Origin of the sequence: Luteibacter jiangsuensis, assembly GCF_011742555.1 — a bacterium.
Lineage (GTDB): Bacteria > Pseudomonadota > Gammaproteobacteria > Xanthomonadales > Rhodanobacteraceae > Luteibacter > Luteibacter jiangsuensis.
The window spans coordinates 57,672-115,342 of the sequence record NZ_JAAQQR010000005.1; the positions used below are offsets into that span (position 1 = coordinate 57,672).

Annotated in this window: 47 protein-coding genes and 2 pseudogenes (2 of these 49 cut by a window edge); 18 read left to right on the forward strand and 31 right to left on the reverse strand. The window is 65.8% G+C overall.

What is annotated here, in order from left to right; genetic code table 11:
* The 3 genes from HBF26_RS12295 to HBF26_RS12305 form a co-directional block, all read right to left on the reverse strand.
* Positions 1-230, reverse strand: the beginning of a protein-coding gene (locus HBF26_RS12295) for an alpha/beta hydrolase family protein (protein ID WP_240151329.1). The gene continues 877 nt to the left of window position 1, outside the view; only the first 230 of its 1,107 coding nucleotides appear in the window; its start codon is at positions 228-230; its stop codon lies beyond the left edge, outside the window.
* A gap of 18 nt (positions 231-248) precedes the next feature.
* Positions 249-1,073, reverse strand: coding sequence for an AraC family transcriptional regulator (locus HBF26_RS12300; RefSeq protein ID WP_167126709.1), 825 nt, complete (start codon positions 1,071-1,073; stop codon positions 249-251).
* 87 nt (positions 1,074-1,160) lie between these two features.
* A complete protein-coding gene (locus tag HBF26_RS12305) occupies positions 1,161-2,135 on the reverse strand; it encodes an oxidoreductase (protein WP_167126712.1) in 975 nt (324 codons plus the stop codon).
* A 95-nt stretch (positions 2,136-2,230) separates the two neighbouring features.
* Here HBF26_RS12305 and HBF26_RS12310 point away from each other — a divergent pair, with 95 nt between their 5' ends.
* Entirely contained in the window at positions 2,231-3,172 is a 942-nt protein-coding gene (locus HBF26_RS12310; RefSeq protein WP_205287631.1) for an AraC family transcriptional regulator, read from the forward strand.
* Between the two features lie 62 nt (positions 3,173-3,234).
* Entirely contained in the window at positions 3,235-3,582 is a 348-nt protein-coding gene (locus HBF26_RS12315; RefSeq protein ID WP_167126718.1) for a zinc ribbon domain-containing protein YjdM, read from the forward strand.
* Here HBF26_RS12315 and HBF26_RS19870 read toward each other — a convergent pair.
* The 8 genes from HBF26_RS19870 to glgP all read right to left on the reverse strand — a co-directional run bounded on the left by HBF26_RS19870 (position 3,579) and on the right by glgP (position 15,420).
* Positions 3,579-5,078 carry a chemotaxis protein CheW gene (locus tag HBF26_RS19870; RefSeq protein ID WP_167126721.1) on the reverse strand — a complete coding sequence of 500 codons (1,500 nt, stop codon included), beginning with the start codon at positions 5,076-5,078 and terminating at the stop codon, positions 3,579-3,581. The genes HBF26_RS12315 and HBF26_RS19870 overlap by 4 nt on opposite strands.
* A gap of 10 nt (positions 5,079-5,088) precedes the next feature.
* Positions 5,089-5,562 carry a chemotaxis protein CheD gene (locus HBF26_RS12325; RefSeq protein ID WP_167126759.1) on the reverse strand — a complete coding sequence of 158 codons (474 nt, stop codon included), beginning with the start codon at positions 5,560-5,562 and terminating at the stop codon, positions 5,089-5,091.
* The gene (locus HBF26_RS12330) at positions 5,559-6,392 is read right to left on the reverse strand and encodes a CheR family methyltransferase (RefSeq protein ID WP_167126762.1); all 834 of its coding nucleotides are present in this window, start codon (positions 6,390-6,392) and stop codon (positions 5,559-5,561) included. Before HBF26_RS12330 ends, HBF26_RS12325 begins: the two co-directional genes overlap by 4 nt.
* A 6-nt stretch (positions 6,393-6,398) precedes the next feature.
* The gene (locus HBF26_RS12335) at positions 6,399-7,916 is read right to left on the reverse strand and encodes a methyl-accepting chemotaxis protein (protein WP_167126765.1); all 1,518 of its coding nucleotides are present in this window, start codon (positions 7,914-7,916) and stop codon (positions 6,399-6,401) included.
* A gap of 89 nt (positions 7,917-8,005) precedes the next feature.
* On the reverse strand, positions 8,006-8,344 hold the full coding sequence (locus tag HBF26_RS12340) for a hypothetical protein (RefSeq protein WP_167126768.1): 339 nt from the start codon (positions 8,342-8,344) through the stop codon (positions 8,006-8,008).
* A gap of 270 nt (positions 8,345-8,614) precedes the next feature.
* A complete protein-coding gene (locus HBF26_RS12345; protein ID WP_167126771.1) occupies positions 8,615-10,219 on the reverse strand; it encodes an ArnT family glycosyltransferase in 1,605 nt (534 codons plus the stop codon).
* A 134-nt stretch (positions 10,220-10,353) separates the two neighbouring features.
* Entirely contained in the window at positions 10,354-12,933 is a 2,580-nt protein-coding gene (mgtA, locus tag HBF26_RS12350; protein WP_167126774.1) for a magnesium-translocating P-type ATPase, read from the reverse strand.
* Positions 12,934-12,942: 9 nt separating this feature from the next.
* Positions 12,943-15,420 carry an alpha-glucan family phosphorylase gene (gene glgP / locus HBF26_RS12355; protein ID WP_167126777.1) on the reverse strand — a complete coding sequence of 826 codons (2,478 nt, stop codon included), beginning with the start codon at positions 15,418-15,420 and terminating at the stop codon, positions 12,943-12,945.
* Positions 15,421-15,553: 133 nt separating this feature from the next.
* On the opposite strand from glgP, the gene glgX reads away from it, so the two are divergent.
* Positions 15,554-17,674 (forward strand): glycogen debranching protein GlgX, encoded by a 2,121-nt coding sequence (gene glgX / locus HBF26_RS12360; RefSeq protein WP_167126780.1) that lies wholly within the window; start codon positions 15,554-15,556, stop codon positions 17,672-17,674.
* Positions 17,675-17,697: 23 nt separating this feature from the next.
* On the opposite strand, the gene HBF26_RS12365 is transcribed toward glgX, so the two are convergent.
* Positions 17,698-18,681 carry a zinc-dependent alcohol dehydrogenase family protein gene (locus HBF26_RS12365; RefSeq protein ID WP_167126783.1) on the reverse strand — a complete coding sequence of 328 codons (984 nt, stop codon included), beginning with the start codon at positions 18,679-18,681 and terminating at the stop codon, positions 17,698-17,700.
* A 126-nt stretch (positions 18,682-18,807) separates the two neighbouring features.
* Here HBF26_RS12365 and HBF26_RS12370 point away from each other — a divergent pair, with 126 nt between their 5' ends.
* Genes HBF26_RS12370 through HBF26_RS12380 form a run of 3 tightly spaced genes read left to right on the forward strand, consistent with a single transcriptional unit; the run spans position 18,808 to position 22,622 of the window.
* Positions 18,808-19,611 (forward strand): universal stress protein, encoded by an 804-nt coding sequence (locus HBF26_RS12370; protein WP_167126786.1) that lies wholly within the window; start codon positions 18,808-18,810, stop codon positions 19,609-19,611.
* A 17-nt stretch (positions 19,612-19,628) separates the two neighbouring features.
* Positions 19,629-22,169 carry a cation-translocating P-type ATPase gene (locus HBF26_RS12375; RefSeq protein WP_167126789.1) on the forward strand — a complete coding sequence of 847 codons (2,541 nt, stop codon included), beginning with the start codon at positions 19,629-19,631 and terminating at the stop codon, positions 22,167-22,169.
* 15 nt (positions 22,170-22,184) lie between these two features.
* On the forward strand, positions 22,185-22,622 hold the full coding sequence (locus tag HBF26_RS12380) for a CBS domain-containing protein (RefSeq protein WP_167126792.1): 438 nt from the start codon (positions 22,185-22,187) through the stop codon (positions 22,620-22,622).
* Between the two features lie 19 nt (positions 22,623-22,641).
* On the opposite strand, the gene HBF26_RS12385 is transcribed toward HBF26_RS12380, so the two are convergent.
* Complete coding sequence (locus tag HBF26_RS12385; protein WP_167126795.1) at positions 22,642-23,862, reverse strand: carboxylate--amine ligase; 1,221 nt, start codon at positions 23,860-23,862, stop codon at positions 22,642-22,644.
* Between the two features lie 170 nt (positions 23,863-24,032).
* Between HBF26_RS12385 and HBF26_RS12390 the strand changes: the two genes are divergently transcribed.
* On the forward strand, positions 24,033-24,383 hold the full coding sequence (locus HBF26_RS12390) for a DUF3147 family protein (RefSeq protein ID WP_167126798.1): 351 nt from the start codon (positions 24,033-24,035) through the stop codon (positions 24,381-24,383).
* Between the two features lie 115 nt (positions 24,384-24,498).
* Here HBF26_RS12390 and HBF26_RS12395 read toward each other — a convergent pair whose 3' ends face one another.
* Positions 24,499-25,206 carry an SDR family NAD(P)-dependent oxidoreductase gene (locus HBF26_RS12395; RefSeq protein ID WP_193569890.1) on the reverse strand — a complete coding sequence of 236 codons (708 nt, stop codon included), beginning with the start codon at positions 25,204-25,206 and terminating at the stop codon, positions 24,499-24,501.
* Between the two features lie 251 nt (positions 25,207-25,457).
* On the opposite strand from HBF26_RS12395, the gene HBF26_RS12400 reads away from it, so the two are divergent.
* The gene (locus HBF26_RS12400) at positions 25,458-27,074 is read left to right on the forward strand and encodes a serine hydrolase (RefSeq protein WP_167126803.1); all 1,617 of its coding nucleotides are present in this window, start codon (positions 25,458-25,460) and stop codon (positions 27,072-27,074) included.
* Between the two features lie 120 nt (positions 27,075-27,194).
* Positions 27,195-29,012 (forward strand): beta-ketoacyl-[acyl-carrier-protein] synthase family protein, encoded by a 1,818-nt coding sequence (locus tag HBF26_RS12405; RefSeq protein ID WP_167126806.1) that lies wholly within the window; start codon positions 27,195-27,197, stop codon positions 29,010-29,012.
* A gap of 149 nt (positions 29,013-29,161) precedes the next feature.
* Here HBF26_RS12405 and HBF26_RS12410 read toward each other — a convergent pair whose 3' ends face one another.
* On the reverse strand, positions 29,162-29,938 hold the full coding sequence (locus HBF26_RS12410) for an SDR family NAD(P)-dependent oxidoreductase (protein WP_167126809.1): 777 nt from the start codon (positions 29,936-29,938) through the stop codon (positions 29,162-29,164).
* Positions 29,939-30,052: 114 nt separating this feature from the next.
* Here HBF26_RS12410 and HBF26_RS12415 point away from each other — a divergent pair, with 114 nt between their 5' ends.
* Positions 30,053-30,991 (forward strand): LysR substrate-binding domain-containing protein, encoded by a 939-nt coding sequence (locus HBF26_RS12415; RefSeq protein ID WP_167126811.1) that lies wholly within the window; start codon positions 30,053-30,055, stop codon positions 30,989-30,991.
* Here HBF26_RS12415 and HBF26_RS19875 read toward each other — a convergent pair.
* The 3 genes and pseudogenes from HBF26_RS19875 to HBF26_RS12430 form a co-directional block, all read right to left on the reverse strand.
* Positions 30,965-31,081 (reverse strand): annotated as a pseudogene (locus tag HBF26_RS19875) (acetyltransferase); the annotation flags it as partial. The gene HBF26_RS12415 and the pseudogene HBF26_RS19875 sit on opposite strands and share 27 nt — an antisense overlap.
* A 24-nt stretch (positions 31,082-31,105) precedes the next feature.
* Entirely contained in the window at positions 31,106-32,050 is a 945-nt protein-coding gene (locus HBF26_RS12425) for a hypothetical protein (RefSeq protein WP_167126814.1), read from the reverse strand.
* A 111-nt stretch (positions 32,051-32,161) separates the two neighbouring features.
* On the reverse strand, positions 32,162-33,052 hold the full coding sequence (locus HBF26_RS12430) for a LysR family transcriptional regulator (RefSeq protein WP_167126817.1): 891 nt from the start codon (positions 33,050-33,052) through the stop codon (positions 32,162-32,164).
* 104 nt (positions 33,053-33,156) lie between these two features.
* Between HBF26_RS12430 and HBF26_RS12435 the strand changes: the two genes are divergently transcribed.
* Complete coding sequence (locus HBF26_RS12435; protein WP_167126821.1) at positions 33,157-34,020, forward strand: SDR family oxidoreductase; 864 nt, start codon at positions 33,157-33,159, stop codon at positions 34,018-34,020.
* A gap of 8 nt (positions 34,021-34,028) precedes the next feature.
* Positions 34,029-34,961 carry an AraC family transcriptional regulator gene (locus HBF26_RS12440; protein WP_167126824.1) on the forward strand — a complete coding sequence of 311 codons (933 nt, stop codon included), beginning with the start codon at positions 34,029-34,031 and terminating at the stop codon, positions 34,959-34,961.
* Between the two features lie 15 nt (positions 34,962-34,976).
* On the opposite strand, the gene HBF26_RS12445 is transcribed toward HBF26_RS12440, so the two are convergent.
* From HBF26_RS12445 to HBF26_RS12465, 6 genes and pseudogenes are all read right to left on the reverse strand, one after another.
* Positions 34,977-35,807 carry an oxidoreductase gene (locus HBF26_RS12445; protein WP_167126827.1) on the reverse strand — a complete coding sequence of 277 codons (831 nt, stop codon included), beginning with the start codon at positions 35,805-35,807 and terminating at the stop codon, positions 34,977-34,979.
* Between the two features lie 87 nt (positions 35,808-35,894).
* Positions 35,895-37,313 carry an alpha/beta fold hydrolase gene (locus HBF26_RS12450; protein ID WP_205287632.1) on the reverse strand — a complete coding sequence of 473 codons (1,419 nt, stop codon included), beginning with the start codon at positions 37,311-37,313 and terminating at the stop codon, positions 35,895-35,897.
* A gap of 194 nt (positions 37,314-37,507) precedes the next feature.
* The gene (locus HBF26_RS19955) at positions 37,508-37,972 is read right to left on the reverse strand and encodes a response regulator (protein WP_425482996.1); all 465 of its coding nucleotides are present in this window, start codon (positions 37,970-37,972) and stop codon (positions 37,508-37,510) included.
* Positions 37,973-39,076 (reverse strand): annotated as a pseudogene (locus tag HBF26_RS12455) (PAS domain-containing hybrid sensor histidine kinase/response regulator family protein); the annotation flags it as partial.
* A gap of 124 nt (positions 39,077-39,200) precedes the next feature.
* Positions 39,201-40,037, reverse strand: a complete 837-nt coding sequence (locus HBF26_RS12460) for an alpha/beta fold hydrolase (RefSeq protein WP_167126836.1) — start codon at positions 40,035-40,037, stop codon at positions 39,201-39,203.
* 136 nt (positions 40,038-40,173) lie between these two features.
* Positions 40,174-41,718: an FAD-dependent oxidoreductase gene (locus HBF26_RS12465; protein ID WP_167126839.1), complete on the reverse strand. Its 1,545-nt coding sequence runs from the start codon at positions 41,716-41,718 to the stop codon at positions 40,174-40,176.
* A 257-nt stretch (positions 41,719-41,975) separates the two neighbouring features.
* Here HBF26_RS12465 and HBF26_RS12470 point away from each other — a divergent pair, with 257 nt between their 5' ends.
* From HBF26_RS12470 to HBF26_RS12485, 4 genes are all read left to right on the forward strand, one after another.
* Positions 41,976-42,659: a YoaK family protein gene (locus HBF26_RS12470; protein ID WP_167126842.1), complete on the forward strand. Its 684-nt coding sequence runs from the start codon at positions 41,976-41,978 to the stop codon at positions 42,657-42,659.
* A gap of 49 nt (positions 42,660-42,708) precedes the next feature.
* On the forward strand, positions 42,709-43,275 hold the full coding sequence (locus tag HBF26_RS12475; RefSeq protein WP_167126845.1) for a DUF924 family protein: 567 nt from the start codon (positions 42,709-42,711) through the stop codon (positions 43,273-43,275).
* 98 nt (positions 43,276-43,373) lie between these two features.
* On the forward strand, positions 43,374-45,152 hold the full coding sequence (locus HBF26_RS12480) for a thiamine pyrophosphate-requiring protein (protein ID WP_167126848.1): 1,779 nt from the start codon (positions 43,374-43,376) through the stop codon (positions 45,150-45,152).
* 102 nt (positions 45,153-45,254) lie between these two features.
* Positions 45,255-47,480: a TonB-dependent receptor gene (locus tag HBF26_RS12485; RefSeq protein WP_167126851.1), complete on the forward strand. Its 2,226-nt coding sequence runs from the start codon at positions 45,255-45,257 to the stop codon at positions 47,478-47,480.
* Positions 47,481-47,514: 34 nt separating this feature from the next.
* On the opposite strand, the gene HBF26_RS12490 is transcribed toward HBF26_RS12485, so the two are convergent.
* The 5 genes from HBF26_RS12490 to HBF26_RS12510 are packed head-to-tail and all read right to left on the reverse strand — an operon-like array spanning position 47,515 to position 54,050.
* Complete coding sequence (locus HBF26_RS12490; RefSeq protein ID WP_167126854.1) at positions 47,515-49,002, reverse strand: efflux transporter outer membrane subunit; 1,488 nt, start codon at positions 49,000-49,002, stop codon at positions 47,515-47,517.
* Between the two features lie 11 nt (positions 49,003-49,013).
* A complete protein-coding gene (locus HBF26_RS12495) occupies positions 49,014-50,141 on the reverse strand; it encodes an ABC transporter permease (protein ID WP_193569891.1) in 1,128 nt (375 codons plus the stop codon).
* Positions 50,138-51,262 (reverse strand): ABC transporter permease, encoded by a 1,125-nt coding sequence (locus tag HBF26_RS12500; RefSeq protein WP_167126856.1) that lies wholly within the window; start codon positions 51,260-51,262, stop codon positions 50,138-50,140. The genes HBF26_RS12495 and HBF26_RS12500 overlap by 4 nt, the downstream gene beginning before the upstream one ends.
* A complete protein-coding gene (locus HBF26_RS12505) occupies positions 51,259-53,040 on the reverse strand; it encodes an ATP-binding cassette domain-containing protein (protein ID WP_167126859.1) in 1,782 nt (593 codons plus the stop codon). The genes HBF26_RS12500 and HBF26_RS12505 overlap by 4 nt, the downstream gene beginning before the upstream one ends.
* Positions 53,037-54,050 (reverse strand): HlyD family secretion protein, encoded by a 1,014-nt coding sequence (locus HBF26_RS12510; protein WP_167126862.1) that lies wholly within the window; start codon positions 54,048-54,050, stop codon positions 53,037-53,039. The genes HBF26_RS12505 and HBF26_RS12510 overlap by 4 nt, the downstream gene beginning before the upstream one ends.
* A 60-nt stretch (positions 54,051-54,110) precedes the next feature.
* On the opposite strand from HBF26_RS12510, the gene HBF26_RS12515 reads away from it, so the two are divergent.
* A complete protein-coding gene (locus HBF26_RS12515; RefSeq protein WP_167126865.1) occupies positions 54,111-55,214 on the forward strand; it encodes an alpha/beta fold hydrolase in 1,104 nt (367 codons plus the stop codon).
* 66 nt (positions 55,215-55,280) lie between these two features.
* Positions 55,281-56,123, forward strand: coding sequence for an SAM-dependent methyltransferase (locus tag HBF26_RS12520; protein ID WP_167126868.1), 843 nt, complete (start codon positions 55,281-55,283; stop codon positions 56,121-56,123).
* Between the two features lie 15 nt (positions 56,124-56,138).
* Here HBF26_RS12520 and HBF26_RS12525 read toward each other — a convergent pair whose 3' ends face one another.
* Positions 56,139-56,924: a LytR/AlgR family response regulator transcription factor gene (locus tag HBF26_RS12525; RefSeq protein WP_167126871.1), complete on the reverse strand. Its 786-nt coding sequence runs from the start codon at positions 56,922-56,924 to the stop codon at positions 56,139-56,141.
* A protein-coding gene (locus HBF26_RS12530) for a sensor histidine kinase (protein ID WP_167126874.1) crosses the window boundary here: on the reverse strand, positions 56,921-57,671 show its 3' portion. Its footprint extends 365 nt past the window's final position; 751 of the gene's 1,116 nt are visible here — the last part of the coding sequence; its start codon lies beyond the right edge, outside the window — the gene reads right to left on this strand; the stop codon is at positions 56,921-56,923. Before HBF26_RS12530 ends, HBF26_RS12525 begins: the two co-directional genes overlap by 4 nt.

Genomic DNA, 57,671 nt, shown 5'->3' on the forward strand with positions numbered 1-57,671 from the left:
CCGCTGTCGAAAAGCGGCCGGTCGGGTGGCCCGATCAGTAACGGTTTTTCGATGGCGCCGTCGGTGGCGGGATACCAGACGGTGATGGCGACACGCGGCGAACCCGATGCGTCACGGAGGGCGGCGGTCGGCGTGGTGGTGGAGCGATGCATCTCGCCGACGGCTGCCACTGCCGTGCCCGTGACCAGACAGGCGGCGGTGAGGACGAGAACGCGGGTCAGTCGATTCATCGGAAGTCCTTCGGCACGTCATTCAATGGGTACGCAGATATCCACGCCGCCTTCGCCGGTCGCGGTGTCGAACGATGCGTCGTAACGCTCGAAATCGGGGGCATCGATGGCACGCAGACCCGACGCGGGCAACCACTCGTCCATCATGGCTCGCCATGTGAGAGGGATGGATCCGATGTGCGCGGCGTGCCTCGCGACTGCATAGCGTCGTTGTGCGAGCCGCAGCGTGTGGTGGCCAGGCAGGGCCTCGGCGAGGCGCGATATGGGATGGCCGGCGAGGTACTCCACGCAGCCATCGTCGTCCCCGGCCGCAAACACGCCATACGCCGGCGCAGTTGGAGCGCGACCATCCAGCTGGCCGAACAGGTCTTGCCACTGGGCGGGAATACCTGCCGTGTCGCTTGCCCGGTACGGACGGCTGACGCCCGAGAGCAATAGCGGACCGATGGTCTCGACACGCAACGCCGCCAGCGCGGGCGCCGGCTCCTCGATCACACGCAGGGGTGCAACGGTGTCCAGGCCGTCGAGAGAGGCCTGTTTACGGACCTCTTCCGGCGTCCGTCCGAAGGCATCACGGAACGCGCGCGTGAAGGCCTCGTGCGATCCGTAGCCCGCCGACAGCGCGACATCGAGAATGTCAGTAGCTCCGTCCGCCAGGGTCGCCGCCGCCTGGCTGAGCCGCCGCATGCGCAGGTATCTGACCACGGACCACCCGGTGGCCGCCTGGAACAGGCGTGAGAGGTGAAACGTGGATACGCCCGCAGCCCGTGCCACGTCCGTCAGCGCAAGCGCCTGTCCCGAATGACTTTCGATGTACCAAAGCGCACGTTGCACCGCCGCCATACGTGGTCCCCTTCAGCGAAGGCCCATGCTAGACCACCCGAGGTACCGTCATTTGATCGCGCTTGCTCTTCGTGCCCCGGAAAGCTGCTACCGCGTCAGCGATTCGCTCATGCCCCACAGCCTGTCGGCCGCGACGGGGTCGATGGCCCATGGCCTCACGCCGCGAATCATGCCCGTCGGGTCGTTTGCGGCATCGGCATCGGACATCACTGGCGCCACATCGTTGTCCTCGCAATAGACGCCACCGATGCCCTCCAATCGAGGATCGGTGGCCGCCCATACGCTTGTCGACGCACCCTGGCAAACGTTCTTCATACCGCGCGATGGATCTATCACCGGCCTCCCCTGGTCGTCGATGGCGCCTCGCGCGATCAGGTCTTCCCGGCTCATGTGGCGCGCGAGGTCCGTGACAATCGCACCCGGGTGAACGGCGAAGGCACGTATTCCCACCGACCGCCCACGCGCGTCCAGGCCGACAGCAAACAACACGTTTGCCGTCTTCGACTGGCCGTAGGCCACCCAGGGATCGTAAGGACGCGAATTGAAGTGGGGATCGTCGAAATCGACGCCTGCGATCCGGTGTCCTCGCGAGGACACCGATACGACTCGCGCGCCATTCGCACGAGCCAGCGCAGGCCATAGTCGCGCCGTCAGCTGAAAGTGTCCGAGGTGGTTCGTGGTGAACTGCATCTCGTACCCGCGTGCATCGCGCGCAAGCGGACAAGCCATGATGCCGGCGCTACAAACGAGGATATGGAGTGGTTCGCCAGTACTGAGGAAACGGGCTGCGAAATCGTCGATCGACCCGGGATCCACCAGGTCCATGGGTTCGATCTCGACGTCGATGCCCGCCAGCGTCCGCCTTGCCTTGGCAAGATCGCGCGCGGGCACCACCACCCGCGCACCGGCCTCCCGCAGTGCGCGGGTAGTCTCGACACCGATGCCCGAGTAGCCGCCGGTAACAATAGCCGTGCGGTCCGAAAGGTCGATACCGGCTAGCACATCGGACGCCGTGGCGGCGGCGGTGAACCTGCTGCCGATGGGATGCTGGTGGCTGGACATGGGGAAGCTCTCCTGGAAGATGCTACTCAAGGTAGTGGCCGTCCGCCGTACGATGAATGCTTGAAAATACGGCATTCATGTTCGATCGTTCGTTTATGAATGACCCCATCTCAGATATCCTGCGGCTGGCCAGCGCCGAGTCCGTGGTCTCCGGCGGCTTCACGGCCGGCGGAGACTGGGCGGTGCGGTTCCCTGCGCCCGATCGCCTCAAGTTCTTCGCCGCGGTTCGCGGCGAACTCTGGCTGGGTCTCGAGACAGAGGGCACGACGGCAACGCGCGTCACGGCCGGCGACGTACTTTTGCTGACGGCGCCAGAACGCTTCACGCTCGGCTCCGACCTCTCGCGCACCCCCATCGACGCGCAAGCGGTATTCGCGGAGCAGTCCCGGCCTATCGTCGACGCAGGCGGCGGGGACGACGTCTTGATGATCGGCGGCCACGTACGTTTCGACACGGCTTACGCGCCGATGGTGACCGAAGCCCTGCCACCCCTCATCCACATCCGTGGCGACACACCGGACGCGTCACCGATGCGCTGGATCATCGATCGCATGGTGGACGAGAGCACCGAGGACCTGCCGGGCGGCGGTCTGGCGTCGGCGCAGCTGGCGCATCTGCTGTTCATCCACGTGCTGCGTGCGCATCTCGCCGCCGGTGGTGCCGTGCGACCCGGCTGGCTGCGCCTCGCTGTGGACCCGCGTCTGGCACCGGCGCTCAGGCTCATGCACACGGCACCCGGCAAGAACTGGCGCCTGGACCAGCTGGCGCAGGCATCGGCCATGTCGCGCACCATCTTCGCTCAGCGCTTTCGCTCGGCCGGCGGCATCGCACCGCTCGCCTATCTCGCGCACTGGCGCATGCGCCTTGCCACACGTGCCTTGCGCCATGGCGACGCGACCGTCGCTTCGCTGGCCCGCGACCTTGGCTACGCGTCGGAAAGCGCGTTCAGCCATGCGTTCAAGCGCATCGTCGGTGTGTCGCCCAGCCACTACGCAGCGTCGCAGTCGTATAATGGCCGGGTGTCTCACCGGCGGTAACCGGGTGAACATGCGCACCCCACCCGTGGGTGCTCCCTGCCCCCACATCTACAGAGATCCCCGTGACAACATCCGCCATCCCCGCGTGCCCGCAGTGCGGCATGGAAAACACCTATCCCGACGGGGACATGTACATCTGCGCCGATTGTGCGCACGAGTGGCCGCAGCGGCCGGCGGACATCGACGAACAGGGTGCCGTGACGCGCGATGTCCATGGTAATCCCCTCAATAACGGCGACACGGTCGTGGTGATCAAGGACCTGAAGGTCAAGGGGTCGTCGATTCCCCTCAAGCAGGGCACCGTCATCCGCAACATCCGCCTCGTCGAAGGCGACGCCGAGCACATCGAAGGTAGCTCGGACAAGATCAAGGGTCTGGTACTCAAGGTCTGCTTTCTGAAGAAGGCCTAGCCCGTCAGCCGTTGCATGAGCGAGAGCACGTCCAGAAGCAGAACGCTGCCGTGCTCCGGCGAGTCGATCACTTCGTGGAGGTCCTGCTTCAGCTCGGGATCCAGGTGATTCGCGACCAGCGACGGAATGCGGATCTTCGCGCCCGGCTCGATGCCGACGATGCTCTCCACCGAAGCGACCGTCAGCCCGTACCTGTGCCCGTTGTGCTGGACGACGAGTATCTTCGGGTTGTCGAGGCTTTCCGTCGTGTCCATGCCGTAGAGGGTGCGCAGGTCGACGACGGTGGTCAGCGACCTGCCGTCGTTGACCACACCGCAGACATGCGGCGGCGCGCCCGGCGGTCTCACCAGGGCGCCATGGGATTCGACGATCTCGACGACCTGTTCGATGCGCACGGCCATCAGCCGATCGAGCCTGAATATCAGCCACGTTTCTCGCGATGGCTTGCTGCGCGTTTCCGTGCGCCGGGTGTTCTCTTCCCCCACAAGATAGAGATCGTGGTGACCCTTGGCGAGGTGCGCCATGTAGGGGTCCGCGAAAAGAGCCTCCGTGCCGATGACGGTCACATCCTGCATACCGGAGGCGCGCCGGTTGATGCAGTGGCCCAGTATTCCCGTTTGCCCGCTGACGATGGGCAGAGGCAGGAGCTGCTCGTCCGTATAACTGACGATGCTTTCGATGTCGTCCACCAACAGCCCCACATGGCCATCGCCCTTGCGCAGTACGACGACACGCCGCAAGTCCTCCACGTCGGGATCCTGGTGCTCGACGGCGCCGGAACTCTCCAGCCCAAGGAAGCGGGCGAGATCGACCACAGGCACGGCGGCGCCACGGAGCTCGAGCCACCCGTGACACATCGCATCCGAAAGCACCGAATGTTCGAGGGTCGGGAGCCGAACGATCTCGTGGATGTCCTCCATGGGGATGGCAAGAAGGCGCCCGTCGACATGGAACGAGACCACCTTGCGAACCCTGGCGGGCGCGCGGCGACGATGGTCCAACTGGAAAGCGCGCGGGCGCGGCACCTGGGGTAAACCGGGAACGCGGGCCAGCGCCGTGGCTGAGAGCACCTGGACGATACGGCTCTCCAGATCGAATGCACCCTCGATCAAGCCGTTCGCATCGCCTTCCGCTGCGAACGACACTACCTGCGAACTATCCAGCCGCAGCATCTCCCCGGTTCGATCGAAGCAAATGCCCAGCAATGTGTGCTCGGACTTCACCACCGCGACCCGGCGGTCCCGCACGCTATCGGCTTCCGCAAGACCGAGAAGCCTGTCGAGGCTCAGCACGGGCACCATCGTACCTCGCAGCATGAACAAGCCCGCTACATAATCGGGCGCAAGCGGAACCCTGGTAATGGCTTCGGGAAGGTTCACTACCTCCTGCAACGCGTCGACAGGCAGGGCCAACTCCAGGCCACCGACATGGAACGACCCGAAAAGTCGTATATCGTGACGGGAGTGAGCAGCGACATTGGGTAAAGGAAGGCCCACGGTGAATCCCCTATATGATGCGCTCGAAGGTACGGACGACGTATTGCTGGGTGTCGCAGTGGATGCTCAACTGGCGGCCGGCATGCCCCCCGATATCGACGTGAACGATGCGAATGCCGGCATCGTCCAGAAGCCGCCTCGCCGCTCGCGTGTTGAGCTCGCCGATGCTTCCGTGCGTCGCCGACCACGTCTGTTTCATCATCAGGGCTCCCCCTGCGATCACGGCGGTCAGCTCCTCATGATCCTTGGCCGTTGCCCCTAGCAACGCCAGCAAGGAAGGGATCGCGTCGGTGACATACTTGGCGGAGCCCTCCTTGGGGGTGGCTGAGGACTCCGGTAGCAGGCAGTGCGCAAGGGCCGACAACCCCTTCTTCTGCCAGAGGATGCCGATCCCGACGCACGAACCCAAGGTACTACGGAGGATTTTTGCGCTACTTCCAAGCCGCACCTCGCACATGCCGACATGGACATCGATCCCCGTCATGTCGCCGGCGCCGAGTTTCGGTATATGAGCGGCTGCTGGAAGACGAGGCCGCTCCGTATCCGGTGCAGGGACTCGGACTCTCCGATGACCAGCACGGCATTCGGCGCCATCGACCGCCGCACGCTTTCCACCACGGCCTCCTGTCCCGTTTCGTCGAAATAGATGAGTACGTTGCGCAACAGGACCAGGTCGAAACGATCCGGTCCGCCAAGGCCCTGGTACAGATTGTGCTGTCGGAACGCTATGTTGTTTCTTAGCTCAGGGAGGGCGCGATAAGCGTTGTCCTGAAGCTCGAAGTACTTCTCCAGCATGTCGCGCCGGCTGCTCTTCAGTCCCTCGGCATTCCTGCCGCGATAGATGCCAGCCGTGCCGACGTCGAGTACGCCTTGCGCGATGTCGGTGGCTACGATGCGATATGTGAAGTCGCGGTGCTTCAGGCGGAATTCCTCGGCCGTCATCGCCAGCGAGTACGCCTCCTCCCCGGTGGACGCCGCTGCGGACCAGATGTTCATGGTCTTGCCGGCGTTCGAGCCGTACCAGGCTGGAAAGAAGTCGTCCGTCAGGTACTGCCAGACCCGTGCGGTACGAAAGAACGAGGTCTCGTTCGTGGTCACCAGATCGATGAAACGTGCGACTTCGTCTTTCGAACGATCCAGCACAGCGAGGTATTCATCGTAGCTCTGTAGCTGAAGCTCCTGAACGCGCCTGCGCAGCCGCCCATGCAGGAGCGTCCATTTGCGCTCGGCCATGACGATGCCCGTGTAGCGATGCACGCGTGCGAGCATGGCGTGGCGGGTATCCGGACCGGCGATGGCTTCGGTGTTCAACATCGTGCCTCAGGTGGCGAAGTTGTTGACGGTGGCGTTCAGCTCGCTGGCACCTTCCATCAACCCGCTACAGGCGCGAGCGATGTTGTCGCAGGTGGAAGCGGTCTTCTCTGTCTCCTCGGCGATGTGCTGTACTGCTGCGGCGACTTCGCGGGCCGCCACGGCCTGCTCGTCCGCGCCACACGAAATCTCCGACATGGCTTGCGTGGTATTGACCACACCGAACAGAATCTTGTCGAATGCTGCCGACGCCTCCTTGGAGATCTGGCTGCCCTGGGAAACCCGCTTGGTGGACTCGCCGATCAGCTTCGAGATTTCCTTTGCCGCCTGGGACGACCTCTCGGCAAGCTTCCTCACCTCATCGGCCACCACGGAGAAGCCCAGGCCGTGTTCGCCTGCGCGCGCGGCCTCGATGGCGGCATTGAAGGCAAGGAGGTTGGTCTGGCTGGCGATCTCGCCGATGACCTTGCTGATCTCGGCGATATCCTCCGATGACTTGTGAATGAGATCCATCGACTCGATGGACTTTTCCAAGGCCTTGGCGCCCCGCTCCGCCTCCTGCTGGGTGTCCTTGGCCAGGCGGTCGGCGTTCTGCGCATTGCTGGCGATCGAGCTGATGGAGGCGGTCAGCTCTTCGATGGTGGCATTCATCTGCTCCACCGTCGCGCCCAGCAGCTGGGCACCGGCCGCCATCTCGTTGGACTGCTGGGCGATCTCGGTCGACGCAGAGGAGAACCCCTCGGCGCGACGCTTGACCAGGTCCTCGAGTTCGCCCTGGAAGGTGATGTCCGCGGCGAACTTCACAATCTTGTGCAGCTTGCCGTTGCCATCGTAAATGGGGTTGTAGCTGGCCTGGAGCCAGATCGTTCGGCCGTTCTTGGCCACGCGGCGGTAGCGGCCCGAATCGAATTCGCCACTGCGCAGTCTTTCCCAGAACGCCTTGTACTCCGGGGTTGCCGTATAGGCTTCGTCACACAGCTTGCGATGGTGTTGGCCGACCAGTTCGTGCAGCGAGTATCCGACGACGGAAAGGAAATTGGCATTCGCCGATGTCACATAGCCGTCGAGATCGAATTCGATGACCGCCTGGGACTTGTCCAGCGCCGTCATCTTCCCGTCGAGCTCGGCCGACTTATCGACGATAGTCGTGATGTCGGTCGCGAACTTGATGACCTTACAGAGTTCGCCGTCGGCGTTGAACACGGGGTTGTAGGAGGCGCTGAGCCAAACCTCGCGTCCGTCCGCGGCAATGCGCTTGAACTCCCCCACTTCGGGCTGCCCCGCGGCGAGACGCTTCCAGAACCTGGCATATTCCTCGCTTTCGGCGAACGCGGGTTCGCAGAACATCCGATGGTGGCGTCCCACGACGTCTTCGAGGCTGTAGCCGAGAACCTTCAGGAAGTTCTGGTTGGCGGCCAGGACGATCCCATTCAAGTCGAACTCGATGATGGCTTGAACGCGGTGAAGCGCATCGCGTTCGGCTTTCAAAATTTGCAGCTCTTGCACTGCGCTTGCGGCACTAACCATGCTGTTCCCCGTGTCGAGTGATTACGTCTGTCTGGTCGGTATCGTCCGGGTAACGTGCCGGCGATATACTGAGTTTGTCCGACGACGATTTAATTGCTTTCCTGTCGTCGCATCGCAATGTTGTTTACAAGGCGGAGTCGCAACATCTCCGCTACAAGCTCCGCGCACGTGCTCCTTACCGTGGAAGCGTCGCAACGGTCGCTGCATAGAAGCGCCACTTCGAGGGCTTTGGCTGCTTCATAGGTGGTGCGAAGGCCGCGTTCGACCGTCATCTCCGCCAGCTGCGATGCACCGACGACGGCATTGCGCCGGTTTCCGGACCGCAAGGCGGTAAACAGTTCGATCGCCTGATGCGATACCGCGTAGTTACTTCCCGAAGGCGATAGATCGGCAAGCGAGGATGTCCAGTCCTCTTCCTGCGATGCCATATCCCCGTTATTGCATCCGTCAGAATTAATAGACGTAACATGCTTCACAATGACCCTTCCTTCCCCGAAATCGCTTTCCTGGCTTAGTGCATCCTCCATGCCAGCCGGTAATTCGCATTTAGCTCGATACAAGTAATTGCGAGTCTCAATTAGCGATATACCGCGACTGAATGTGCCGTTTTTGCGCACGTCATCTTCCGACCTTTTTCGGCGTTTTGTGACTTTGATCCCGTTTTGGAAATCGGGCCGCTAAGAGAAACCGAAGGAATGTCACGGCAGGGCGAGCGGCCGCCACCCGCAATCCCACGCCTGGCGCCACACGATGAGCAGCGGCTTGCCGGTTGCATCCAGCGTGTGTGGGCCGGCGGCGAGTAGCCATCGGGCGGTGCTGTCGGGCTTTCCGTCGATCGATACCGGCACTTCGCGCTGACCGTCCGTGACGACGTAGTCGCCGGCCAGTGCGAGGGTGAAACGCTGCTGGCTCGTCGTCGCGGGAAGCACCAGGCCCGCCATGCGTACACCCGCCGTGCCAAGGCGGTAGTTGCGCGCGATAAACGCCTGGGCCGCCGGCGGATACCGTCCGTCGATGGCGACCATTGTATGGTTCGCGATCAGCCATGCGGCAATGTCGTCGCGCACGCGGCCGCTCCCGAAGCGCTCGCGGGCCAGGCTTTCGATCACCGGGTAGTACGGCCGCCGCCGGAAGATGCCACCACTCTTCGCGTCCATCAGCGTGTCGGCCGGGTTGGTGCAGTCGATCACGACTCGCAACTGCGCCTCCTCGGCTGCCAGGGTGTCGCGCCAGGGCGGCGCATGGGCGATGACCACCGACAACTCCGTCACGGCAACGACGGCGACGAAGACGGCATGTCTTCTGGGCGGCAGCACGCCCGAGCGGGCGACGAAACCCACCAGGCAAAGCATCGCGGTCGGAACCACCGGCAGGAAATCCTGCTCGGTCGGCAGGGGCCACACGAACCAGATCAACAGCATGAACAGGAGCGCGTGCACAGCGAAGAACGCCCTCCATCGCCCCAGCGCGTCCGCCCGGCGTGCATAAAAGGAAGCGCCGGCGACAATCGCTATGGCAAGAACCAGGTATAGGACGAGGCGCCTGCGAGGTTCCGCGGCGCCGGTGGGAGCCATGTTGTACGACACGATGTCGTACCAGGCCGGGGCGGTGTCGTGCTGCAGTACAAGCCATAGGACGAACGCAGCGGGGACAACGAACGCGCCTGCGAGGACAGCTAGGGTGTTCACCGACGCAAGGCGGCGATGCTCCCACCACCAGTGCGGCCAGACCGCCGCCGCGGCCGCAAGTGCGACGATCGCCAGCGGCAGCGTCTTCTGCGAAACAGACAACGCCGCGCCGATCAGCAAGCCTCCACAAAACCAGCCCACGCCCCTGCCACGAGCGAGAAGGGTCACTGCCATGCCGGAGAGCCACAAGGCAGCCCACGCATCGTCCGTGCGGAACTCGCCCGCTTTGAGGAAAACGAGGGGATAAAGGCCGACGAGGAGCACGGCCGCATCGGCGATGCCGTGCGAATGGAGCCGGCGCGCGATGACCCACGTCGCTACCAAGACAAGCACATACCAGGGGACCACCGCCATGCGCAGCCACCACAGGATGTCCGAGCGCTCGCCTAGAAACCCCAGCAGCGGCGCATACATCGTGCTGAACAACGGTCCGTGGTTATCGAAGACATCTCGATACACCATGGCTCCCTGCGACAGGCTCCAAGCCACGTGAGCATGCTGCGGCTCGTCGGAGTTCAGCGGATAAGCGGACAACCACAACAGGCGCAGCCCGATCAGGACAAGAAGGCCACCCAATCGCATGGCACTGCGTGTCGACGGGAAGCTTTTATTCATGGCGCATGCCGGTTGGCTCGTGAGATGGCCGACCCACCGAACCGAGTCGGGTGCGACAGTAGCGAGGCGATCTTTCCACCTGCTTTCTCACCAGCAACGCGTTCGAGCCGGGCCACTGGCCCGGCGTGTCAGCGTCACGGGGGCGGCCCGGGTGGCCTCCCGTAGCCGACGTCTGTCAGGTGCCGGTACACCGGTCGCTTTATCACCTCGCACGTTGCGACGAACAACACCGCGATCAGTGTGACGGCGCCGATCGTCTTCCAGGACAGCGCAACAAGACCGAACCAGCTTGCAACCACGGAATATGGCAGCGCCAGCGCGACGAACGTCATGAGCAGGGCAGCGGCCAGAAGAACGCGCCCCGGGCGACTTCTGAAAAACGGACGGTAAGTGCGGAGGACGAGAAGAACCCATAACTCCGTCAGAAGGGATTCCACGAACCATCCCGTTCGGAATGTTTCCTCGCTAGCGCCCGCCAGTGAGAACAAGGTCACGAACGTGATCAGGTCGAACGCGCTGCTGGTGAGACCAAATGTCAGCATGGCTCTCCTGATAAGACCGATGTCCCAACGATGAGGTGTGCTCCGCCATTCGTCGTCCACACGGTCAGTCGCGATGCCCAGGGACGGAACGTCACCGAGAAAATTATTCAGGAGTATCTGCTTGGCGAGCAGCGGCAAAAACGGCAAGAAGAGCGAAGCCGCGGCCATGCTGAGCATGTTGCCGAAATTGCCGCTTGTGGCGATGAAGATGTACTTGATCGTGTTGGCGAACGTGCGCCGGCCCTCGTCGACGCCTTTCCGTATCACGTCGAGATCGTGCCGAAGCAGCACGAAGTCGGCGGCGTCTTTCGCCACATCCACGGCGGTGTCGACAGAAATGCCGACGTCCGCGGCGTGTAGGGCGGGCGCATCGTTGATGCCGTCGCCAAGGAAGCCCACCACATGCCCCGCATGGCGAAGCGCGGCGATGATCCTCTCCTTCTGATTCGGCTCGATCTCCGCGAACAGCGTGGTTTTCGAGGCCCTATGCCAAAGTGCGTCGTTGTTCAGCTGCCGCAACGCCTCGCCCGTCATCTCTTCCTGCACAGGCATGCCGATGGATCGCGCGACGTGCCTGGCCACATAGCGATTGTCGCCTGTGACGATCTTCACCTGAACACCTAGTGCCTGGAGACCCGCAAGCGTCGCGGCAACCTGGGGCTCGGGCGCATCGAAAAACAAAAGGAAGCCGAGAAGCGTCATGTCGGCTTCGTCGCGAGCATCGTAATGGTCGCGGACGTCCACCCTGCGTCGGGCGAGAGCGAGCACCCGATAGCCTTGCTCGCTCCACGCGATGAACCGGGCTGTCGCGTCTGCCTTCCTTGCATCGTCCATGGTGGCGTCGCCTGCCTCCGTGCTCACGCGGGTGCAAGCGTCAAGCACGTTCGCCACCGCGCCTTTTGTCACAAGCACCGCGTCGCCGCCGTCCAGGCGCGCGACGACGCCAAGCCGGCGACGCTGAAAATCAAAAGGGATCTCGCCGATCTTCTCCGTCGCCTGGACATCTATGCCATCGGCTGTCGCCCGCTCCTTGATGGCGTCGTCCAGCGCGTTATGGATGCCGGCCTGCATCACTGCGTTCATGGCGGCGAAGTGCAGCACTTCCTTCGACGGAGATCCGTCCGGATCGACTGCGGCATCCAGCGCAATCACCCCGTTTGTCAGCGTGCCGGTCTTGTCCGTACACAGGACGTCCATGCTGCCGAGGTTCTCGATCGCATTCAGCCGCTTCACTATCACGCCTTCGCGCGCCATGGCGCGTGCGCCATGGGACAAGGTAACGGTCAGGATCGCTGGAAGAAGCTCCGGTGAGAGACCCACGGCGAGCGCGGCGGCGAACAGCAGCGTGTCGATCATAGGACGATGCAGCACGATGTTGGCCGCGAGCACCACGATCACCACTGTCAGCATCAGCCGGACCAGGAAGTTACCGAGCCGGCGAAGGCCCAGCTCGAATTCGGTTTCCAGGGGTCGACGCCGCAGTCTCTCGGCAATGCCGCCGAAGACGGTTCGCATGCCCGTCTCCACAACGATCGCGCGCGCCCACCCGCTGCGAACCGACGTTCCCATGAACACGCTGTTGTCGCGCTGTGCCAGGCTCGCGCCTCCGGGGCACTCGCCGGGCTGTTTGGCTACGGGAAGCGACTCTCCTGTCAGCATCGCCTGGCTGACGTAGCAGTCCCGTGCTTCGAGCACCCGGGCGTCCGCGGGCACCAGCGACCCGGCCGATAACTCCACGATGTCGCCCGGTACGATCGATTCGACCGGCAGTTTCTGCATCCCGCCGTCGCGCAGCACCTGTGCGGAGACGGCAACGCGCTGTCGGAGGGCCTGTACCGCCGCGGCGGCGCGATACTCCTGAACGAAACTGAGCACGGCCGTCAGCACCACGATGCCGAGTACGATCCACGCATCGAGCCACTGCCGCACCGCCAGCGATACCCCGGCCGCGACGATCAGGATGAGAACGAGTGGGCTCGTAAAGCGGCTGACCAGCAACTGGAGCCACATCGGGGTCACATGACCGGCCAGCGTGTTGGGCCCGGTCTCCGTCAACCGTCTCGCCGCTTCCGCCGTGGACAGCCCACCCGCGGTCGCGTCCAGCACCTTCAAGAGGTCGGGCTCGCTCAGCGCCCACCACGAAGCCACGCTGTCGGCGGGAGGCGACTTCATCGCTATTCGTCACCGCTGCCAGAGCACGAGCGGCAGCTCGGCGGGAAGGAAGGCATGCTCGTGCCACGGACGCAGGCGCACCGTGTAATCGGCTGCGGGGCGCGTCGCCGGCAGCGCCGCCTCGAACTCATAACCATGGGTGGCACCGCTGATCGGTGCGCCGGCCTGCATCGGCACGCATTGGCGCGGCATGCCGTCGCGCTCGTCGGCGTACAGTTCCGCCTTCACCCAGTCGAGTTGCAGCCCGCCAAGGTATGCCTGTGCACGGAATCGCCAGGTGTGGCCGTCGAGCACCACTTCCACGTCGCCCAGCCTCGCCTCGTGCCAGTGCGAGACCACCTCGGAAGCCCAGGACGGCAGCTCGTGTTGCTGCTCGCGCCGGCGCAGGGCACGCGCCGCCGGCAGGTAGAAGCCCTGCAGGTAGTCGAGCAACATCCTGTTACTGCTGAAGCGCGGCGCAAGGCGCGACATGCTTGCGCGCATGCGCCTTACCCAGCGTGTCGGCACGCCATGTGCGTCCCGTTCATAGAAGCATGGAACGATCTCGTTCTCGAGCAGGCGGTACAGGCTCTCGGCGTCCCCTGGATCGCCGCCCTTGCCATCGATGGCCCAGCCATACGCATCGTCGTATGCCTCCGCCCACCAACCGTCGAGGGTGGAAACATTCAGGCCGCCGTTGACGAGCGTCTTCATACCGCTTGTACCGCAGGCCTCCCACGGGCGTCGCGGGGTGTTGAGCCAGGCGTCCACCCCCTGTACCAGACGTTGCGCGAGGGCGAGATCGTAGTCTTCGAGAAAGACGACACGACCCGCCACCTCCGGCCGCTGCGCGAACGCCACCCAGGCCTGCACCTGGCGCTTGCCCTCGATGTCGTCCGGATGGGCCTTGCCGGAGACGATCAACTGCATGGGATGGGCAGGGTCGGTGAGCAAGGTCACGAGACGATGGGGTTCATGCAGCAGGAGATTCATGCGCTTGTACTCGGCGAAGCGCCGGGCCATGCCAAGGGTGAGCACGTTTGGATCGAGCACGCCTTGCACGGCGGCATTGCTTTCTCCTTCGGCACCCAGACCAAGCTGCCACCCCAGACGTTCGCGCACATAGCGAACCAGGTCCGCTCGCTGACGCGCTGCAAGATTCCACAGCGCCGTGTCGTCGCATTCCGCGATCGCGGCTTCCAGGCAGGCCAGGTTTCCGAGCCACCGGCGCTTGCCGCAAGTGGCCGTCCACAGCGCATCCGCGGGTACCGAGTCCCACGACGGTACGTGTACCCCATTGGTGACGTGACGCACGGGCACTTCTGCGATCGGCCAGCGCGGATACAGACGGGCGAAGAGTCCACGGCTGACCTCGCCATGCAACCGGCTGACGGCGGACACCTGTGCGCAGCCGCGCATCGCGAGGTAGGTCATGTTGAACGGCTCGTTCTCGTCCGAGGGATCGACGCGGCCCAACGCGAGGAGGTCATGCAGCGACAGACCGCAGTCCGCGAGGAGGTCACGGGCATACTTCGCCACCAGCGCGGGAGCGAAAGCGTCGAAGCCCGCAGCCACGGCCGTGTGTGTGGTGAAGACATTCCCTGCCCGCGTGGCCCACCAGGCATCGCGGAACGAAACCGAGTGTTCGTGCATGTATCGCCTGGCGCGCTCGACCACCGCCAGCGCCGCATGCCCTTCGTTGAGGTGAGCCACGACGTTCTGCTTGTCGAGCGCCGCGAGGAGGCTCCAGCCGCCTATGCCGAGCACCACCTCCTGCAGCAGGCGCAACTCGGTGCCGCTGCCGTAGAGCTTTGCCGTGATTCCCCGGTCGGCGGCGGTGTTGAGCACGTGGTTGCCGTCGAGCAGGTAGAGTTCGGCCCGCCCTACCTGTGCCTGCCACACGCGCAGGCGGAGGGGCCGACCGGGCAAGGGCACCGTCACTTCGAGCCAGCCACCGTCCGCGTCCAATGAAGGCTGGATGGGCAGGCTGGCCGGGTCGTTGTTGGGGAACAGCTCGTGCTGAGTACCCGTCGCGTCGATCGTCTGGCGGAAATAGCCTTCCTGGTAGAGCAGACCGATGCCCGTCATCGGCACACCGAGGTCGCTCGCGGTTTTCAGGTAGTCGCCCGCGAGCACGCCGAGGCCACCGGCATACACGGGCAACGCTTCGCTCAGCCCGAACTCCATACTGAAGAACGCCACCCCGTCGGGCATATCGACGGGCCAAAGCGAAGCGCAAAGGCCGGGCTTGTCGAGGTACTCCTGGCGATCTCCCGCCGCTGTCGCCAGGCCTTCGCGAAAACCGGCGTCCTCAGTCAGTTGTTCGAGCCGCGCCTGCGGCACGTTCTGGAGTACGATCCACGGGTTATGCGTGGCATCCCACAGTTCGGCGTCCACCTGCCGCCACACGCTGTCCACCGCGTGGTTCCAGGTCCAGCGAAGATCGAGCGCCAGATCGGTAAGCGCCTCGAGTCCGGCAGGCGTTGCGCGTGGCGGTATCCGGTGCATGCGGCCTCACTCGACGAAGATGCGGCGCCATCGATGGTCGCCGCATCCGTCGTGGCCGGTATTGATGGGGATCAAACGGCCGCGTGGACAGCGATGGTTTCATCGCTGCACCACCTCAAGGGATGGCCTACGCGTGGCGCCTCTCGTTCTCACCGCCGGGACACCGCAACCCCTGGGTGCGTACTGGGACGGCCATGGCGTGAACCTTTCCGTGTTCACGCGCCATGCCGAACGCGTGGAATGGTGCCTCTTCGATGCCAGCGGCCAGCACGAAGTCGCGCGATTGCCCCTGCCTGCCCGTGAAGGCGACATCTGGCATGGCTACCTGGAAGGCGCGGCACCGGGCCTCGTCTACGGGTTGCGTGTGCATGGGCCCTACGATCCAGCCAATGGGCACCGTTTCAACTCGCAAAAGCTGCTTGTCGATCCCTACGCAAGGGCCCTGCAAGGACGCTTTCAATGGAACGACGCCGTCTTCGGTTACACGCACGGCGCGCCCGATCGAATGGCGGTGCCCGATGACCGCGACAGTGCCCCCTTCGTCCCGAAGAGCGTCGTGAGCGCTCCCTTCCCCGCTGCACCGCAGCGCCCTGCCCGGCCGCGCATTCCCTGGACGGATACGGTGATCTACGAGATGCATGTGAAGGGACAGACCATGCGCCATCCGCGTATCCCGCCCGGCATCCGGGGGACGATGGCGGCCCTGGCGGACCCGAACCTCATAAGTTACTGGCAAGACCTCGGTGTTACCGCGCTCGAATGGATGCCGGTCGCGAGCTTCCTCGACGAAGAACGTTTAGCCCGGCATGGACTCTCCAACTACTGGGGCTATAACCCCATCGCGCCTTTGGCCGTCCACTCGCCCTACCTCGCGTCGGGCCACGTCCAGGAGATGGTGGATACGATCGACCGGCTCCACGGCGCCGGGCTGGAGGTGATCCTCGACGTTGTCCTGAACCACACGGCGGAAAGTGGGGAGCGAGGCCCCACACTGAGCCTGCGCGGGCTGGACAACGCCACCTATTACCAACTCAGGAAGGACGACGCCTCGGCATACGTCGACGATTCCGGATGCGGCAATACGCTGGATCCGGAAGAGCCTGCCGTCATCGCACTTTTTCACGCCGCGCTGAGGTACTGGGCCTGCGACATCGGCGTGGACGGCTTTCGCTTCGACCTCGCGCCTTTGCTCGGCCGCTGGGAAACGGGTCGGTTCGACGCCAACGCGGCGCTCTGGCGAACCATCGCAGCCGACCCCGATCTTCGCGACGTGAAGCTGATCGCCGAACCATGGGATGCCTCGTCCCGCGGCAGCGCGCTCGGGGCATTCCCCTCGCCCATTCGCGAATGGAACGGCCGCTACCGCGACGACATACGCCGGTTCTGGCGTGGCGACGCCTGCACGCGCGGAGCGCTGGCGACCCGCCTCGCCGGTTCCAGCGACGTCTTCGCTCATGGCGGGCGGACACCGGGCATGGGGGTCAACTTCGTCACCTGCCATGATGGCTTCACCCTGGCGGACCTCACCGCTTATGCCCGCAAGCACAACGAGGCGAATCCGTACGACGGCCAGGATGGAAGCACGGAGAACCTGAGCGCGAACGGCGGCGTTGAGGGCGCGACCGACGATGCCGGTGTGCTCGCGGGCAGGCGCCGGCGACGGCGGGCCATGCTCGGCACGCTGGCGTTGTCACGCGGCGTGCCCATGTTCCTGGCGGGCGACGAACTGTCGCGCACGCAGCTCGGCAACAACAATGCGTTCTGCCAGGACAACCCGATGAGCTGGCTGGACTGGAGCGCGCTAGGCGATTCCGGCCGAGATCTGCGTGCGTGGATCGCCGACGCCCTGGCCCTTCGCCGCAGATTGCCATTCCTCCGCCTCGATGCCTTCTACACCGGCACCTCGCCCGGCGGCGTTGCGGACGACAGCGATATACGCTGGTTCGAGCCCGACGGGCGCGAAATGAATGACGCCTCCTGGAACGACAATGTGCAGCGAGCACTTGCGGTTCTCGTTTCGGGACCTTTGCTCGCCGAAGAGCGTCGCGAACGGCTGTACCTCGCGCTCAACCCCGGCCTCGGGCCGGTGCCATTCCATTTGCCGGCGCCACGCGGGATGGGAGCGTGGCGTGTCGTGCTGGACAACGGCGACGCCGCCGGGACGACCCGCGGCAACATTCTTTCCTGTGGCAGCCTCGTCGATGTTCCGCCGGGTGGCTTGCTCGTGTTCGAGCCCGAATCGCAGGCCGGGTAGAGCCGCCCCCACCAGCAGTGAGGTCAGGGGCGCAGAACCGCGGCCCCGAAAAGCCGCCCTTCGCGCAGGTCCGCTAGCGCCTCGTTCGCCTTTTCAAGCGGATACACGGTGGTATTCGCGTGGACTCCGCAATGTTCGGGCGCCGCGAAGTAGCTGGTCGCGTCCCCGCGTGTGAGGTTGGCCACCGACACCAGCTCCCGCTCTTCCCACAGGAGTGCATAAGGAAACGAGGGTATGTCCGACATGTGGATGCCCCCGCACACGACGCGACCGCCCTTGCGCACGGCTCGCAAGGCGAGCGGCACGAGGTCGCCGGCCGGGGCGAAGATGATGGCGGCGTCCAGCGGCTCCGGCGGCAGTGCTTCCGCGTCGCCGGCCCAGCAGGCACCCTGGGAGAGAGCGAACGCCTGGTGTTCGCTGTCTCCGGCGCGAGTGAATGCGAACACCTTCCGTCCCTGGCCGACCGCCACCTGGGTCAGCAGGTGCGCGGCGGCCCCGAATCCGTACAAGCCCAACGCCGGCCCGTCGCCGGCCTTCTTCAATGCACGCCAGCCGATGAGGCCTGCGCACATCAGCGGCGCGGTGGCGACGGGATCGTCGCGCGCGGAAAGCGGCACGCAGAACGGCGCACGGGCAACGATATGGGTGGCGAACCCGCCCGGGCGGGTGTACCCCGTAAACTCCGGCGCATCGCAGAGGTTTTCCATGCCCATCAGGCAGTAACGACACTTTCCGCAGGTACCTCCGAGCCAGCAGACACCGGCGCGCTGCCCCAACGCCAGGCCTGTATCGGCCGATCCAAGCGCTTCCACGATACCGACCACCTCGTGGCCCGGCGTCACCGGTGGATGGACCGCGGGCAGTTCGCCGTCCACCACATGCAGGTCCGTGCGACAGACGCCGCAGGCCTCCACGCGCAGGAGTACCTCGCCCGGCCCGGGGGCGGGCGTGGCCGATTCGCGGGCCACCAGGGGTTGCCCGATGCGCTCCAGAACCATGGCGAGCATGTGCATCTCCCGTCGACGTTTCACTCCGGGTGCATCAGACCGCCCCCGCCGACACGCCGCATTGACGAGGGTCAACATCGCCGCCACGGCGGCGTCGAGAATGGACAACGCCCACGAAGCGGAGACATGACGATGCTCGATTTCCTGGTCGACATCCGTTCGGACGACCGCGATACCGCGCACTTGCGCTTCGCGTTCGAGCTCGCCAAGCGCTTCGGCGCGCACCTCACCGGCATGCAGGTCATCGCGCTGGACGCGAGTGTCATCGTCCTGCCGGAGCCCCTGCTGGTACTCGAAGACGAAGAAGCCTATGCGCACGAGCGCCATGGCTGGTGGGCCAGCGCCTGCCGAAGCCGCGGTATCGACGGCACCTGGGAGGTGCGGCGTGGCGTGTACAGGCGTGTGCTGATACGGCGGGCCAGCCTTTGCGATCTGCTGATAGGCCGCTTGCCCGTGGTGGGCTCCGGCATCTCCGCGGGTACCGGACTGCTGGCTCGCGTGCTCATGTCGCGCGTGTCGCCGATTGTTCTCGTTCCCGACGATGCCGCGCCTTCGGCGATGCGGCGCATCCTCATCGCCTGGAACGGTTCGGCCGTATCGGCCCGGGCCGTCCGCGCAGCGTTGCCGTTCCTTGCGCGGGCGCGGAGCATCACGATCCTCGCGGGCGAGCGGGAAGGCGGCGCACGGAGGGACGACGCCGACGCCCTCCTCCGCGCATGGCTCCTGCGTCATGCGCTGGTCTGCGACTGGATCGAGATGGACCCCAAGGCGTCGCCGGCGACCGCAATCGCCGAATGCGCGGAAGCCAGCCGCGCCGATGCCATCGTGATGGGTGCCTGGGGACGCTCGCGTCTGCGCGAGATGGCTCTCGGGGGAACCACGCGCCACATGCTCGCGCATGGCCGCGTGCCGATCTTCCTTTCGGCCTGACGCATGAGGAAACGCCCATGACGGCGCCCGATCCCGGTCAGCCGAACCGGCTCGAAGGCCTGAGCGAAGCGGAAGCTGCTCGCAGGCTTCGTCAGGACGGTCCGAACGCACTTCCCGACCGACGCTGGCTGGGATGGCTGCGTCTGCTCTGGAACATCGTGACGGAACCGATGTTCGTGATGCTGCTGATCGCAACCGCCATCTATGCCGCGATTGGCGATGCCGGCGAGGCCGCCCTCCTTCTCGCGTCGGTGGCCATCGTCATGCTGATCACAGTGGTGCAGGAGTTTCGTACACAGGGCGCGTTGCGCGCCTTGCGAGAACTGGCCGCGCCACAGGCCCACGTGGTACGCGGCGGCACCGAACGTCCGGTGCCCGTCGCCGCGATCGTCCGGGGGGATGTCGTCGTGCTGCGAGAGGGCGACCGCGTTCCCGCCGACGGGGTGCTTCTGGCCGACGGCGTCATGCTCGACGAGTCGCTGCTCACCGGCGAATCCGTGGCCGTGAAGCACACGCTCAGCGAAGGTCGCGACATCAAGGCGGGTACGCTCGTCGTCGCGGGGCACGGGCACATTGAAGTGACGGCCACAGGAAGCGCGACCGCGTTGGGCATGATCGGGGCGTCGCTGGCGTCGGAAGGCACACCCTCGCCGCTCCAGCGCAAGGCGGCTCGCGCCGTTCGCGTGCTCGCGATGATCGCCATGGCATTCGCTGCCCTCGTGGCGGGGCTCGCCTGGTGGTGGGACGGACTGGCGCCACTCGATGCCGCACTCGCGGGCATCGCCCTGGCCATGGCGATCCTCCCGGAAGAGGTGCCGGTCGTGCTGACCGTGTTCTATGCCCTGGGAGCCCGCCGAATCGCGCGGCAAGGCGTGCTCACGCGGCGACTCGCGGCGGTCGAGACCATGGGCGCGGTGTCCGTGCTCGCGGTGGACAAGACGGGGACGCTGACCCAGAACAGGATGGCATTGGTTCGGCTCGTGGACGCATCGGGTGCCATCCACGAAGCGACGAGCGTACTTGACGACAGCGCTGTGAACGTCTTGCACGCGGCCTTCGAAGCGACGCCGCCCGCATCGATGGACCCTACCGATACCGCCGTGCGCACGCTTGCCGAAACGGTCTCGCGCCTGGCCGCCACGGATGCCGCCGCCGCCCACGCACTGCGCGAGTTCCCTGTGGGCGACGGCCGCATGTTCGTCTCTCGCGTCATCGCCGGCCCCGACCCGACCACATGGCACATCGCCACCAAGGGGGCCATCGAAGACGTGCTGCCCCTGTGCCGGCTGAACGAAGCAACGGCCGCAGGATTCACGGCGCTGGCGACAGAACTGGCCGCCGAGGGATTCCGGATGCTGGCGGTCGCGCGTTCCGCTACGAGTACGGGTGCCCTGCCTACGGACCCTACGATTCAGCCGCATAGGCTGGTGGGCTTGCTCGCGCTTGCGGATCCCTTGCGCACCGACGTGCCGGCAGCGATGGCCGAATGCCGCGCGGCTGGCATACGGGTGCTGATGATCACGGGCGATCATCCGGCCACCGCGGCGGCCATTGCACGAGCCGCCGGGCTGCGCGGCGAGAACCTGCTCACGGGCACGGAGATCGCCAGCCTGGACGACAACGCGCTGGACATCCGCCTCCGCGAGGTGGACGCGTGCGCACGCGTCCTGCCCGCGCAAAAGCTGAGGCTTGTGCATTCCCTCCAGAGGCAGGGCCACGTCGTGGGCATGACCGGCGACGGCGTGAACGACGCCCCTGCCCTCCGCGCGGCGGACGTCGGTGTGGCGATGGGCGAGCGGGGAAGCGACGTCGCGCGCGAAGCGGCCGACCTGGTCCTCCTCAACGACAGCTTCGCATCGCTGGTCATGTCGATCCGCCTCGGGCGGAGGATCTTCGACAACGTGCACGGTGCCGTGCGGTTCATTTCCGCCGCCCATGTACCCATCGTGATCCTGGCCCTGGTGCCTCTCCTGATGCAGCAGTCGCCGTTGCTGCTGCCCGCGCAGATCGTGCTCCTGGAGATGATCATCGATCCGGCATGCTCCATCGTCTTCGAGGCGACGCCGGCGTCGGAAGATGTCATGCGCAGGCCACCCCGACCGGTCGATGACTCACCGTTCCGGGCGGCGGTCCTAGCCCGCGGCCTTATCGACGGTGCGGGCGCGGGCGTGGTTCTCGCGCTGGCCTATATCGCACTGATGCTGTCTGCCGTTCCCGCCCCGGAAGCGTCGTTGACGGTGTTCCTCGGCCTGTTCGCGTGCGTCGTGACGCTCGTCGTCACCGGGCAGCGCCGCGTAGCCGCCCGGAACGTGGGCACGTCGTGGACCTACGCCCTGCTGCTATTCGCGGCTGCGGTCGTCATGGCCGTCGCCTTCCTACCGGGCGTGCACGATCTCATGGGCTTCGCCGCGCCGGGTTGGAGCACCGCCTTCGTTCCACCGCTCTGTGTGCTCCTGACCATCGTCTGGCTCCGCTGGCCCGCGGCAGCGATGGCGATTAGCCGCCGATGGCGGCCGGGCGTCGGTGCACACAGCCGCGTTCGCACCACCGATCCATAGACCACGAGGTGCGCCATGAAAGCGATCGACATCGGTCGGCAACACGTTTCAACGGTCAACGGCGCCACGCCGGTGTCGGAGGTCGCGCGCCTGATGCAGAAACATCAGGTGACCTGCCTCGTGGTCGCCGAGACGAGCATGAGACCGCTCGGCGTGATTTCCGAGCGCGACCTGGTGCTTCGGGCGTTGGCCCCGGGCGCGGATTTCGTTCACATGACGGCCGCCGGGATCATGTCCACGCCGGCCATCGTCTGCCACTCGGATGCTACGTTATCGGACATCGTTCAGGCCATGGCGGGCGGGGGCGTGGCACACCTTCCACTGGTCGACGACGAAGGCCGCCTCGTGGGAATCGTTTCGGCGACCGATGTCACGGCGGCGGTGACGGAACTCCTCGCGCAGCTGGCGAAGGCCCTGGCGCCGGACGCGCTCACCGACCGCCCCTATTCGTAAGCGATTCGGCCGGCGTTCCTCACACCGACACGCCTTGCCGCGCTGCGAGTGCCGCCTCGCGTCTGCGCGACGCACGTTTGCGCAGCAGGGATCCGAGCACGTGCAGGGCCGGTCGCGGATCGTCCCAGCGGAAGACGTGCAAGTCCGCCCTCGCCCACTGCGTGACCAACCGCAAGACGTTGCCCATACCCCGCACCGGCGTTCGCCCGATACTGGACAGATCGTGATAGAGATCGACACATAGCTTGCCTGCCGGGTAGTCATACGAGGCTGTCCGCACCGGCTCGCCCAGGGCGTCCCGCCAGGCCATCTCGCACACGTTCACCCCGTACCGGGCGGCGAACTCGACATACGTCCACGCACATGTGTTGACCTCGATGATCCTGAACCGCCCGTCCCGTGGATCGCGTTTGAATTCGGCACTGAAGATGCCGCGGTAACCGACGCTGTCCAGCAAACGGCGCACGTGCGCCACGGCCTCCTCCGCCTGGTTGAGGGGAACGGAACACGAGCAGGAGCTGTTTCCGAAATCGGGTGGAGACATGCGCATGCGCCGGCGAACGAACAAGCCCGGATAAGTGCCGCCGGCATCGCGGAACCCATCCACGAAAAAATGCTCTGTCGGAGGGCCGGGGATGTATTCCTGGGCCATGAGCGAGAAGCCCTGGGCATGCAGGTGGGCCCAGGTGGTCTGCAGTTCTTCCCGGGAGTGCACCCACACACCCTTGGCGCCAACAACGTCGCTGAAACGCTGCGAATTCACCGGCTTGATGAACACCCGCCCGAGGGAGTCCATCGGAACGGCCTCGACGTCGGCGAGCGATCCGAGGTGGAAGGTTCGCGGATGAGGTATGCCGATGCCCTCCAGATGCCGGGCGAAGCGGGCCTTGTCCTGCAGCAAGGTCTGAACGTCTTGGCTCGCGGTGGATACCGCGAAGCGGTCCCGAAGGTCCGGCGGCAGTCTGGAGAGCCACATGGCGATGTCGTCGGCGCCGGCGACGAGCACCGCGCGCTCGATGGGCATCGCGCGCAGCGCATCTTCCGCCGCAGGGCCCGGGCGACCATCCCATGTCGTACCGGGAACGGGGCGGTACCAACGCGAGCGCGTGGCCAGGTCGCCGGGAGGACACACCACATACGCGGGAATTCCGGCCAGGGTCACGGCGCGAAGGATGCCGAGCGCCGTGGGTCCCTGGCCCAGGACGATGACCGGCACGCGGCCGGCGTCGACGACGTTCATGACTTCCCTCGGCCTGCCGCCGTTCTTGAAGTGACGGAGGCATTACATCCCAAGGTTGCCTAAGGCGGCAGTCGGCTGCATGGCCTATCCTTCGCTGCCGGTTCATGGCCGATAGGCATACCGTAGCCGCCCGCCATCGACCTCGTTCAACCTCTGTCCCGGAGTTCCTCATGCTTTGGATCGTGACCAAATACGCCATCACCGCGGCTGTCGTGGTGCTCGTTTCCGAGGTGGCAAAACGCAGCGATCGCATGGGTGCTCTCCTGGCATCGCTTCCGCTTGTCACGCTCCTGGCCCTGATATGGCTCCATGTCGAGCGGCAACCGGCCGAGAAGATCGCCAGCCACGCCTGGTACACCTTCTGGTACGTGGTGCCGACCTTGCCCATGTTCCTGCTGTTCCCGGCACTACTGGCCCGGTTCGGGTTCTGGGCAGCGTTGGGCATGAGCGCGCTCATCACCGTGGTCAGCTTCGGCGCGTTCGCCTATGCGGTCCGCCCCTTCGGCATCCGGTTGCTCTAGCACCTCAGGTACCCGGCCTTTTTGAAAGCGCGGGCGCCGACCAAGCCAGGACACCGGACTGAGCGTAGGAATGACCCGTAGAGCCATTCGGCTACTGCCTTGCTCCAGCGAGCCGCTACCAGGGAACCGTCTTGCCGTCCCGATCCAGATATTCCAGCCCCGGGCGGCTTCGCTTGCGCTGGATGACGTCGAGAATGAGCGGAATACTCTCTTCGACGGTGTAAGGCGCCTCGTCGCCACCAAGGTCGGTGCGGATCCAGCCCGGTGCCAGAAGGAGCAACGCACGCTTCGAGCCGGCCTGCCGGGCAGCGTAGCTGCGCATGTACTGGTTCAATGCCGCCTTCGAGCCGCGGTAGACCTCGCGACCGCCCCGCTCGTTATTGGCGATGCTGCCCTGCCCCGACGACATCACGCCGATCAGGCCATCGCTGGTCACCAGACCCTCGAGACCTTCGACCACCCTCATGGGACTCAGCGCATTGGTCACCATGACCTGGACGAACTCGTCCGTGGAAACTTCCGCGATCGTCTCGCCCGGATTCTCGTTCGTGGTTCCGGCATTGACGAAGAGAACATCGAAACGATTCCCCTCGAGCCGGTCACGCAACGCGGCAATGTCTTCGACCCGGGTGATGTCGATCCGCTCGACAACCAGCTTCCCGTTGCTCGCACCGGCCAGATCATGCAGCGGGGTATGCCCACTGCCGCGAACGGTGCCCGTCACACGCCAACCCAGCTTCAGGAATCCTTCCGCCATAGCGTGCCCCAGTCCACGGGAGGCACCGATGATGAGGATGGAAGGCGATTCATTCTGCGACGGCATCATGGAGTCCTCGCGGGCCAGTGAGACGACACATCATACGCGTCTGGCTCAACGTTCTTTCACTTCAACGTATATCCCTCTCCGCATGTCGAAGGTCATGGGTCCCATCCGCCCTCGCACCAAATAGACTACAGCTGTAGTCAACATGACCGGGGTGACATGTGAACAGGCGGCTCATAGGGGCAATACTCGGAATCGCAGCAGCGGCAACCGTTGGGGCCACCGAGCGGAGCGCAGGCAACTCCGCCGCCGTGAACGCCCTGTTCAAGCCATGGCAGACACCTGGCAGCCCGGGTTGCGCCGTCTCTGTCACGAAAGCGCAGCAGCTCGTATTCGAGAGCGCCTACGGAAATGCTGTCGTCACCGACCACGTGCCCAACACGCCGTCCACGACCTTTCACATCGCGTCCGTCTCGAAGCAGTTCACGGCTTTCGCGATCTACCTTCTGCAAGCAGACGGCAAACTGTCGATCGAAGACAATGTTCGCAAGTACGTGCCCGAGTTGCACGACTTCGGCCGTTCGATCAGGATCGCCGACCTCCTTCATCACACCAGCGGCCTCCGCGACCAATGGAGCCTGCTAGCGCTGGCGGGGCGAAGACTGGAAGACACGATCGCCCAGGACGACGTGCTTCGTGCGATTTTCGCGCAGCGGGAGCTGAATTTTCCGACGGGTAGCCGCTTCGGTTATTCCAATTCCAACTACACGCTGCTTGCCCTGGTGGTGGAGCGGGTGTCAGGCCAATCCTTCGCTCGGTTCATGGCCAAACGCGTGTTCGAACCGTTAGGAATGACGGACACCTGGATCCAGGATGATTTTCGCGTTCTGCACAGCGGGCACGCCGAGCCGTACGGCCCCGGCCCAGGTGGCCTTCAACATCGTTCGCTCCCCTACTCCACGTATGGGGCGACCGGTGTCCAGACCAGTGTCGAAGACATGGCGCGCTGGGCCATGAACCTTGATCGGCCGAAGGTCGGCACGCGCGGCCTCGTCGAGGCCATGAAGGCCACCACGCGCGACGATGCCGGCCGGGCGGTCAACTACGCCTCGGGATTCGAAACGGCACGCTATCGCGGCGCCGCGACCATCGAACATAGCGGCACGGACCCTGGATACGTCGCCGACTTTCTCATGTTCCCGGCGCATCGTTTCGCGGTCACCGTTCTTTGCAATACCGAAGGACCGAATCCGATCGAACTCGCCCACGCCATCGCCGATATTTATCTGGGCGGCGTTCTCGCTCCGAAGACAGTTGTCGAGCACAAACCCGTCGTGCTGGATGCGAAGCATCTCGCAAGCTTCGCAGGAACCTACCAGGAAGAACCCGGCATCCTGTTCGCGGTAACTCTCCGTGACGGCAAGCTGTTCATGCAGGACCGCGATGCGTTGACAGCCTTCGGTGAGCGCGATTTCTTCCTGGCGAACGCGCCCGTGACATTCGGTTTTCCCGACGGGAACACGCTCGTCATCCATGAGCCGGACCATGACCGCGTCGCCAGACGCATCCCGACGGTGGCCGTTCCCGACCTCACGCCGGCAAACATGCAGGACTATGCTGGCGCTTATTACAGTCCGGAACTCAACGCGGTATACAACGTGGCGATTCGCGAGGGAGCGCTCTGGTTGAGCGGCCCGCTCGGCGACGCGGCGGTGCGGCAGCAGGCAGCGCCATTGCGCGAACCGGACGCGTTTTACACCGAATCCCTTGCCGGCGCGCTGCAGTTCCGCCGCGACGATCGACAGCGGGTCAGCGAATTCGCCTTGTCCAACGGCAGGGTCATCGGCCTGCGCTTCGTGAAATTACGCGATGGGTTGCCGGAGCTGGTGCATGACGATGCGCCGCCCAGAGTAAAGGCCTCGCCGTAACCCGGTATCAGATGTCGGTTACAAGTCCATTGAGATACAGAGGGCGGATAGGTACGCTTCGCCCTTATGCCCAAGTTGAAAAGCAACCAAGTCCTTGTCACCGTTGGCACCGCGTGTTCCGTGTCGGCCGTAGGTTCCACCGAGACCTATCAGGCGCTTGTCGCCGGATCGGAGGAATTTCTTCCCCTTGCCGCCTTCGACGCCGGACTCGTCTCGATCCCCGCCGATGCCGAAAGCGCCGCCCAGGGCTTGCGCTGGGCCTCCGGCGAACAGGCCGGCGAGCCGGTGAGCCTCGACGAGCTCGAACGCCAGCATGGCGATGCCTTGCGCGCGAACATCGGCATCCGCCGCCTGCCCCGCGTGGTCGAGCTCGCCCCCCGCGTGGCGACAGACATTGCCGCGCCCCTGCCGCACGACCTCGAATCCGGTGGTCTGCGCAGGCTGGCGGGCCTGCGCTACGAGGACATCCGCGCCTCGAAGCTGAAGGACATGCACGGGCTCTTCCAGGACGACCCGCTGCTCAGTCCCTCGTTGCAGGCACAGCTTTTTGCCTATGGCGCCCTGGGTGCGCTCGCGGGTCTTCCGCGCCCGTTGTCCGAGCTGGTGCCCGATCCGTTTGGATTCCGCATCGCGTCGGCCACCGCTTTCGGCGGTATGGACGCGCTGGCCCAATGGCTGAGGCCCGATGCCCCGCTGCCACCCGGCGGTATTCCGAAAGACACCTTTGCCGTGCGCCTGGCGCATTCCCTGGGCTCGCACGGGCCGGCACTGGTGTCCACCATGCTGGCTCCGAGCTACAGTATCAGCCGCGTGCTGAAGAATCCGGAGCTGCGCGAATCGCTGCGTTCCGACAACGTCGGCTTCATGCGCGTGCCGCAGACGCCGATGACCGCGGTGGGCGCCTGCGCATCCAGCCTCATCGCGCTCGCGGACATCGCGCCGCAGCTGCTGTTCGATTATCCGGGCTTCCAGAAGCCGCAGATGGCACTGCTCACGGCCGCCGACGCCGCCTTGCAGCCAAGCTACGGCATCCTCGAAGCCTTTGGCGGCGGGGCGTTGATGACCAGCGAGAAGCTGGCCGCGAAGAACGCCGCCCATGCCGATGGCAGCCAGCGCAGCGTGCACGATTCGCTCGCCCCGTTCGACATCGACGCCGACGGCACCGTCGTCGGCCATGGCGGTTCCGGGCTGCTCGTGACGACGCTGGACTTCGCGTTACGCAACAGGCTGGACATCACGTCCATCATCGTCGGTTGGGGCCAGAGCGCCGAGGCCGGCGGCAAGGCGCATTTCGCCGGCGTAGGTTTCGGTGGCGAGAACGCCCTGGTACAGGCTTTGGACATGGCCTTCCAGGGGCACGGCTACGGCGTCCAAGACTTCCAGTACCTTGCGGCACACGCCACCGGCACGCGCACCAACTCGAAAACCGACCTCGGCACAGCGTGGGCCGGTTTGAGCGGTGCAGCCGAGCGTCAGGGAGTCACCGGCGCGCTGCCGAAGCTTTTCGTCGGTACACCGAAAGCCGTCGGCGACGGTCACACCATGGGCGAAACCGGCCTGAAGGCGCTGTCGCAAGCGCTGCAGTTCGTGCTTGGCCGGCCCGCGCCGGGCGTCCCGACGCTGCGCCGGCTCGATCCCGATCTGGCCGACGTGGCGGCCCATTTCCATTTGCAGGCCGAGCCGTCGCCGGGCAACGCCGATGGCGGGGCCCTATGTGCCACGCAGGGGTTCGGCGGTTACAACGGCGCTGTCGCGCTGCGATCGGCCACGCCCGAAGCATTCGCGCGCTACGAGTGCGATCCTGGTGTCCTCGCGGCTTATCTCGACGCCTGGCCGGCTATTCGCAATGAACGCGAGCAGCGCGAGCGCTTGGCCCGGCGCAGCCCCAAGCTGGCCCTTGCGATGGCGGAAACGCATCGCTGGACCGGCCTGGAATAAGGTTTTCCCGAACAACTTGTGCTTGTTGTGGGAGCCGGCTACGCCGGCGATCCCGCGGCAGCGGGCAGTCTTGGCGACGCAATCCTCTGTAACGGAAAGGCGGACTGGCGATGAACCCGCCGGCCCGCCGTCTTCTCGTAGCACCTACATCAGACCTGCGCCTGGCCGCCGTCCACGAACAGCTGCACACCCGTGATGAAGCTGGCTTCGTCCGAGGCGAGGAACGACACCGCCTTCGCCACTTCGTCCGGCGTGCCGGTACGACCCAGCGGCGATACCGAACTCACCTGTTCCACATAGGCGGCGATCTGCTCGTCGGTGAATCCCAGCTCGTTCTTGTAGCCCGGGGTGACGATGACGCCCGGCGCGACGACGTTCACGCGGATGTCCCGCCCTTTCAGGTCCGTGGCCAGCGTGCGGGCCAGCGAGCGCACCGCTGCCTTGGTCGCGGCATACACGCCGAAGGCCGCCGGGCCCTGCACGGAAACCATCGAACCGTTGAGCACGATGGCCGAGCCGGGCCCCATCAGGCGCAGCGCATGCTGCACGGTGAACAGCGTGCCCTTCACGTTGATGTCGAAGTACTTGTCGAACTGTGCCTCGGTCACCTGGTCGAGCGGCGTGAATTCGCCGCCGCCCGCGTTGGCGAAGAGGATGTCGAGGCGGCCGCTCTGCTCGCGGATGCGCCCGAAAATGCGGTCGAGGTCGGCGGGCTTCGAGATGTCGCCTTGCAGCGGGGTCGCGCCAATGCGCTCGGCCACCTTGTTCAGCTCCTCTTCGCGGCGGCCGGTAATGTAGACGGTTCCGCCCTCTCGAATGAAACGCTCGGCAGCCGCCTCGCCCAGACCGGAGCTGCCGCCGGTAACGAGGATGATCTTGCCTGCATGGCGTGTGGTGTGGACGTTGCTCGTGTCTAGCGTATGCATGGTTCAATGCTCCGGATGGTGGATGAGGGAGGTGTTCCGACTTCCAATCTGGGGCCGGACCTGGCCGGATCATTCGGCACCTTGTGAGTTCTCAATTTCTAGAGAGAAACAATCGTGGAACGTCTTCTCGCCATGCAGCTCTTTGTCCGCGTCGTGGAAACGGGCACCTTTGCCCGGGCAGCCGCGAGCCTTCGCATCCCGACGTCGAGTGCGACGAAGCTCGTCCAGGCTCTGGAAGGCACCTTGGGCGTGCAGCTGCTCGAGCGCACCACGCGCCGCGTGTCCGTTACGGCGGAGGGCGCAGCGTATTACGAGCACGTGCGACGCATGCTCGAAGAACTCGACGATGTGGAAGCGCAACTCGGGCACCGCACACAGAGTCCGAAGGGCCTGCTCAGGGTCGATACCGGCGGGTCCGTCGCGGCGCAGCTGCTCATCCCCGGCCTTGTCGCCTTCCGTGCACGCTACCCGCTGATCCACCTGCAGATCGGCGTAACGGACCGCACCGTGGATCTGCCCAGCGAAGGCGTGGACTGCGCCATCCGCAGCACCGCCGACGACCCGCTACTGATCACGCGCAAGGTGGCCGAATTGCCCTGGACACTATGCGCCGCACCGTCGTATCTGGCCGAGCGAGGGCATCCTGCCGGTGTGGAGGATCTTTCGCGGCACGATCTCGTCGGATACTTCTCGGCACGCAGTGGCCGCCCTGCCCCGCTCTCGCTGCGCACGGCGGCAGGCCACGTCGAGAGGCTCGACTGGACGTATGCGCTCGAGGTCAACGAAAGCAACGCCCACGCCGCGGCGGCACGCCACGGCCTCGGCATCGTGCAGACGTTGCGGTTTCAGGTGGCCGATGAACTGGCAGACGGCCGGCTTGTGGAAATCCTTCCGGCACTGCAGCCGCCCCCGCTACCGGTGTACCTGGTCTATCCGCCCAGCCGGCGGAACAATGCACGCGTGCGCGCTTTCGTGGAATGGATACTCGACGACCTGCCGCGCCGCGCGGGAGTGGAACGGGCTTCCGTCGATGGCTTGCCGATCCTGCGGTGACAGGAAATCGTGCGTGGCATCCACAGCGCGCCGCCAAATTTCGACGACGCGCGCGCCATCGTCCGGAACGGATCTTCTTATCTCAATCATTCCCACAGTATAGGGAAGGAAAGATCAGTCCAGCGGCGTCAGTCCGGTGTTGATGGCACCGGCATAGGCCGCAGGCAGCGTCTGGCCGTTGTACGTCTTGCCGGCGACGTCGTCGTAGAGCCAGAGGAAGGCGCCGGTGATACCGCACTGGCTCTCCCAGCTGGCCACCGTGCTCTGTGCTCCGGGCACCGAAACGCCACCTGACACGCTCGTATCGGCCAGCCCGGGGTAGACGGGAATGCCGCCGAAATCCCAGCCCGAACACGGGTTGTTGCCCGAGCCGCCGGCGTACGTCTGCAGATGCACGCCGTCGATCGTGCCGGGACGCTGCTGGTTCACCTGCGCCACCACGTTCTTCCAATACGAGGGGTTCGCATACGGGTCGGGCATGACGTGGTAGCCGAGCTTGCCCAGCATGACGGAGAAACTCACCGTGGATGCCGTGTCGTAGCTGTTCTCGTCGTCCAGGTCGATCGCATCGATGGATGGAATGGCGGCCTTCAATGCCTGGAAGTTCCTGTAGAGCGTGCTTTGCGATCCGGTGCCGCCGCCCGCACCGGTGCTGTTCACCAGTGCCTTGATGTGCTGGAAATCGCCGATGTTCGAGGAGCCGATGCTGAAGGTGATGCGCTTCACGCCGGCCGACTTCAGGCTGGCCAGCGTGCTGGCGAATGCCGGATACGTCTGCGCGCCGATGTACTGGCCGTTGGAAACGAGCGGAAACTCGCCGTTGAAATTGAGGTCGCCATTGGCCAGAACCTCGACGCTCCACACGATCACTTCGTTGAAGCCCGATGGGCCGAGTTCGCTGATCGTCCGCGAGGGATTCTTGTAGATCGGCCCTCCGCCGAAGATGCCCGTGTATCCCGTGGAATCCGCCAGCGTCGCCGGCGAAGCAACGATGCCGGCCAAGGCAAGCGCGCAGCCGAGCATGATCTTGTTATGGGACGTCCAAACCGAATTCAGCATGGTGCATCTCTCCGGGGAGTGGGTGGTCGCCCATGCTCGCCACGGTGTCTGCGAATTGCTGTGATGCGCTCGGCAAATCGCCCTGCGCAGCAAGAACTTGCCGAATGCGTGCTAATGGCCCATGTACGCGGCGAGTTCGTCGGGGGTGCCTTTCGGAAACGCTTCCCTGAGATAGTCCAGAAACGCCGACACGCGCGCACTGAGCAGCCGGCGCGAGGGATAGAGAGCCCATAACGCGATCGGTGCTTCCACGTCGGCCCAGTGCACCAGCGAGCCTGACGCAAGGTCGGCGCTGACCAGCGACAACGGTAGCCGTGCGGCACCCACGCCGGCACGCGCGGCATCGCGCACCATCAGCAGCGACGACAGACCGAGCACCGGCTTTGTCATCAGGGTGACCGGGCCCGCTGCCGTGCTCACCTTCCACGTCTCGTCATTTTGCAAGGAGCCGCGCACGACCGCAGGCAAGACGGCGCCGTCGTTGGGCCGCGGCAGAGCCGGGCTCGCCACGACGACCAGTCTGTCGCGCAGGAAGATTCTTCCGACCAGTGTCGCGTCCGGATCGGGATTGACGCGAATGACGAGGTCGTACCCTTCTTCGATCATGTCGACCGGCCGATCCTCCACCGTGACTTCCAGTCGTACGTCCGGGTGCTTCAGCGCGAATCCCGCAGCGAGCTTTCCCATGGCGGTCTGCGAAAAAAGCAGGGGTGCACTGATGCGTAACCTGCCCCGCGCCGTCTGCCCGCCCGAGGCGATCGCTGCCGCCGTTTCCTCCAGTTCGGTAAGCAGCAGGCCGGCGCGCTCGTAGAGCGCGCGACCCTCCTCCGTGAGTTTGAGCGAACGCGCGCCGCGTTCGAACAGGCGCAGATCGAGATCGGCTTCCAGGTCGGCCACGCGCCGGGACAGCGTGGCCTTCGGCCGGCCGGACTCGCGGGCGGCCCTGCCGAAGCCCCCATGCCGGGCGACCAGGGTGAAATCGGCGAGTGCCGGGAGGTCCATAGGTGTCTCACTGGTGGGACGACGCGTCCAATACTAACGGCTATGCGTACGATTTTGGATCGATAGCATGGCAACACGTTCCAACCACCCCCCGGAGAATTGCCATGACCATCCTTGTTACCGGTGCCACCGGCCGCGTCGGCCGCCACGTCGTCGAGCAGCTCGTCCAGCGCGGCGCTCCCGTTCGCGTCCTGACCCGCGACCCGTCCAAGGTCGCCTTTCCCCCGGAAGTGGACGTCGCCAAGGGCGACCTCCTCGATCTGGACGCGATGCGGTCCGCGCTGCAAGGCGTCAGCACCCTGTTCCTGCTGAATGCCGTCACCGGCGACGAGTTCACGCAGGCGATCGTCACCCTCAACCTGGCACGCGAGGCCGGCATCGAACGCGTCGTGTACCTTTCGGTGATCCAAGCCGACCGCTTCGTGAATGTGCCGCACTTCGCCGTGAAGTACGGTGCAGAGCGGATGCTGGAGCAGATGGGCTTCGGCGCGACGATCCTGCGCCCCACCTATTTCATCGACAACGACCTCACGATCAAAGACGTGGTGCTGCAGCATGGGGTGTATCCGATGCCCATCGGCAGCAAGGGCGTCGCCATGGTCGATGCGCGGGACATCGCGGAAGTCGCCGCGCTGGAACTCATCCGCCGGCACGAAGCGCCTACGGCGCTTCCACTTGAAATCATCGATGTCGTCGGCCCCGACACGCTCACCGGCGAGGGCATCGCCGCGATCTGGTCCGACGCCCTGGGGCGCCCGGTCGCTTACGGCGGCGACGACCCCAGCGGGTTCGAACAGAATCTGGGCACGTTCATGCCGGCATGGATGGCGTACGAGATGCGCCTGATGGTCGAGCGTTACGTCGGCGACGGCACGATCCCCGAGGAAGGCGACGTCGAGCGGCTCACCGCGATGCTCGGTCGACCGCTGCATTCCTACCGTGGGTTCGTCTCGGAGATTGTGGCATAACGTCAGCGATGCACGACGACGTCCGCCACCGCACCATCGCCCTCCTCCTCGCGCTCGCGAAGGAGGAGGGTTACACGCTCACACCGCTGCCCGATGTGCGCCTGCTCCGGTCCGACAGGCCGTTGAGCCGCACGCCGGTGCTGTACGAGCCGGGCATCGTCGTCGTCGCGCAAGGGCGCAAGCGGGGCTTCCTCCATGACGAAGCGTTCGTGTACGACGACCAGCAGTACCTCGTGGTCTCCGTGCCCGTGCCTTTCACGATGGAGACGGATGCCTCGGCCGAGGAACCGCTGCTGGCCATCTATTTCCGACTCGACCACGCTGTAGCCGCGGCGCTCTGCCTGGAAATCGATGCACTGCAGGGTCCGTCTTCCGCCATCCCGCGGGGGCTCTATGCGTCGCCCATGGAAGACGCGCTCGCCACCTCCGTGCTACGCCTGCTCGAAGCCTTCGCCCACCCGACGGACGCCCACGTGCTCGGGCCCGCACTGGTCCGGGAAATCTATTACCGCGTGCTTTCCGGCGATCAGGGCGGTTCGCTGCGCGCTGCGTTGTCGCAGCAAGGCACGTTCGGCATGGTGGCACGCGCGCTCAATGCCATCCACGAGCGATACGCCGATGGCCTCTCCGTGGGCGACCTGGCGAGCGAGGCGAACATGAGCGTGCCCACCTTCCACGCGCATTTCCGCGCCATGACCGGCACATCGCCCATGCGCTACGTGCAATCCACCCGCCTTCACCAGGCCCGCCTGCTCATGCTTCGGCAACATGCGACGGCGGCATCGGCCGCCGCCGCCGTCGGTTACGAAAGCGCCTCGCAGTTCAGCCGCGAGTTCAAGCGATTGTTCGGGCGACCGCCCGGCGAGGAAGTGGAACGGATGAAGCGCCACTTCGCCATGCCGGAACACCTGGTGCCGTCGGGCTACGTGTCCTCGCATTGAACGAATGGCGATGCATCAGCCGTCGGTACTGCGGCTGAGTTCTTCCCAGGCGTCGATCTCCGCGGCAACAGCGGCCAGCTTGGCCCGCACGAGGGACAATGCGTCGCTCCCGAGCAGCAGGTGCGCCGGCGGCTCGGGCACCTGGGTAATGGCCAGGATAGCCTTGGCGGCCTTGCGTGGGTCGCCCAGTTGTTTTCCGCTCACTTCCTCGCGGGCGCGGCGAATAGGATCGAACAGCGCATCGTAGTCCGCAATGGTGCGCGGCGTACGCCGCATGGAACGACCGGCCCAATCCGTGCGGAAGCTGCCGGGCGCCACGGCGGTGACGTATACACCGAACGGGCGCAGCTCCTTGCCCAGTACCTCGCTCACACCTTCCAGCGCGAACTTGCTGCCGCAGTAATAGGCGATGCCGGGCATCGTGATGTAGCCGCCCATGGACGTGATGTTGACGATGTGGCCCCGCCGGCGTGCGCGAAAGAGCGGCACGAATGCCTTGGTCACGGCCACGGCGCCGAACACGTTCACGTCGAATTGCCGGCGCATCTCGTCGAGCGGCGATTCTTCGAGAATGCCTTCGTGACCGTAACCCGCATTGTTCACCAGCACGTCGACCGGCCCGAAGCGCGATTCCGCTTCGGCGACCACGCCCGGAATCGCATCGGTGTCCGTCACGTCGAGTGTCACGGCAAACGCTTCGCCGGGATTCGCGGCCAGGAAAGCTTGCCGCGATGCCTCGTTGCGCACCGTACCGATCACTCGGTGGCCGGCGCTCAGGGCCTCGGTAGCCAGTGCGGCGCCAAAGCCGCTGCTCACGCCCGTGATGAAAATCGTCTTCGCGTTCATGGATTGCCTCCTAATCGGGAATGAGGCAATCGTAAGAACCGCTCCGGTGGCATCCCATGGCCCAGGATATGTGCGTCTTGCCTGATCCTATGAGGCTTTGGCTGCCGCGCTCGTCCGCGGCGCAGGCGGTGCGAACGCGGGAACGTCGAACTTCGGCACCTCGAGAGTGATCTCCGACGGCAGGTCTTTCATCTCGCCGGTGCGCAGGAAGGCATGGACGGCCTTCTTCGTCGCGGGGTCGTTGCGCAGCTGGTAGAACGTGCCGTCGTGACCGCCGCGATGTACGACGATGCCGTGTCCCTTGGGGAAGTACGCCAGCTGCGTGAGCATGTTTTCCAGCGGCGTCGAGGTGTCCCAGTCGCCGTGTACCAGAAGCACGGGGATATCGCTGCGTGTGAACGCGCGGAAGGTATCGCCCATGTCCGGCGTCGGCCAGTCCTTCGCGGAGTCGATGTAGGGAACGAACCCACCGGTGCCGAGCATGGGCACGGCGGCATCGTTGCGCAGCTGGAATTCGCGCGCCGGCGACGAACCGAGGCTCGTATCGATCAGAGGTCCGATGAGCTTGTAGGGCTGGGCCTGCCGTTCCTCCAGGGCCGATGTCGCCCATGCGTCGTTGTGGCCGTAGTACAGCGACAGCAAGAATGCCGGCCACGATGCCGGATCGCTCGCTTCCTCAAGAAGCGCCGACTGGAAGTCCACCTGCCCCAGCACGATGGTCCGGTCGTGCCCGTCGCTTCCTTTCACCTTCACTCGCACGGGCTCCCTCGCGAACCGTTCCTCGAGCGTGCGGATGGCGGCCATCAATCCTCCCTTCGGGAGATAAGGCGTCAGGCCCGCGTCCTTGTCCGCGTCGAAGGCGATGCGCTCCATCGTGGCGAACAGCTGCGACGGCATGTCGTAGCCGTAGTCCAGCGGTTCGATGGCCGAGAGCACGGCCCGGGCGACAATCTCCGGGTGCAGCCGCATCACGGCAAAACTCCACTGCGAGCCGAAACTGCCGCCGAAAAGGCTGATGCGGTCGTATCCGAGCGCGCGCCGCAGATCGTTCACGTCTTCCGCGCAGGCGGCGATGGTGTAACCGCCAAGATCCTTGCCCGGATTCGCCTTCACGGCCGCTTTCGCGAGCGCCACGGTGGCGGCCGTTTGCGCCTCAATGCTGCTCGGGCGATCCAGCGGCATGGCCGGGGCGGTGATCTCCAGCCGTTCGCCGCGCAGGGTGTATCCACGCTGCTCGATCACCACCAGATCGCCGACATCGGCGTAACTCAACCATGAGTCCAACCGCGAACGCGCCGCGGGATTCTGGCCGTCGAACGCATCGAGCACGCTGAGACCCGGGCCACCCGGCAACCAGAACACCGGCGGTGCGCCAGTGGGTGCCTTCGCCTTCAGGCGCGCGAATCCGACTCCTATCAAGCGACTCGTGGGCGACTGGCGATTCTCCGGCACGTAGAGCGTGCCGATCTCATACGGAACGGTCGAGCCATCGGCTCTGCGTGCCACACCCTTCTCGATAACGACATCGCCGGCTTTCGGCGTCGCAGCATGGGCGGTCAAGGAGAAAAGCGCGCCGGCCAGGCAACTTACGAGTGCGGCGGCGATCGAACCGAGCGGACACCTGAACTGCATACGTCAGACTCCCCGGGCGAGGCGGCAAGCTTCTCCAGGGCATACCGCCGTGTCAACTGCGCGCCTTTTCAGGCAGACATGCCCGGTCCGTCCGAGGAAGCGAGACGCGCTGCCGCAGTGGCAATGGCCAATGCCAGCGCCGAGCGGTCGAACGGCTTGGAAAGCCGCGTGATATCGGGGCTCGCTTCGGAAAGCGCTTCCGCGTAGCCGGTGGCTACCACGATGGGCAGATCCGGTTGCAGCTTTCGCAATGCCTCCGCGAGTTCGGCGCCGGTAATGCCCGGCATGGAAAAGTCGGTGACGAGCAGATCGAATTGCCCCGGCGTCTCGAAGGCCACGATGGCGTGTCTGGCCGACTCAGCCGCAACCACCACGTGGCCCATGTCTTCCAGCATGGCGCAGAGGGTCTCGCGCACGAGGGAATCGTCGTCCACCGCGAGGATCTTCAGGGAGGGCCCCGATGCGAAGCCCTGCGGCGCGGAGGTAGTGCGCGTTCCGCCGTGGCCGGTGGGTCCTCCCTGTCGGGAAGCCACGGGGAAGCGCAGCGTTACGCTCGTGCCCTTACCTTCTTCGCTCTCGATCGAGAGGCGCCCATGCGACTGCTCTGCCAGGCCATGCACCATGGACAGTCCCAGCCCCGTGCCCTTGCCGACACCCTTGGTCGTGAAGAACGGGTCGGCGGCTCTCGCCAGGGTCTCCGGCGGCATGCCCTGCCCGTCGTCGGTCACGGAAAGGCTCACATAGCGGCCTTCCGCCAATCCCGAAGGATGCCCCGGAAGCACCGATTCCACGAAGGCAGAGATCTCGATGTTGCCGCCGGAAGGCATGGCGTCGCGGGCGTTGACCAGAAGGTTGAGCAGCGCCAGTTCGAGCTGGTGGGGATCCACCATCGCCGGCTCGAGCGACAGGGGGAAGCGAGTGGTCACCATGATGCGCGAGCCGAGCGTGGTCTTCGTCATCTCGCTCATCCCGTGCACCAACGCGGGGATGTCCACAGCTGTCGGGCGAAGTTCCTGGCGGCGGGCGAAGGCCAGCATGCGCTGGGTGAGCGATGCGCCCCGGCTCAATCCGGCCATCGCGGTCTCGAAGATGGACTGGGTACGCGCATCGTCCGGCAGGCGCCGGCGAAGCAATTCCAGGGCGCCCTGCACCGCCATCAACAGGTTGTTGAAGTCGTGCGCCATCCCGCCGGTAAGCTGGCCGATGGCTTCCATCTTCTGGGCCTGGAAAAGCGCCTCACGGGCCTGCTCCAGTTGCTGCGTGGCGGCGCGCTGTTCCGTGACGTCCCGCGTGATCTTCGCGAAGCCGACCAGCTCGCCCCGCTCGTCGAGGATACGGTCGATGACCACGTGGGCCCAAAAGCGGCTGCCGTCTTTGCGCACACGCCAGCCTTCGTCCTCGACACGCCCGGTATTGCTGGCAATGCTGAGGTTGCGATCCGGCACGCCGGCGGCCCGGTCTTCCTCTGTGTAGAACTGCGAGAAGTGCAAGCCGACGATCTCGTCCGGCTGGTATCCCTTGATGCGCTGTGCGCCGGGATTCCAGCTCGACACATGGCCGGTCGGATCGAGCATGTAGATGGCGTAGTCCGCCACGCCCTGCACGAGAATCCGAAACTGGGTTTCACTGGTGCTCAGGCGCTCGTCACCCGGCGCCGGGTCGCCGTTTGTATCGTTTCCGTTCAACGTTTTGTCCCACTGACGGTCGCGTGGCCACTCCTCGACGTATGAAGAGGCTGGCCAATCATTTGTGAAAGTCGTGTCAACCTTCGTCGCGGATCCGGCGGCCATGAATCTCGTCGAGAAAGGCCAGCATGACGCCATTGAACGACTGCGGACGCTGCAAGGGGGCGAAGTGGCCGACGCCCGGGAGAAGGACAAACCGGGCGCGGGGAACGCTCCGCGCAATGGCCTTGGCGTGGCCACGTTCGATGAACTCGTCGTGCTCGCCAAGCACGCTCCAGACCGGTACCGTGACATCTTCCAACTCGCTAGCGCCATAGCCAGGCTGGCTCGCCTGCATCAGCCCGAGGTCGTCGCGCATGGCGTCGAAGGCGTCCGGCAGGGGCGACAGCCTTGCATAGTCCCGCACATGGTGGTCGTACACGAGATCGATGAGAGCGGACGCCTGGAACGGCTTCACGCCGGTGCCGTCAACGTTGCAGGCGAAGAAGAACACACCCGCCGAACGTGCCGGTGTTTCGCGGGACAGCACCAGGGCGATATCCGCGCCGTCGCTCCAGCCGACGAACGCGGCCTTCGCGATCCCCAACGCGTCCATGACGGCGCGCGTGTCCGACGCCATGAGTTCATAGCTGTAAGGCCTGGCATCTCGCGTCGAACGACCCTGCCCACGGCTGTCGATCAGGACGGCGCGATAGCCGGCGTCGACAAGGGCAGGAACCTGATGCCCCCAATTGTCCGCATTTCCCAGCCCGCCGTGCAGCAGGACGACGGGAACACCCGCGCCGACGCTGGCGTACCAGATGCGTGCATTCTCGTTGACGACGAAGCCGCTCGACATGGACGCCGGCAGGGGCGGAATGCCATGCGCGGCGAAGTGCGTCAGGTCGTCGTCCTGGAACGGGGCTGCGTTCATTGCGAATCCGGCGCGTGGGTCCGTCCATCTTAGACGCCGCCGACGCCTCCCCGCACCGGCACCCTCACCAGGAACGCCAGCGTCGCGCCGTTCCACGACCGATGTCCTGCCCGAAATCACGCAGGTATCGGCACGCTCACATACGTGGCTCGCCGAACCAGCGCCGCGCCGCCGCCTCGGCGCCCGCAAGCGGGGTGCCGTGTTCGCCGGCCCACGCCACGATGCCGTCCGGGCGTACCAGAACACCGGCCAGTCCCAGCCCGTCCTTGACGTCACGGGCTGCGTACCGAATGCGGCGGCCCCACCGACTGGCCAGTTCCCTCGCCGGCGCGCGCAGGTCGAAGTCCAGCCATAGTCCCTGCCCGCCTTCGAGCAGCGCTCCGGTCGCCGTGCCGTCGGCGAACACGAAGTCGGGCACGCTGCGTCCCACCAGAGGATGGCTGCCGCCGAGGTCGTAGCGCAGCGACAGCCCCCAGACGCGCTCCGCGACGTAGGTCGCGCCGTCGCGTGTGCCGATCAGGTCGCGCATGATAGCTTCGAGCGCCCGTGATGCGGGGCTGGGCCGAATCAGGGCGACCTGGGCCCGCGACCAGTCGAGCACCTTCGCGCCGACGGGGTGCCTTTCGTGTTCGTAGGTGTCGAGCAGCCCCACAGGCGCGGTTCCGCGGAGAGTGGCGGCCAGCTTCCATCCCAGGTTCATGGCATCGCCGATGCCCAGGTTCAGTCCCTGCCCGCCCAGGGGAGAGTGGATGTGCGCCGCGTCGCCGGCCAGCAACACCCGGCCCGTCCTGTACCCGCTTGCCTGGCGGGCGCGATCCGTCCATGTCGTCGCCTGACGCACGGCGGTAACCGCCACGTCGGTTCCCGATACCCGTCGAAGCACCTCCTGCACATGTTCACGCGTCGGCGGCTGTCCACGATGGAAGGCGCCGCCGTCGAAATCCACCATGGCAACGGTGCCCGGCGGCGCGAAGGTATACATGCCCTGCGGCGTGTAAGTGCGCCCAGGACGCAGCATGCCGGGATCGTCGAGTTCCACGTCGAGGGAATACCCGGTGAACTCGGGCTCCGTACCCACGAAATCGAAACCGGCAAGCTTGCGAACCGCGCTGCGGCCGCCGTCGCACCCGACCAGACAGCGAGCGGCAATCGCCGCGCCTCCGGCCTGCACGGTCACGCCGTGCTCCGACTGCACCACACCCGTCACCTGGACACCCCGGCGGATGTCCACGCCCAGCGAAGCAGCCCGCTCCGCGAGCACGGACTCCAGCGATGCGATATCCGCCATCAGGTGGTAACCCGTGCGACCGGGCAGATGATGTCGCCAGCGCTCCGTGTCCACTTGATCGAGGAAGATGGGAATACCCGCAAAGTGCCCGCCGGAACGGCGTTCTTCACGCGCCCAGTGCGCGGACGCGCGAGTGGCCCCCGACTGCTCGTTCCCGCGTTGCGCCTGCTCCACGGCATCGAGCATGCCGCGTCGGTAGAACGCTTCGATGGTGGATATCGAGAGTCCCCGCATGCCGAGCGGCAGCCGCTTCAGTGGCGAGTGCGGGTCGGCGGCCTGCTCGAGAACGGTGATGGACAGACCGGCGAGGCCCAGTTCACAGGCAAGGAACAGGCCGACGGGACCGGCGCCGGCAACGACGACATCGATGGGATGGGAAGTATGGAAAGGCATGCATGGCTCCAGAGTCGAGATTCGACCGGAGCGTTCCTCGCATGCGAGACCCTCACGGACGAATGAAGGGGCGCCTGGGCGCCCGATATTCGTCGTGGGGGTCTGTGGCATGGGGCCAAAGACCAGAGCTTTCGTCACCGAAAGGACTTGGGCTTACCAAACCAAGTCTGCCTTTTCCGACGCGCGCAGATTAGCATGAGTCTTCCGCGCACGGCAGGCCCTCGCGCGGAAAGCGCGCCGGGAATTATGCTACGGCAATGATTCCCTTCTTCCCGCGTTGGATCTGGTCGTGGGCCGTCTTCCTGCCCCTGGTCGCCGGCAGCGTCAATGCCGCTGCGTTGCTGTCGTTGCATCACGGAGGAGTTACCCACCTCACCGGCATCTCCACCGAGGGAGCGATAGGCCTGGGTTCCGGGGATGTGGCGCTCCTGGTCCATGCCATCGGGGTCATCGCGCTGTTCACCGTCAGCTGCGCATTCAGCGCGTGGCTCGCGCGCGGCCCGCGCTGGATTCCCTCCCTATCCGCAGGTGCGCTTCTGCTCGCCGTGGCCGCGCTCCTGGTCGTGGCCAGTTCGGTACTGGCCAGCACGCCATGGCTTGGCGTGATGATCTGCGCCGCCGCCATGGGCCTGCAAAACGGCACGACGTCCCTGGTGACGGGTGCGGTGCTGCGCACCTCGCACCTCACGGGCATGTTCACCGATCTCGGCATTGCCCTCGGGCAGCGCGTGTGGCGCGGTCCGGTGGACCGCCGGCGCGTTGCCGTGTGTTTCACCGTCGTGGCGAGTTTCGTTTGCGGCGCCACGGGTGGAACGCTGCTCTACTTGCGCTGGCACGCCTTCGCGCTGATCGCCAGCGCGGTGGTGTCGGCCGGTGTGGGCATCCTCACGCTCGCGCTGGCGCGGCGGCATGCCACGCCTGTCGCACAGGGCGGTGCGTGACGCGCGGTGGTATGGTCGGTGCCCGCCATCACCACGAGAACCGCACCCCATGCCGAATCCATCCGCGTCGCTTCCGTTGCCCGAAACGCCCGAGCGCGTCCTTCGCTTCTGGCGGGACGCCGGCTACGACCGTTGGTTCGGCCATGACCCCGCTTTCGACGCCGTGTTCCGCGAGCATTTTCTCGCCGCGCACATGGCCGCGGCGCGCGGCGAACTGGATGCATGGCTCGACAGCGCGGACGGCTGCCTCGCGCTGCTGATCCTGCTCGACCAGTTTCCCCGCAACGCCTTTCGCGGCACGGCGCACATGTATGCCACCGATCCGCTCGCTCGATCCGTGGCGCGGCACATGCGCGAACGCGGCTTCGACACGAGCTTCGATACCAACATGCGCGCCTTCTGCTACATGCCCTTCGAGCACTCCGAAGACCCAGCCGATCAGGATCTCTCGGTCGAGCTCTTCGCAGCCTTGGGTGGCCCGTTCCCCGCGTATGCCGAAACCCACCGCGACATCATCCGTCGCTTCGGACGTTTCCCGCACCGGCATCGCCAGCTTGGCCGCGACATCACCGCGGAGGAACAACGCTACCTCGACGAGGGCGGCTTCGCCGGATGACGCGCGCGCACGCATGAAATTGCGAGGCCGGCACGTTCACGCGTGCACCATGCGCGATTGATCATCATCGGCGGTCCGACACCTCGACGGAGTCCGCGATGAGCAAGACAGTGGGAGATTTCCTCCTCGAACGCCTGAGCGAATGGCATGTCAGGCGTATCTACGGTTATCCCGGTGACGGCATCAACGGCATCATGGGTGCGATGGGCCGTGCGGCTGACCGCTTCGATTACATCCGCGTGCGCCATGAGGAAATGGCCGCCTTCATGGCCGGCGGGCACGCGAAGTTCACCGGCGAAGTCGGCGTCTGTCTGGCAACGTCGGGTCCCGGCGCCATCCACCTGCTCAACGGCCTCTACGACGCGCGGATGGACCACGTGCCCGTGGTCGCCATCGTCGGTCAGCAGGCGCGCTCCGCCCTGGGCAGCGATTACCAGCAGGAAGTGGACCTGCATGTCCTCTTCAAGGACGTATGCAGCTACGTCGAGACGGTGGTCAGCCCGGCCCAGTTGCGGCATGTGGTGGATCGCGCGTTCCGCATCGCCAAGGCCGAGCGCGCCGTCACCTGCATCATCGTGCCGAACGACCTGCAGGAAATGCCCGCCGTGCCCAGTCCGCCGCGCGCGCATGGCAATGTCTATTCGGGGGTGGGTGACGCATCCCCGCATCCATTCCCGTCGGACGACGAACTGCAGCGCGCCGCCGATGTGCTCAACGCCGGTTCGCGCCCGGCCATCCTTATCGGCGCGGGCGCCCTGGGTGCCGGCAAGGAAGTGATCGCCGTCGCCGAGAAGCTGCAGGCGGGCGTGGCGAAGGCGCTTCTAGGCAAGGCGGCTCTCGCCGACGATCTGCCCTTCGTCACCGGCTCGATCGGTCTGCTCGGCACGAAGCCGAGCTGGGAGATGATGGACCATTGCGACACGCTCCTGATGATCGGCACGACGTTCCCCTATTCGGAATTCCTGCCGGAGGACGGCAAGGCGCGCGCAGTGCAGATCGACATCTCGCCGCGCAACGTGTCGATGCGCTATCCGACGGAGGTGAACCTGATCGGCGACAGTGCCGCGGTATTGCGCAAGCTGCTGCCACTGCTGAAGCAACGGACCGACACGGAATGGCGCGAGCGCATCGAAGTGAACGTCCGCAAATGGTGGCGGGCCCTCGAACTCAAGGCCATGCAGCCTGCCTCTCCCATCAATCCGCAGCGCGTCTTCTGGGAATTGTCGTCCGCCCTGCCTGACCGAACGATCGTCACCGGCGACAGCGGATCGCACACCAACTGGTTCGCGCGCGACATGAAGTTGCGCGAAGGCATGATGGCCTCCGTGTCGGGCAAGCTCGCGACGATGGGCAGCGGCGTGCCGTATGCCATCGCCGCCAAGATGGCCCACCCGGACCGCCATGTGCTCGCGGTGGTTGGCGACGGCGCCATGCAGATGAACGGGAACGCCGAGCTGGTCACCGTCAAGCAGTACTGGAAGCGCTGGTCCAACCCCAACTTCGTCGTCATGGTGCTGGTGAACAACGACCTGAACCAGGTGACGTGGGAGCAGCGTGCCTTGGCCGGCGATCCTAAATTCGCCGCGGCGCAGGACGTGGAACCCTTCCCCTACGCACGCTACGGCGAGATGCTGGGCTTCAAGGGCATTCGCGTGGAACGCCCCGAGGACATCCTGGATGCCTGGCGGGAGGCGTTCAATGCTCCCTGCCCGGTCGTCATCGAGTTCGTGACCGACCCGGATGTGCCGCCCCTGCCGCCGCACATCACGTTCGCCCAGGCGAAGGCGTTCATGTCGGCATTGGCCAAACGCGATCCCGATGCGCCCGGAATGATCCGTCAGGCACTGAGGGAGATATGGGCAGGGCTCGGCGCCTGAGCGGGTACTCGTATTTCCCCTAGGCAGCGGGGCGGGTGATGCCTCATAATGCGACCGGTTCGCATTTGCATTCGCATTCGGGCATCGCCCACTGGACTCCTGATGGCCCCCAAGCCGCCCCGCACCGCTTTCCTATCCCATGCCATTCGCGCCGCGCTCGCCGGCGGCCTGATCCTTGCCGGCGCCGCCCATGCCGGCGACGACGCCTCGGCACCTGACCCCCAGCAGTCGAAGGGGCGCGACAACACCACGACCCTGTCGGGCGTGCAGGTGGAAGCCAACGTCGCGCCGCCTACCGCCGAATTCGCGGGCGGCCAGGTGGCTCGCGGCGGTCGCTTCGGCGTGCTGGGCAACCAGGATGCGATGAACGTTCCGTTCGCCATCACCAGCTATACCGACACCCTGATCCGCAACCAGCAGGCCCGCACGCTCGGCGACGTCGTCTCCAACGATCCCGCGGTGCGCACCGGCTTCGGATTCGGCAACTTCTCGCAGACCTTCACCATCCGCGGCTTCCAGGTGTACAGCGACGACATCGCGTTCGACGGCCTGTACGGGCTCCTGCCCCGCCAGCTCCTGGCGCCGGAGTTGATCAGCCGCGTGGAAGTCTTCAAGGGTGCCAGCGCGTTCCTCAACGGGATCAGTCCCGGCGGCTCGGGCGTCGGCGGCAACATCAATATCGCGCCCAAGCGCGCCGAAAGCACGCCCATCACCCGGGTCGGGCTCGATTGGGGCGGCGACAGCCAAGTGGGTGGCAGCGTCGACATCGGCCGCCGCTTCGGCGCGAACGATGCCTTCGGCATCCGCGTGAACGCCGTGCACCGCGACGGCAACACCGCCATCGACGGCGAGCAGCGTCGTGTCACCGCGGCTTCGGTGGCGTTCGATTACCGGGGCGACAGGCTTCGCGTCACCACGGACGTGGGGTACCAGAAGCAGGTGATCACCGGCGGCCGCGCGGTGGTGTACACCACGGGCATCACCTCCGTGCCGCGGGCCCCTTCGGCAAAAACGAACTACGCCCAGCCATGGTCCAACTCCTCGCTGGAAGACACGTTCGGCGTGGTCCGTGCGGAATACGACATCGCCCCCTGGCTCACCGGCTATGTCGCCGCGGGCGCCCATCACGGCAACGAATTCGGCGACTACGTCAGCCCTTCCCTGCTTGATCGCGCCGGCAATGCCACGGAAACGCGGTTCACGGTGCCGTACATCGCGGACACGGCCACGGGGGAAGCGGGCTTCAACGCGTTCTTCGACACCGGTGCGGTAAGCCATCGCCTCAACGTCGGCTTCTCCGCCCTCACCTTCCGCAAGAAGGCGGCCTACGCGGGCTCGCTGGACCCCATCCACACCAATCTGTACGCGCCGTCGTACGTGCCCGTTCCGGACTTCGCCTATAACGTGGGCCCTATCTCCGATCCCGGCGTGACCGGCCGCAACCAGCTGCGCAGCGTCGCGGTGTCCGACACGCTCGGCCTGCTGGACGGTGCCCTGGAGGTAACCCTGGGCGCACGCCGGCAGAAGCTGCACACCGTGGGGTACAACTACGCAATAGATGGCGTCGACGGCGCGAAGAACTCCGAATACGAGCGCTACGCCACCAGCCCGGTCGTCGGCGTGAATTACCGCTTTGCCGATCAGTGGTCGGTCTACGCCAACCATATCGAAGCACTGACGCAGGGCGATCAGGCGCCGGCCACGTTCAACAACATTCCGGTGACCAACGCCGGACAGGTGTTCGCGCCCTACAAGTCCAAGCAGAACGAGATCGGCGTGAAGTGGGACGCCGGCACGGTGGGCAGCGCGCTTGCGCTGTACCAGATCAAGCAGCCCAGCGCCTATGTCGATTCATCGAACACCTATGTGGTTGACGGCGAGCAGCGCAATCGCGGTATCGAATGGAGCTTCTTCGGCCAGCCCGTGCAGGGGCTGCGTATCCTGGGCGGCGCGAACTACATCCGCCCGGAGCTGGTGAAGACGCAGGGTGGCGGCAACGACGGGAACGACGCCATCGGCGTGCCGCGATTCCAGGCGAACGCCGGCGTCGAATGGGACATCCCCCATTCGCCCGATATCACCCTCAGTGCCCGCGCGGTGCGCACCGGCCACCAGTACCTCGACGCCGCGAACGACCTGAAAGTGCCCGCGTGGACCACCTACGACATCGGCGCGCGCACCACCGCCCAACTCGAAGGCGTGCCCGTCACGTTCCGCCTCACGGTGCAGAACGTGGCGAACAAGGGCTACTGGGCTTCGGCCAACGGCGGGTACCTCACGCAAGGCACGCCCCGCACGTTCTACGTGTCGGCAACGTTCGATCTCTGACGCCGGGGTCGCACGAGGCGGTCGGCTGCGCACGTCAGTGCGGGTCGCCGCCGCCGATGGCCTTGCACACGGCGACGTAGCGCATGGCGAGTTGCGCGTCGCTATCGGCCTTGTCACCGCGGGCCCCCAGCAGGCTGCGCTGCGCATCGAGCGCCTCGATGTAGTTCGATTCGCCGTGTCTGTAGCGCGCATCGGCGAGCGTATCGGCGTCTGCGGCCAGGCGTTCGCGCTCGGCGAGGCGTTCGTTACGCTGCCGCTCCGCGGCATAGGCGTTCAGGGCACTGTCGATGTCGGTCCAGGCGCGTAGCACGGTCTGCTGGAACGCGACGGCCGCCTCCTGCTGTTCCAGTTTGCGCAGGCTCAGCACGCTTCGCCGGCGGCCCATGTCGAACACCGGAAGGTCGAGTCGCGGCCCGATCGACCACTGGCGGCTTCCCCAGTCGCCGAAGTCGCCGGTATGCAGGGACTGGAAGGCGAAGCCGGCGCCGAGCGTGATACGGGGGTAGAAGTCCGCGACGGCGACGCCGACGTTCGCCGTGGCGGCGTGGAGGCGGGCTTCGGCCTGCCGGATGTCGGGCCGCCTGCGGGCCACCTCGGAAGGAAGGCCGAGGGCGAGGTCGGGAAGCGCCCGCGACGTTTCGCCGTTTTCCGGGGCGGCAAGCATCGCCTGCAGGCTGCCTGGTGGCTGCCCCAGCAGCAGCGACAGCGCGTCCAATGTATCCGCCTCGCGCTCAAGCAACGGAGGCAACCGCGCCTGGAGGTCGGCGAGCAGCGCCCGCTGACGCGTCGTATCGAGATCGCTGGACATGCCACCGTCCGTCCTCGCCTTCATGAGGTCGAAGCGTTCGGTGGCGGCGCCGATGTCCTGCCGTGCCAGCGCGATCCGCCGTTGCAGGCCCCGCCATTCGACATAGCGCGCCGCGACCTCGGCCGCCACGTCGAGGCGTACCCCGTCGAAGAGCGCGCCGGCCTCGTCGACGCCGGCATCCGCCGCTTCGACCGAGCGGCGCACCCTTCCCCAGAAGTCGGGTTCCCAGGAGGCATCGAAGCCCGCTTCATAGATGTCGAACGGCTGGCTGAGGAGTTCGACCAGCGACTTGCGGCGGTCCGCCGGAGCGAGCACGTTGATCGTGCGGCTCGTCGCGCCGTTCTCGCTGGGGCGCTGCCGCTGCCCGCTGGCGGTCAGATCGACACGCGGACCCCACGATGCGGACGCCGCGCGCCGGCGCTCCCGGCTCTGGGCGAAGCGGAGCGCCGCGGTCCTGAGGTCCGGGCTCGCCGATGCGGCACGTGCTTCCAGTTCGTCCAGCGTGGGATCGCCGAGCGACTTCCACCATTCGTTCGAGGGTTTTGCCTCGCCGGCGGAAGGCAGGGGCTCGTGCAGCGACGCATCGCCCGCCCGTGCGGCCGTCCAGTTCGCGGGGGCGTCGGTACGCGGCGCCTTGAAGTCCGGGCCGACCACGCACCCGGCGAGCGCGACGGCGGCCAGGACGGAAAGCGAGATGACGACGAGGGTTCGCATGGCGCACCGGTTCAGACGAGTCGGTTTCGGAAGAGCCAGGCCGCGAGCGGCAAGGTGACGACCGCGATCGCGAGCAAGGGAAGGATGTCGCCGAGCACGGTGCCGAGCCCGGCGCCCTCGAGGTATACCCGGTGCACCATGTCGATGGCGTAGCGGGTCGGGTTGATCCTCGTCAGCCATTGCATCGGGACGGGCATGTTGGCGATGGGGGTGGTCATGCCGGACAGCAGCACCAACGGCATCATCAGCACGAACGTGTAGAGCATGGCCTGCTGCATGTTGGCGGCCATGGCCGAGATCGCCAGTCCGATACCCACGCAGGCCACCATGAAGATGCACAGGGCGACGTAGAGTTCGATGAGGGACCCCGCCAGAGGAATGCCGAACCAGTAGGTAGCGATCAGCAACACCAGACTGGCCTGCGTCAATCCGACGAGAATGGAGGGGATGGACTTGCCGATCATGATCTCCGCCGGTGTGCAAGGCGTGACCAGCAGCTGGTCGAACGTTCCCTGCTCGCGCTCGCGCGCCACGGAGAGTGCCGTGAGCATGAGGGTCTGCAACATGCTCAGCACGGCGATCATCGAGGTCATCATGAACCAGCGCGTCTCGAGGTTCGGGTTGTACCAGCTGCGCACGTCCAGCGTCAGGGGCATGCCCCCGCCGCCGTGTTCCGCGCGCCAGTCGGCGTTGAACCTCGCAACGATCTGGCCAAGGTATCCCGCGGCGGTGCCCGCCGTGACCGAATTGCGCGCGTCCAGGATGAGTTGCACCGGGGTCGCTTCGCCGGCGGCCAGCCGCTGCTCGAACCGCGGCGGGATGGCGACCACGAACAGGACGTCCCCCGCGTCCACAAGCGGCGCGATGTCGTGCTCGTTGCGCAAGGTGGCCACGCGGCGGAACACACCGGAGCTTTCGATCCTCGCCACCAGCCGTACGGCGGCCTGCCCGTGGTCGGCATCGAGCAGCGCATACGGCGCCTCGCGAAGATCCAGCGTCGCGGCATACCCGAACATCAGGGACTGCACCAGCACCGGTGCGAACAGCACGATCCGGCCGGCGGGGTCCTTGAGGATCACCTTGAGTTCCTTGCGGCAAAGGTTCGCCACGCGGAGCAGGAAGGCCAGCAGCGCGTTCATCCGACACGCTTCCGCGTCTTCGCGCGCGCGGCGGCCAGCAGCACCACCGCGTATCCGAGCAGGATGGCGCAGTTCTTGAGCACCATCGGCCAGAGATTGCCGGCGAGGAACAGGCTCTTCAGTGTCTGCAGGAAATAGGTGGCCGGCAGTGCGCGTCCGACACCTTGCACCACCAGCGGCATGTTGCGCAGGTCGTAGATGAACCCCGAAAGCATGAGTGCCGGCATGAAGCTCACGATGAGCGCCACCTGGCTGGCGGTGAACTGGTTCTTCGTCACGGCCGAGATCAGCAGTCCGATGCCCAGCGCCACGAAAAGATAGAACACCGACACCAGGAGAATCAGGAGCAGCGAGCCCTCGATCGGTACGCGGAAAAGGAAGCGGGCGGCCAGCAGGCACATCGCAAGGCCGATCAGGCCTACGCCGAAATACGGAATGATCTTGGCAAGAAGAATCTCGACAGGACGCACCGGTGTCACGAACAGGGCTTCCAACGTGCCACGTTCCCATTCGCGTGCCATGACGAGGGCCGTGAGGAACGCACCTACCAGCGTGGTGATGAGCACGACGAGGCCCGGCACGAGGAACCAGGTGCTCGTGTTCGCCTCGTTGAACCAGAGGCGCTGTTCGAGGCGGACCGAACCGATGGAATCCTCGCGCGTGCCCGCAGCCTGCAACGCCGACTGCACGTAGCCCTGCACGGTGCGCGCCGTGTTGGCATCGGCGCCGTGCAGGATCAGCTGTAGATGCGCGTCGCCAAGGGTGAGGCGCCGCGAGAAATCGGGTGGAATACGCAGGATGCCGTTGACCTCGCGGTCCAGCATCAGCCGCTCGGCCTGGGGCATGTCGTGCACCGGTCTGGGGTCGAGATACGGCGACAGGCGCATGCCAGCCACCAGATCGTTCGCCGCGGGCGAGGTGTCTTCCATCACCACGGCCAGCGGCGCGTTCTTCACGTCGAAGGAGAGGCCGTAGCCGAAGATCAGGATCAGCACCACCGGAAGCGCGATACCCATCATGAGGTTGCTGCGGTCTCGCAGAAGCTGCTTGACCTCCTTGCGCACCAGCGCCGCCAGCCGGCGCAGGAAGGCTCCCCGCCTGTCGGGCCCTGCCGCGTTCATGCGGCCGCCTGTCCGCTGCCGCGCTCGGCCTTGCGGTGTTGCTGCACGATGGCGATGAAGGCCTGCTCCATGTCCAGCTGGGCTTGCGGGCGTTCTCCGGCCTGCCGGCGGATGTCGGCCGGCGTGCCGAGAGCGAGCACTTTGCCTTCGTCCTGGATCACGACACGGTCGCAGTACTCGGCCTCTTCCATGAAATGCGTCGTGACCACGGCGGTGGTGCCGCCTTCGGCCAGCGCGGTGATCCGCCGCCAGAATTCGCGCCTGGCCAGCGGATCCGCGCCGCTCGTCGGCTCGTCCAGGAAGAGGATCTCGGGTTCGTGCAACAGGGCCGCCGCCATGGCCAAGCGCTGCCGGAATCCTCCCGGCAACTGGCCGGCAGGTGTCCGCGCCGCTGCGTCCAGGTCGAACTGCGCCTTTACCGACGCCATGCGATCGCGCAGCCGTGCGCCATGCAGACCGTACGCGCCGCCGAAAAAGGTGAGGTTCTCGTCCACCGAGAGGTTGCCGTACAGTGCGAACTTCTGCGACACGTAACCGATTTCCTGCCGCGCCCGCGCACGTGCCCGGCGCAAGTCGTAGCCCGCCACACGCAGGGAACCGGAACTGGCGGGAAGCAAGCCGCAGAGCATGCGGAATGTCGTGGTCTTGCCTGCCCCGTTCGGGCCCAGCAGGCCGAAGATTTCGCCACGGTCCACACTGAAGCTGGTGCGATCCACGGCGGTGAAGTCGCCGAAACGACGCACCAGGTCGGTCACTTCGATGACCTTGCCGTCGCCTTTTGGCGGGCGAGCCGTGGAGGTCCCCACCGCAGCCGCGGTGGCGAAGTCGCGATGCACCTTTGCACGCAATGCGAGCATGACACCGTCTTCCAGGCTCGGCTCGACAGCCGCCGCATCCTTTCCCGCCAGCGGTGCGGGAAGCGAGTCGTCGCGTGCGGTGGCCTCCTTCGTGCATACCACGCGTACCCTGCCCCCACGCGGTACGGCATCCACGATGCCGCAGTCGTCGAGCAACGCCGCCTGCACGTGGCGCGCTGCCTGTCCGGCCGGCGGCGTCACGGCGAAACACAGGCCGGCCGCAGTCCCGCGAATGGATTCCGGTGTGCCGGCAGCGAGGACGCGACCTTCGTGCAGGATCGTGACGCGGGCGCAACGAGCGGCCTCGTCCATGTACGACGTGCTCACCAGCACGCTCAGGTTCTCCTCGCGCACGAGCTGCTCGACGATGTCCCACAGCTCGCGGCGAGACAACGGGTCGACGCCCACCGTGGGCTCGTCGAGCAACAGGAGTTCCGGTGAACGGACCAGCGTGCAGGCCAGGCCGAGCTTCTGCTTCATGCCTCCCGAAAGCTTGCCGGCGGGCCTTGCGGTAAAGCGGCCGAGGTCGGTCATTTCCATCAGCCGCGTATACCTCGTCCGGCGCGCTTCGCGGCTCACGCCGTGCAGGTCGGCGTAGAGGTCGAGGTTCTCCTGCACGCTCAGGTCGTCGTAGAGGCCGAAGCGCTGCGGCATGTAGCTGATACGGTCCTGCACGGCCTGCGGATCGCGCGCGGGATCGATGCCCAGCACGATCATGGTTCCCGCGTCGGCGACCATGAGGCCGGCGGCAAGTCTCAGGAGTGTGGTCTTGCCTGCGCCGTCCGGCCCGACGAGCGCGCTGATCGCCCCCGTGCCCACCTCGATCGACACCTCGTCCAGCGCGAGCACTTCAGGGCTTCCCTTCGCAGCCGCGAAGGACTTGCCTATGCCGCGAGCGACGAGGGCGTCCGTGTCGCTCATGGCTTCGCGGCCACGCTGCCCGGCAAGACCACGGTCGCGGGCATGCCGAGTCGCAGGCGATCGTCGGGGTCGTCCACGTTCACGCGCACCTCGTAAACCAGGCTCGTGCGCAGGTCTTCCGTCTCGACATTCTTCGGAGTGAATTCCGCGACCGACGCGATATACCCGATGCGACCGTCGACGGGGCGATCGGGTGCACTGTCGGTCGTGACGCGCGCCGGTTGCCCGGGCTTGATCCGGCTGAGGTTCGCTTCCGACACATAGGCGCGCACCCACTTCGGGTGGATCACCGCAAGGGCATAGACGGGCCGTTGGGGCGACGCCATGTCGCCGGGTTCGAGCATGCGGCTGCGCACGACGGCATCGATGGGGGCTTTCAACTGCGCGTCCTCGAGCGCCTGTTTAGCCAGTGCACTTTCCGCCTGGGCGGCATCGCGCTGCGCTCGTGCCTGCGCGATGTCTTCCTCCCTCGCGCCGGCGACCGACAATTCGTGCGCCTTCCGGACGGCGTCCACCTTGGCGTCGGCCGCTTTTGCGTTGGCGGCGGCCTGGTCGAGTTCCTCGCGGCTCACCGCCCGGCCGCCCGTCCCCTGGCTGATCGCACGGAGCCGTTCGAGGGTCTGGCGAGCCACGCGTGCGTCGGCCTCGGCGGCACGCATGTTGGCGTCGGCCTGCGCGATTTCCTGGGGTCGGTTACCGGCCTGCAGGCGCCGCAATACCTCGTTCTGAACGGCCACCTGGGCCTGGGCCTGGGCGAGGCGCAGGCCCAGGCTCGTGGATTCCAGCGTGGCCAGCACTTGCCCGCGCGCCACGTGGTCGCCTTCCTCCACGCGCATCTCGGCGATGCGCTCGCTCACCTTGAACGCGAGGGATATCTGGCGGATGTCCACGTTTCCGTGCAGAACGATGGGCGAGTCCCCCCGCGGACGCAGCCACCACCACAGCCCCACTCCCGCGATGAGGATGAGCACGACGATGGCAACGACGACGGGCGGGCTGGGTCTGCGCATGATCGTGCTCGAAGCGACGGTGCATGCAGTTTAGGCCCGTCGGATGAAAAGAGCAGCCGCATGCAAGTCGCACCGGCACGCGGGTACTACAGTTGGCAACTCAATCGCCTCGGGAGAACCACCGTGGACCACTTCGACAAGGAACGGCGCCGTTTCGTGGGCGCCACCGCCCTTGGCGTCGCCATCGCGCACCTCGGCACCGCCGGCACGGCGGCGGCATACCCGGTGGAGGCCGCCCCTCGCGCCGGCCATCCCCAGGGTGCCACCTCGTTCGCGCGTACCGCATCCGTGAAGGCAGGCGTGCTCGAGGTCGGCTACGCGGAAGACGGTCCGGCGAACGGCACACCGGTGATTCTCCTGCATGGCTGGCCCTACGACATCCACAGCTATGTGGACGTGGCGCCCATCCTCGCGGCCAAGGGATACCGCGTGCTCGTGCCTTATCTGCGCGGCTACGGCAGCACGCGCTTCCTTTCGCCGGACACGCCGCGCAACGGCCAGCAGGCCGCGCTCGCATCGGACGTCGTGGCGTTCATGGATGCCTTGAAGATCGACAAGGCGATCGTCGCCGGTTTCGACTGGGGCGCGCGCACCGCGAACATCGTTGCGGCACTGTGGCCGGAACGCTGCAAGGCGATGGTGTCGGTCAGCGGTTACCTGATCGGCAGCCAGGCCTTGAACGAGGCTCCCCTGCCGCCGAAGGCCGAACTCTCCTGGTGGTACCAGTTCTACTTCGCCACCGACCGCGGCAAGGCGGGCTATGCGAAGTACACCCGCGACTTCGCCCGCCTCATCTGGGAGCAGGCCTCGCCCAAGTGGCGTTTCGATGACGCCACGTTCCAGCGCTCGGCGCAGGCCTTCGACAATCCGGACCACGTCGCCATCTCGATCGACAACTACCGCTGGCGCCTTGGTCTGGCGCATGGCGAGCGCAAATACGACGCGCTGGAAGCGAAGCTGGCGAAACAGCCGGACATCACGGTACCCACCATCACGATGGAGGGCGACGCCAATGGGGCACCGCATCCCGATCCCGCCAGCTACGCGAAGCGGTTCAAGGGTAAGTACGAACATCGCCTCGTGCCTGGCGGCATCGGCCACAACCTGCCGCAGGAGGCGCCGGAAGCCTTCGCCAAGGCCATCGTGGACGTCGACAGGTTCTGAGCCTGCGCCGTCCTTGCTACCATCGCTTCCTTTGCGCCGCCTTCGCGCGGCGCCCGGGAACCGACCGTGGCGCACTACCCAGGCCCCCTGCTGACACGCGACCTCGCCGACGCACTTTGCTCGGCCCGTGACACCGGCGCCGTCACGTGGAGCGGTTCGCTCGACCTCGGCCGGAGCATCGGCACGGCAACGATCGCCGCAGACCGCTGGGGCTGGCTCGAGCGCGACTACCCGTACCCCACGCGCCTGAAGGACCGGACCATCTACTACTGGGACGGCGAAGACTTCACGCCGGTCTCCCGCTTTTCCGGCTCCCTCATCAAGCTCGTGCCGACGCCGTGGGGCACACCCACCTTCGAGATCGACGGCATCAAGATGCTCCCGACCGCGAAGGAGTCGCCCCTGGACGATGCGCGGCGCAAGGTCGCGCTCGTCGAACCGCGGGGCAAGACGGTGCTCGACACCTGCGGCGGGCTCGGCTATTTCGCGGCGTGTTGCCTCGATGCCGGTGTCGGTCGCATCCGCTCGTTCGAGAAGAACGAGGACGTGCTCTGGCTACGCACGCTCAACCCGTGGTCGCCCGATCCGGCTGCAGCGTCGTCGGGTGGACGGCTCGAACTCACGCATGGCGACGTCTCGGCGGCCATCGGCAGTGTGGCCGAAGCATCGGTAGACGCGGTGCTGCACGACCCGCCGCGCTTCGGCATCGCGGGCGAGCTCTATTCGGGCGCCTTTTACGACCAGCTGGCGCGCGTACTGCGTCGGGGAGGCCGCCTCTTCCATTACACCGGCACTCCCAACAAGCTCACCAGCGGCAGGGACGTACCGCGCGAAGTGGCCCGCCGTCTGGACGCGGCCGGCTTCAAGGCCGAGCTTGCCCTGGACGGCGTGCTCGCTACGCGGCGCTGAAGGCGGCTCTCGACGTCAGCTCGGCTCCTTCTTCGTCCGGGTAGAGACCAACTGCATGAAGGCCTCCTGCTGGTAGCGGCTCATGCGCAGCTTCTGGCCGGTGTCCATCGTCACCACATGGTGGCCGTTGAACCAGGGATGGATCGACTGGACGCGGCGCACGTTGATGATCGCGGAACGGTGGACGCGGGCGAAACGGCGCGGATCGAGCCGTTCGGCCAGCGCCGTCATGGTTTCGCGCACCTCGTGCACGCGGTCGGCGAGATGGATCTCCACGATGTTCCGGTTGGCCTTGATCCAGACGATGTCGTCGACGTCGACGAAGGTCACGCGCTCGTCCACGCGCACGGGCAGGCGCTCGAGGTAGTCCTCGCGCCGACGCAACGCGTCCAGCACCTGCTTGATGGCGGGATCGCCCTGATTTCGGTTACCGCCGGCGCCCAGGCGGGCCTTTGCGCGGCGCAGGGTCTCCATGAAGCGGTCTCGACCGAACGGCTTCACCAGGTAGTCGACCGCATTGGCCTCGAACGCCCGCACGGCATACTGCTCGTATGCGGTGACGAACACGGTGGCCGGCATGCGTTCCGCACCGATGGCAGCCACGACGTCGAGCCCGGTCATCGCCGGCATCTGGATGTCGAGGAACACCAGATCCGGCGAGCGCTCGCGAATCGCCCTGACCGCCGACGCCCCGTCACCGTATTCGCCAGCCGGCTCGATGTCCGGATCTTCCCGCAGAAGACGAAGCACGGCGTGCCGTGCGATGGGCTCGTCGTCGACCACCAGCGTGACGATGCTCATGCGCTCGCGATCTCCGGGCCTTCGTCCGCATCCTCCGTCTCGCGGAACGGCAATTGGATGCGGCAGGCCACGCCTTGTGGCCAGAGCATGTCCAGGCGTACGTGGGCGGCATCCCCGTAGAGCTCGTGGAGTCGAAGCGCGGTGTTCGAAAGGCCGATGCCATGACCTCGTGTCGAGCCGCCTGCGCTCTCGTCCAGCACGCTGTTGCGATTGCGCACCTCGATGCAGAGATTGTCGCCTTCGCGACGGGCTTCTATCTCGATCTGGTCCGCTCCGACGCGCTCGCCGATGCCGTGCCGGATGGCGTTCTCCACGATCGGCTGCAGGATCAGGCTCGGCACCGCGCAGTCCAGCGTGGCAGGGTCGACATAGACGCGTGTCGTCAGACGGTCCTTGAAGCGCACGCCCTGGATGCCGAGATAAAGGTCGAGCAGCACGAGTTCGCGCCTCAGGCTGATCTCCTGGCCCTCGTAGTCCTCCAGGAAGGCGCGCAACAACTCGCTGAGGCGAAGCAGCATGTCCTCGGCCGTGAGCGCGTCTTCCCTGAGCAAGGTGGCGATCGCGTGCAGCGTGTTGAACAGGAAGTGCGGCTGCAACTGCGACTTCAACGCCTGCAGGCGGGAGCGCGCGAGTTCGGCCGCCAGTTGGTCCGCCTCGCGCTCGCGCCGTGTCTTCTCCTCGTGGAACGCCATGGCCTGCTGGATCGCGAACAGCGCCCAATAGGTGAGGAAACCCGTGGCGAAATGC

Coding starts and splice junctions, on each gene's coding strand:
- HBF26_RS12300 (WP_167126709.1), bottom strand. CDS start 1,073: ATGGCGGCGGTGCAACGTGCGCTTTGGTACATCGAAAGTCATTCGGGA.
- HBF26_RS12305 (WP_167126712.1), bottom strand. CDS start 2,135: ATGTCCAGCCACCAGCATCCCATCGGCAGCAGGTTCACCGCCGCCGCC.
- HBF26_RS12310 (WP_205287631.1), top strand. CDS start 2,231: ATGAATGACCCCATCTCAGATATCCTGCGGCTGGCCAGCGCCGAGTCC.
- HBF26_RS12325 (WP_167126759.1), bottom strand. CDS start 5,562: ATGACGGGGATCGATGTCCATGTCGGCATGTGCGAGGTGCGGCTTGGA.
- HBF26_RS12330 (WP_167126762.1), bottom strand. CDS start 6,392: ATGTTGAACACCGAAGCCATCGCCGGTCCGGATACCCGCCACGCCATG.
- HBF26_RS12335 (WP_167126765.1), bottom strand. CDS start 7,916: ATGGTTAGTGCCGCAAGCGCAGTGCAAGAGCTGCAAATTTTGAAAGCC.
- HBF26_RS12340 (WP_167126768.1), bottom strand. CDS start 8,344: ATGGCATCGCAGGAAGAGGACTGGACATCCTCGCTTGCCGATCTATCG.
- HBF26_RS12345 (WP_167126771.1), bottom strand. CDS start 10,219: ATGAATAAAAGCTTCCCGTCGACACGCAGTGCCATGCGATTGGGTGGC.
- mgtA (WP_167126774.1), bottom strand. CDS start 12,933: ATGAAGTCGCCTCCCGCCGACAGCGTGGCTTCGTGGTGGGCGCTGAGC.
- glgP (WP_167126777.1), bottom strand. CDS start 15,420: ATGCACCGGATACCGCCACGCGCAACGCCTGCCGGACTCGAGGCGCTT.
- HBF26_RS12365 (WP_167126783.1), bottom strand. CDS start 18,681: ATGCTCGCCATGGTTCTGGAGCGCATCGGGCAACCCCTGGTGGCCCGC.
- HBF26_RS12370 (WP_167126786.1), top strand. CDS start 18,808: ATGACGATGCTCGATTTCCTGGTCGACATCCGTTCGGACGACCGCGAT.
- HBF26_RS12375 (WP_167126789.1), top strand. CDS start 19,629: ATGACGGCGCCCGATCCCGGTCAGCCGAACCGGCTCGAAGGCCTGAGC.
- HBF26_RS12380 (WP_167126792.1), top strand. CDS start 22,185: ATGAAAGCGATCGACATCGGTCGGCAACACGTTTCAACGGTCAACGGC.
- HBF26_RS12385 (WP_167126795.1), bottom strand. CDS start 23,862: ATGAACGTCGTCGACGCCGGCCGCGTGCCGGTCATCGTCCTGGGCCAG.
- HBF26_RS12390 (WP_167126798.1), top strand. CDS start 24,033: ATGCTTTGGATCGTGACCAAATACGCCATCACCGCGGCTGTCGTGGTG.
- HBF26_RS12395 (WP_193569890.1), bottom strand. CDS start 25,206: ATGCCGTCGCAGAATGAATCGCCTTCCATCCTCATCATCGGTGCCTCC.
- HBF26_RS12410 (WP_167126809.1), bottom strand. CDS start 29,938: ATGCATACGCTAGACACGAGCAACGTCCACACCACACGCCATGCAGGC.
- HBF26_RS12425 (WP_167126814.1), bottom strand. CDS start 32,050: ATGCTGAATTCGGTTTGGACGTCCCATAACAAGATCATGCTCGGCTGC.
- HBF26_RS12430 (WP_167126817.1), bottom strand. CDS start 33,052: ATGGACCTCCCGGCACTCGCCGATTTCACCCTGGTCGCCCGGCATGGG.
- HBF26_RS12435 (WP_167126821.1), top strand. CDS start 33,157: ATGACCATCCTTGTTACCGGTGCCACCGGCCGCGTCGGCCGCCACGTC.
- HBF26_RS12440 (WP_167126824.1), top strand. CDS start 34,029: ATGCACGACGACGTCCGCCACCGCACCATCGCCCTCCTCCTCGCGCTC.
- HBF26_RS12445 (WP_167126827.1), bottom strand. CDS start 35,807: ATGAACGCGAAGACGATTTTCATCACGGGCGTGAGCAGCGGCTTTGGC.
- HBF26_RS12460 (WP_167126836.1), bottom strand. CDS start 40,037: ATGAACGCAGCCCCGTTCCAGGACGACGACCTGACGCACTTCGCCGCG.
- HBF26_RS12465 (WP_167126839.1), bottom strand. CDS start 41,718: ATGCCTTTCCATACTTCCCATCCCATCGATGTCGTCGTTGCCGGCGCC.
- HBF26_RS12470 (WP_167126842.1), top strand. CDS start 41,976: ATGATTCCCTTCTTCCCGCGTTGGATCTGGTCGTGGGCCGTCTTCCTG.
- HBF26_RS12475 (WP_167126845.1), top strand. CDS start 42,709: ATGCCGAATCCATCCGCGTCGCTTCCGTTGCCCGAAACGCCCGAGCGC.
- HBF26_RS12480 (WP_167126848.1), top strand. CDS start 43,374: ATGAGCAAGACAGTGGGAGATTTCCTCCTCGAACGCCTGAGCGAATGG.
- HBF26_RS12485 (WP_167126851.1), top strand. CDS start 45,255: ATGGCCCCCAAGCCGCCCCGCACCGCTTTCCTATCCCATGCCATTCGC.
- HBF26_RS12490 (WP_167126854.1), bottom strand. CDS start 49,002: ATGCGAACCCTCGTCGTCATCTCGCTTTCCGTCCTGGCCGCCGTCGCG.
- HBF26_RS12495 (WP_193569891.1), bottom strand. CDS start 50,141: ATGAACGCGCTGCTGGCCTTCCTGCTCCGCGTGGCGAACCTTTGCCGC.
- HBF26_RS12500 (WP_167126856.1), bottom strand. CDS start 51,262: ATGAACGCGGCAGGGCCCGACAGGCGGGGAGCCTTCCTGCGCCGGCTG.
- HBF26_RS12505 (WP_167126859.1), bottom strand. CDS start 53,040: ATGAGCGACACGGACGCCCTCGTCGCTCGCGGCATAGGCAAGTCCTTC.
- HBF26_RS12510 (WP_167126862.1), bottom strand. CDS start 54,050: ATGCGCAGACCCAGCCCGCCCGTCGTCGTTGCCATCGTCGTGCTCATC.
- HBF26_RS12515 (WP_167126865.1), top strand. CDS start 54,111: ATGCAAGTCGCACCGGCACGCGGGTACTACAGTTGGCAACTCAATCGC.
- HBF26_RS12525 (WP_167126871.1), bottom strand. CDS start 56,924: ATGAGCATCGTCACGCTGGTGGTCGACGACGAGCCCATCGCACGGCAC.